This is a genomic window from Chthoniobacterales bacterium (assembly GCA_036569045.1).
Taxonomy (GTDB): domain Bacteria; phylum Verrucomicrobiota; class Verrucomicrobiia; order Chthoniobacterales; family JAATET01; genus JAATET01.
Map to the genome: position 1 here is coordinate 1 of DATCRI010000048.1, position 54,983 is coordinate 54,983.

General features: G+C 60.2%; 63 protein-coding genes and 2 tRNA genes (1 of these 65 running past the window's edge). 41 read left to right on the forward strand and 24 right to left on the reverse strand.

Annotated elements, in window-relative coordinates; genetic code table 11:
- On the forward strand, positions 1-1,162 hold a 1,162-nt coding region (locus VIM61_09115; GenBank protein ID HEY8900559.1), incomplete at its 5' end, for a response regulator.
- 54 nt (positions 1,163-1,216) lie between these two features.
- Positions 1,217-2,128 carry a PfkB family carbohydrate kinase gene (locus VIM61_09120; protein ID HEY8900560.1) on the forward strand — a complete coding sequence of 304 codons (912 nt, stop codon included), beginning with the start codon at positions 1,217-1,219 and terminating at the stop codon, positions 2,126-2,128.
- A gap of 76 nt (positions 2,129-2,204) precedes the next feature.
- On the opposite strand, the gene tpiA is transcribed toward VIM61_09120, so the two are convergent.
- The 5 genes from tpiA to VIM61_09145 form a co-directional block, all read right to left on the reverse strand.
- Positions 2,205-2,969, reverse strand: a complete 765-nt coding sequence (gene tpiA / locus VIM61_09125; protein HEY8900561.1) for a triose-phosphate isomerase — start codon at positions 2,967-2,969, stop codon at positions 2,205-2,207.
- An 8-nt stretch (positions 2,970-2,977) separates the two neighbouring features.
- Positions 2,978-4,222, reverse strand: a complete 1,245-nt coding sequence (gene pgk / locus VIM61_09130) for a phosphoglycerate kinase (GenBank protein HEY8900562.1) — start codon at positions 4,220-4,222, stop codon at positions 2,978-2,980.
- Between the two features lie 103 nt (positions 4,223-4,325).
- On the reverse strand, positions 4,326-5,366 hold the full coding sequence (gap, locus tag VIM61_09135) for a type I glyceraldehyde-3-phosphate dehydrogenase (protein HEY8900563.1): 1,041 nt from the start codon (positions 5,364-5,366) through the stop codon (positions 4,326-4,328).
- Positions 5,367-5,491: 125 nt separating this feature from the next.
- Entirely contained in the window at positions 5,492-6,025 is a 534-nt protein-coding gene (locus VIM61_09140; protein ID HEY8900564.1) for a shikimate kinase, read from the reverse strand.
- A 4-nt stretch (positions 6,026-6,029) separates the two neighbouring features.
- Complete coding sequence (locus VIM61_09145; protein ID HEY8900565.1) at positions 6,030-6,233, reverse strand: cold-shock protein; 204 nt, start codon at positions 6,231-6,233, stop codon at positions 6,030-6,032.
- Positions 6,234-6,401: 168 nt separating this feature from the next.
- Here VIM61_09145 and purE point away from each other — a divergent pair, with 168 nt between their 5' ends.
- The 12 genes from purE (at position 6,402) to tgt (ending at position 20,234) form a co-directional block, all read left to right on the forward strand.
- Complete coding sequence (gene purE, locus VIM61_09150) at positions 6,402-6,860, forward strand: 5-(carboxyamino)imidazole ribonucleotide mutase (protein HEY8900566.1); 459 nt, start codon at positions 6,402-6,404, stop codon at positions 6,858-6,860.
- On the forward strand, positions 6,857-7,804 hold the full coding sequence (locus tag VIM61_09155; protein ID HEY8900567.1) for an L-threonylcarbamoyladenylate synthase: 948 nt from the start codon (positions 6,857-6,859) through the stop codon (positions 7,802-7,804). Before purE ends, VIM61_09155 begins: the two co-directional genes overlap by 4 nt.
- The gene (gene murJ, locus VIM61_09160; protein ID HEY8900568.1) at positions 7,797-9,383 is read left to right on the forward strand and encodes a murein biosynthesis integral membrane protein MurJ; all 1,587 of its coding nucleotides are present in this window, start codon (positions 7,797-7,799) and stop codon (positions 9,381-9,383) included. Before VIM61_09155 ends, murJ begins: the two co-directional genes overlap by 8 nt.
- A 183-nt stretch (positions 9,384-9,566) precedes the next feature.
- Complete coding sequence (locus VIM61_09165; protein HEY8900569.1) at positions 9,567-11,675, forward strand: amidase family protein; 2,109 nt, start codon at positions 9,567-9,569, stop codon at positions 11,673-11,675.
- 61 nt (positions 11,676-11,736) lie between these two features.
- Positions 11,737-13,278, forward strand: coding sequence for a hypothetical protein (locus VIM61_09170; protein HEY8900570.1), 1,542 nt, complete (start codon positions 11,737-11,739; stop codon positions 13,276-13,278).
- Positions 13,279-13,417: 139 nt separating this feature from the next.
- Complete coding sequence (rpoN, locus tag VIM61_09175; protein HEY8900571.1) at positions 13,418-14,851, forward strand: RNA polymerase factor sigma-54; 1,434 nt, start codon at positions 13,418-13,420, stop codon at positions 14,849-14,851.
- Positions 14,852-14,916: 65 nt separating this feature from the next.
- Positions 14,917-15,969: an Mrp/NBP35 family ATP-binding protein gene (locus tag VIM61_09180; GenBank protein ID HEY8900572.1), complete on the forward strand. Its 1,053-nt coding sequence runs from the start codon at positions 14,917-14,919 to the stop codon at positions 15,967-15,969.
- Between the two features lie 70 nt (positions 15,970-16,039).
- The gene (locus tag VIM61_09185; GenBank protein ID HEY8900573.1) at positions 16,040-16,291 is read left to right on the forward strand and encodes a hypothetical protein; all 252 of its coding nucleotides are present in this window, start codon (positions 16,040-16,042) and stop codon (positions 16,289-16,291) included.
- A gap of 52 nt (positions 16,292-16,343) precedes the next feature.
- Entirely contained in the window at positions 16,344-16,901 is a 558-nt protein-coding gene (gene pyrR / locus VIM61_09190; GenBank protein ID HEY8900574.1) for a bifunctional pyr operon transcriptional regulator/uracil phosphoribosyltransferase PyrR, read from the forward strand.
- Complete coding sequence (locus tag VIM61_09195; protein HEY8900575.1) at positions 16,898-17,842, forward strand: aspartate carbamoyltransferase catalytic subunit; 945 nt, start codon at positions 16,898-16,900, stop codon at positions 17,840-17,842. The genes pyrR and VIM61_09195 overlap by 4 nt, the downstream gene beginning before the upstream one ends.
- The gene (locus tag VIM61_09200; GenBank protein HEY8900576.1) at positions 17,839-19,107 is read left to right on the forward strand and encodes a dihydroorotase; all 1,269 of its coding nucleotides are present in this window, start codon (positions 17,839-17,841) and stop codon (positions 19,105-19,107) included. Before VIM61_09195 ends, VIM61_09200 begins: the two co-directional genes overlap by 4 nt.
- Positions 19,104-20,234 carry a tRNA guanosine(34) transglycosylase Tgt gene (gene tgt, locus VIM61_09205; GenBank protein HEY8900577.1) on the forward strand — a complete coding sequence of 377 codons (1,131 nt, stop codon included), beginning with the start codon at positions 19,104-19,106 and terminating at the stop codon, positions 20,232-20,234. Before VIM61_09200 ends, tgt begins: the two co-directional genes overlap by 4 nt.
- 54 nt (positions 20,235-20,288) lie before the next feature.
- Here tgt and VIM61_09210 read toward each other — a convergent pair whose 3' ends face one another.
- From VIM61_09210 to VIM61_09220, 3 genes are read right to left on the reverse strand one after another with little or no spacing between them, the layout of a single operon-like run.
- The gene (locus VIM61_09210; GenBank protein HEY8900578.1) at positions 20,289-20,714 is read right to left on the reverse strand and encodes an exosortase system-associated protein, TIGR04073 family; all 426 of its coding nucleotides are present in this window, start codon (positions 20,712-20,714) and stop codon (positions 20,289-20,291) included.
- Between the two features lie 58 nt (positions 20,715-20,772).
- The gene (locus VIM61_09215) at positions 20,773-21,711 is read right to left on the reverse strand and encodes a histone deacetylase (GenBank protein ID HEY8900579.1); all 939 of its coding nucleotides are present in this window, start codon (positions 21,709-21,711) and stop codon (positions 20,773-20,775) included.
- 4 nt (positions 21,712-21,715) lie between these two features.
- Complete coding sequence (locus tag VIM61_09220) at positions 21,716-23,641, reverse strand: PBP1A family penicillin-binding protein (protein HEY8900580.1); 1,926 nt, start codon at positions 23,639-23,641, stop codon at positions 21,716-21,718.
- Between the two features lie 62 nt (positions 23,642-23,703).
- On the opposite strand from VIM61_09220, the gene trmD reads away from it, so the two are divergent.
- Complete coding sequence (trmD, locus tag VIM61_09225) at positions 23,704-24,387, forward strand: tRNA (guanosine(37)-N1)-methyltransferase TrmD (GenBank protein HEY8900581.1); 684 nt, start codon at positions 23,704-23,706, stop codon at positions 24,385-24,387.
- Here the strand turns inward: trmD and VIM61_09230 are convergent.
- Positions 24,384-25,625: a nucleoside transporter C-terminal domain-containing protein gene (locus VIM61_09230; protein ID HEY8900582.1), complete on the reverse strand. Its 1,242-nt coding sequence runs from the start codon at positions 25,623-25,625 to the stop codon at positions 24,384-24,386. The two genes, trmD and VIM61_09230, sit on opposite strands and share 4 nt — an antisense overlap.
- Positions 25,626-25,716: 91 nt before the next feature.
- Between VIM61_09230 and VIM61_09235 the strand changes: the two genes are divergently transcribed.
- Positions 25,717-25,793: transfer RNA gene (locus VIM61_09235), tRNA-Pro, on the forward strand.
- Positions 25,794-25,872: 79 nt separating this feature from the next.
- Here VIM61_09235 and VIM61_09240 read toward each other — a convergent pair.
- From VIM61_09240 to VIM61_09255, 4 genes are all read right to left on the reverse strand, one after another.
- Complete coding sequence (locus tag VIM61_09240) at positions 25,873-26,256, reverse strand: DUF6573 family protein (GenBank protein HEY8900583.1); 384 nt, start codon at positions 26,254-26,256, stop codon at positions 25,873-25,875.
- Entirely contained in the window at positions 26,256-26,735 is a 480-nt protein-coding gene (locus VIM61_09245; GenBank protein HEY8900584.1) for a JAB domain-containing protein, read from the reverse strand. Before VIM61_09245 ends, VIM61_09240 begins: the two co-directional genes overlap by 1 nt.
- Positions 26,736-27,518: 783 nt before the next feature.
- Positions 27,519-28,370, reverse strand: coding sequence for an NgoMIV family type II restriction endonuclease (locus VIM61_09250; protein ID HEY8900585.1), 852 nt, complete (start codon positions 28,368-28,370; stop codon positions 27,519-27,521).
- Positions 28,367-29,344 carry a DNA cytosine methyltransferase gene (locus tag VIM61_09255; protein ID HEY8900586.1) on the reverse strand — a complete coding sequence of 326 codons (978 nt, stop codon included), beginning with the start codon at positions 29,342-29,344 and terminating at the stop codon, positions 28,367-28,369. The genes VIM61_09250 and VIM61_09255 overlap by 4 nt, the downstream gene beginning before the upstream one ends.
- 67 nt (positions 29,345-29,411) lie before the next feature.
- Here VIM61_09255 and VIM61_09260 point away from each other — a divergent pair, with 67 nt between their 5' ends.
- Positions 29,412-29,966, forward strand: a complete 555-nt coding sequence (locus tag VIM61_09260; protein HEY8900587.1) for a thermonuclease family protein — start codon at positions 29,412-29,414, stop codon at positions 29,964-29,966.
- On the opposite strand, the gene VIM61_09265 is transcribed toward VIM61_09260, so the two are convergent.
- On the reverse strand, positions 29,959-30,234 hold the full coding sequence (locus tag VIM61_09265) for a hypothetical protein (GenBank protein HEY8900588.1): 276 nt from the start codon (positions 30,232-30,234) through the stop codon (positions 29,959-29,961). The genes VIM61_09260 and VIM61_09265 overlap by 8 nt on opposite strands.
- 366 nt (positions 30,235-30,600) lie before the next feature.
- Between VIM61_09265 and VIM61_09270 the strand changes: the two genes are divergently transcribed.
- The 5 genes from VIM61_09270 to VIM61_09290 all read left to right on the forward strand — a co-directional run bounded on the left by VIM61_09270 (position 30,601) and on the right by VIM61_09290 (position 34,625).
- On the forward strand, positions 30,601-31,368 hold the full coding sequence (locus VIM61_09270; GenBank protein ID HEY8900589.1) for a hypothetical protein: 768 nt from the start codon (positions 30,601-30,603) through the stop codon (positions 31,366-31,368).
- Positions 31,369-31,760: 392 nt separating this feature from the next.
- Entirely contained in the window at positions 31,761-31,991 is a 231-nt protein-coding gene (locus VIM61_09275) for a hypothetical protein (protein ID HEY8900590.1), read from the forward strand.
- Between the two features lie 11 nt (positions 31,992-32,002).
- Positions 32,003-32,131 carry a hypothetical protein gene (locus VIM61_09280; GenBank protein ID HEY8900591.1) on the forward strand — a complete coding sequence of 43 codons (129 nt, stop codon included), beginning with the start codon at positions 32,003-32,005 and terminating at the stop codon, positions 32,129-32,131.
- A 135-nt stretch (positions 32,132-32,266) separates the two neighbouring features.
- A complete protein-coding gene (locus tag VIM61_09285) occupies positions 32,267-32,539 on the forward strand; it encodes a hypothetical protein (protein HEY8900592.1) in 273 nt (90 codons plus the stop codon).
- A 169-nt stretch (positions 32,540-32,708) separates the two neighbouring features.
- Positions 32,709-34,625, forward strand: coding sequence for a hypothetical protein (locus VIM61_09290; GenBank protein HEY8900593.1), 1,917 nt, complete (start codon positions 32,709-32,711; stop codon positions 34,623-34,625).
- Positions 34,626-34,993: 368 nt separating this feature from the next.
- On the opposite strand, the gene VIM61_09295 is transcribed toward VIM61_09290, so the two are convergent.
- The 3 genes from VIM61_09295 to VIM61_09305 are packed head-to-tail and all read right to left on the reverse strand — an operon-like array spanning position 34,994 to position 36,237.
- Positions 34,994-35,206 carry a hypothetical protein gene (locus VIM61_09295; protein ID HEY8900594.1) on the reverse strand — a complete coding sequence of 71 codons (213 nt, stop codon included), beginning with the start codon at positions 35,204-35,206 and terminating at the stop codon, positions 34,994-34,996.
- A gap of 45 nt (positions 35,207-35,251) precedes the next feature.
- Entirely contained in the window at positions 35,252-36,016 is a 765-nt protein-coding gene (locus VIM61_09300) for an HNH endonuclease (GenBank protein ID HEY8900595.1), read from the reverse strand.
- Entirely contained in the window at positions 36,013-36,237 is a 225-nt protein-coding gene (locus VIM61_09305) for a hypothetical protein (GenBank protein ID HEY8900596.1), read from the reverse strand. The genes VIM61_09300 and VIM61_09305 overlap by 4 nt, the downstream gene beginning before the upstream one ends.
- A 164-nt stretch (positions 36,238-36,401) precedes the next feature.
- Between VIM61_09305 and VIM61_09310 the strand changes: the two genes are divergently transcribed.
- From VIM61_09310 to VIM61_09335, 6 genes are all read left to right on the forward strand, one after another.
- Positions 36,402-37,625: a hypothetical protein gene (locus VIM61_09310; GenBank protein ID HEY8900597.1), complete on the forward strand. Its 1,224-nt coding sequence runs from the start codon at positions 36,402-36,404 to the stop codon at positions 37,623-37,625.
- 57 nt (positions 37,626-37,682) lie between these two features.
- Complete coding sequence (locus VIM61_09315; protein ID HEY8900598.1) at positions 37,683-38,012, forward strand: hypothetical protein; 330 nt, start codon at positions 37,683-37,685, stop codon at positions 38,010-38,012.
- Between the two features lies 1 nt (position 38,013).
- Positions 38,014-38,520, forward strand: coding sequence for a hypothetical protein (locus VIM61_09320; GenBank protein ID HEY8900599.1), 507 nt, complete (start codon positions 38,014-38,016; stop codon positions 38,518-38,520).
- A complete protein-coding gene (locus VIM61_09325) occupies positions 38,481-39,131 on the forward strand; it encodes a hypothetical protein (protein ID HEY8900600.1) in 651 nt (216 codons plus the stop codon). Before VIM61_09320 ends, VIM61_09325 begins: the two co-directional genes overlap by 40 nt.
- An 81-nt stretch (positions 39,132-39,212) precedes the next feature.
- Positions 39,213-39,362: a hypothetical protein gene (locus VIM61_09330; GenBank protein ID HEY8900601.1), complete on the forward strand. Its 150-nt coding sequence runs from the start codon at positions 39,213-39,215 to the stop codon at positions 39,360-39,362.
- A 418-nt stretch (positions 39,363-39,780) separates the two neighbouring features.
- Positions 39,781-40,461, forward strand: coding sequence for a hypothetical protein (locus tag VIM61_09335; protein ID HEY8900602.1), 681 nt, complete (start codon positions 39,781-39,783; stop codon positions 40,459-40,461).
- A 24-nt stretch (positions 40,462-40,485) separates the two neighbouring features.
- Here the strand turns inward: VIM61_09335 and VIM61_09340 are convergent, their stop codons facing one another.
- Complete coding sequence (locus VIM61_09340; GenBank protein HEY8900603.1) at positions 40,486-41,097, reverse strand: hypothetical protein; 612 nt, start codon at positions 41,095-41,097, stop codon at positions 40,486-40,488.
- 9 nt (positions 41,098-41,106) lie between these two features.
- Complete coding sequence (locus VIM61_09345) at positions 41,107-41,949, reverse strand: hypothetical protein (protein ID HEY8900604.1); 843 nt, start codon at positions 41,947-41,949, stop codon at positions 41,107-41,109.
- A 369-nt stretch (positions 41,950-42,318) separates the two neighbouring features.
- On the opposite strand from VIM61_09345, the gene VIM61_09350 reads away from it, so the two are divergent.
- Positions 42,319-42,690, forward strand: a complete 372-nt coding sequence (locus VIM61_09350) for a M15 family metallopeptidase (GenBank protein ID HEY8900605.1) — start codon at positions 42,319-42,321, stop codon at positions 42,688-42,690.
- Positions 42,691-42,987: 297 nt separating this feature from the next.
- On the forward strand, positions 42,988-43,497 hold the full coding sequence (locus tag VIM61_09355) for a hypothetical protein (protein HEY8900606.1): 510 nt from the start codon (positions 42,988-42,990) through the stop codon (positions 43,495-43,497).
- A gap of 231 nt (positions 43,498-43,728) precedes the next feature.
- Here VIM61_09355 and VIM61_09360 read toward each other — a convergent pair whose 3' ends face one another.
- Entirely contained in the window at positions 43,729-44,157 is a 429-nt protein-coding gene (locus VIM61_09360; GenBank protein HEY8900607.1) for a hypothetical protein, read from the reverse strand.
- 124 nt (positions 44,158-44,281) lie between these two features.
- Between VIM61_09360 and VIM61_09365 the strand changes: the two genes are divergently transcribed.
- Positions 44,282-44,512: a hypothetical protein gene (locus tag VIM61_09365; protein HEY8900608.1), complete on the forward strand. Its 231-nt coding sequence runs from the start codon at positions 44,282-44,284 to the stop codon at positions 44,510-44,512.
- 240 nt (positions 44,513-44,752) lie between these two features.
- Here VIM61_09365 and VIM61_09370 read toward each other — a convergent pair whose 3' ends face one another.
- Both VIM61_09370 and VIM61_09375 read right to left on the reverse strand, forming a co-directional pair.
- Complete coding sequence (locus VIM61_09370) at positions 44,753-44,911, reverse strand: hypothetical protein (GenBank protein ID HEY8900609.1); 159 nt, start codon at positions 44,909-44,911, stop codon at positions 44,753-44,755.
- A 15-nt stretch (positions 44,912-44,926) separates the two neighbouring features.
- The gene (locus VIM61_09375; GenBank protein HEY8900610.1) at positions 44,927-45,766 is read right to left on the reverse strand and encodes a tyrosine-type recombinase/integrase; all 840 of its coding nucleotides are present in this window, start codon (positions 45,764-45,766) and stop codon (positions 44,927-44,929) included.
- Positions 45,767-46,318: 552 nt separating this feature from the next.
- Here VIM61_09375 and VIM61_09380 point away from each other — a divergent pair.
- The 4 genes from VIM61_09380 (at position 46,319) to VIM61_09395 (ending at position 47,815) form a co-directional block, all read left to right on the forward strand.
- Positions 46,319-46,387: transfer RNA gene (locus VIM61_09380), tRNA-Pro, on the forward strand.
- 91 nt (positions 46,388-46,478) lie between these two features.
- The gene (rph, locus tag VIM61_09385; GenBank protein HEY8900611.1) at positions 46,479-47,204 is read left to right on the forward strand and encodes a ribonuclease PH; all 726 of its coding nucleotides are present in this window, start codon (positions 46,479-46,481) and stop codon (positions 47,202-47,204) included.
- 84 nt (positions 47,205-47,288) lie between these two features.
- Positions 47,289-47,552, forward strand: a complete 264-nt coding sequence (gene rpmB, locus VIM61_09390) for a 50S ribosomal protein L28 (GenBank protein HEY8900612.1) — start codon at positions 47,289-47,291, stop codon at positions 47,550-47,552.
- Between the two features lie 59 nt (positions 47,553-47,611).
- Complete coding sequence (locus VIM61_09395; GenBank protein ID HEY8900613.1) at positions 47,612-47,815, forward strand: hypothetical protein; 204 nt, start codon at positions 47,612-47,614, stop codon at positions 47,813-47,815.
- A gap of 66 nt (positions 47,816-47,881) precedes the next feature.
- Here the strand turns inward: VIM61_09395 and xerA are convergent, their stop codons facing one another.
- Both xerA and VIM61_09405 read right to left on the reverse strand, forming a co-directional pair.
- Positions 47,882-48,781, reverse strand: coding sequence for a site-specific tyrosine recombinase/integron integrase (gene xerA, locus VIM61_09400; GenBank protein ID HEY8900614.1), 900 nt, complete (start codon positions 48,779-48,781; stop codon positions 47,882-47,884).
- Between the two features lie 72 nt (positions 48,782-48,853).
- Positions 48,854-50,404, reverse strand: a complete 1,551-nt coding sequence (locus tag VIM61_09405; GenBank protein ID HEY8900615.1) for a DUF4912 domain-containing protein — start codon at positions 50,402-50,404, stop codon at positions 48,854-48,856.
- A 147-nt stretch (positions 50,405-50,551) separates the two neighbouring features.
- On the opposite strand from VIM61_09405, the gene VIM61_09410 reads away from it, so the two are divergent.
- The 6 genes from VIM61_09410 to VIM61_09435 all read left to right on the forward strand — a co-directional run.
- The gene (locus tag VIM61_09410) at positions 50,552-52,045 is read left to right on the forward strand and encodes a trypsin-like peptidase domain-containing protein (GenBank protein HEY8900616.1); all 1,494 of its coding nucleotides are present in this window, start codon (positions 50,552-50,554) and stop codon (positions 52,043-52,045) included.
- 71 nt (positions 52,046-52,116) lie between these two features.
- Positions 52,117-52,743 (forward strand): hypothetical protein, encoded by a 627-nt coding sequence (locus VIM61_09415; protein HEY8900617.1) that lies wholly within the window; start codon positions 52,117-52,119, stop codon positions 52,741-52,743.
- 156 nt (positions 52,744-52,899) lie between these two features.
- Positions 52,900-53,292, forward strand: coding sequence for a hypothetical protein (locus VIM61_09420; protein ID HEY8900618.1), 393 nt, complete (start codon positions 52,900-52,902; stop codon positions 53,290-53,292).
- A 196-nt stretch (positions 53,293-53,488) separates the two neighbouring features.
- A complete protein-coding gene (locus tag VIM61_09425) occupies positions 53,489-53,929 on the forward strand; it encodes a hypothetical protein (GenBank protein ID HEY8900619.1) in 441 nt (146 codons plus the stop codon).
- A gap of 96 nt (positions 53,930-54,025) precedes the next feature.
- The gene (locus VIM61_09430) at positions 54,026-54,736 is read left to right on the forward strand and encodes an NlpC/P60 family protein (GenBank protein ID HEY8900620.1); all 711 of its coding nucleotides are present in this window, start codon (positions 54,026-54,028) and stop codon (positions 54,734-54,736) included.
- A gap of 144 nt (positions 54,737-54,880) precedes the next feature.
- Positions 54,881-54,983, forward strand: partial view of a hypothetical protein gene (locus VIM61_09435; GenBank protein ID HEY8900621.1) — the beginning only. The gene runs 398 nt beyond the window's last position; only the first 103 of its 501 coding nucleotides appear in the window; the start codon lies at positions 54,881-54,883; its stop codon lies off the right edge, out of view.

Sequence of the window (54,983 nt, forward strand, 5' to 3'; positions counted from 1 at the left end):
GCTTTCCAACCTCGTCGGCAACGCGGTGAAGTTCACCGAAGCGGGCAGCGTCGTGGTCTCCGGCCGGCTCGTCTGGCTGGAAGGCAGCGAAATGACGATGGAGTTTCTCGTGCGCGACACCGGCATCGGAATCGAGAAAGAAAAGCTCGCGCATCTCTTCGAGCCGTTCATGCAGGCGGACAGCTCGATGTCGCGTCGCTACGGTGGCGCCGGGCTTGGTCTCGCGATCTGCCGTCGACTGGTCAATGCCATGGGCGGAAAAATCTCCGTCTCGAGTGAGCCGGGGTGGGGGACGACCTTTGCCCTGACGGTGCGGCTACAGCGCGACGCGGCGAAACCCGGCGATCCTCCACCGCAGTTCCCGGGCCGCCGCATCGTGGTCGCGGAGGCGAACGACGCCCTGCGCACGGCGCTTCTCGAGCAACTTGCCTCGTTCGGTGTGGAGACGGCGGGCTGCGCGTCGCTGGCCGGAGTTCATGCCGCTTTCGACGACGAGAAGGCCGTCGATCTCGTCGTCATCGACTCGATGCTCACGGACGATCCGACCGGGCTGGCCGACTACGCCGCCGCCGCGAATATTCCCGTCCTGCAGCTCGTGCCCCTCGGCGTGCCAGCCTCGGAACAGCCGCCAAACCTGCCCGGCGAATGGGGCCGCCTCGCGAAACCCGTGCATGCGAACGCCCTCGTCGGAGCGCTCTCGGCCATCTTCTCCGAGCGGGCTCTGCCAGGCAAGATCCCCATTTCGGAATCGGCGGAGGAAAGCCTGCTCTCCGCCGCGAATCCGCGCTCGACGCGCATCCTCGTCGTCGAGGACAACGTGGTGAACCAGAAGCTGATCCGGCGCATGCTCGCCAGCCTCGGCTTTGTGGCCGAGGTCGTGGACGGCGGCGAGAAGTGTCTCGAGGTTTGTTCGCAGACGGCGTTCGACCTGATCTTCATGGACATCCAGATGCCCGGCCTCGATGGCCTCGAGACGACCGCGAGACTGCGGAAACGAGGCGACCAGGCCTGGATCGTCGCGCTCACGGCCCACGTCATGAAAGAGCAACGTGACGAATGCGTGGCCGTCGGCATGAACGACTTTCTGGCGAAGCCGATTCGGAGGGAGGCGCTGCGTGCCGTGCTCGTGACCTTTCTCGGCGGCGTGCCGGCCTCCTCGTAGCCGCAAGTTTTTCCCTCGCCAACCGCGCGGGGGCTTTTGCATCTTGCGCGCCTTATGTCCGTTCTCGTCGTTGGCTCCATCGCACTCGATACCATCAAGACTCCCATCGAGGAGCATGCCGATCTCCTCGGAGGCTCGGCCTCCTACGCCGCCGTGGCCGCGGCCTTTTCCGCTCCCGTGAACCTGGTCGGCGTCGTCGGCGATGACTTCCCGAAGGACCACGTCGAGCTCTTCCGCAGCCGCCGCATCGACATCGCCGGTCTGCAGATCGTCCCCGGCAAGACCTTTCGCTGGTCCGGCGAATACATGTGGGACCTGAACACCCGCGAAACGCGCTCCGTCGAACTGAACGTCTTCGAGCACTTCACGCCCACGCTGCCGGAGGCCTACCGCGCCACGCCGATCGTTCTGCTCGCGAACATCGCTCCCGCGCTGCAGCACCACGTGCTCGATCAGATCGCCGATCCGAAATTCATCATCGCCGACACGATGGATCTCTGGATCAGCATCGCGAAGGAGGAACTCGTCTCGCTGCTCGCCCGCGTCGACATGCTCATCCTCAATGACGGCGAGGCCCGCCAGCTTACCGAGGAGACCAGCCTCATCCGCGCCGGTCGCAAGATTCAGGCGATGGGGCCGAAATACGTCGCCATCAAGAAGGGCGAGCACGGCTGCCTGCTCTTCGGCGAGGGCGAGTTCTTCAGCTGCCCGGCTTACCCGCTCGAGGACATTCATGATCCGACCGGGGCGGGGGATACCTTTGCGGGCGGCCTTGCCGGCTATCTCGCGAAGCGCGGCGGCCGCGTGACCTTCAGCGCTCTGCGCTCCGCCGTCGTTCACGGCAGCGTGCTCGCCAGCTACAACGTCGAAAAGTTCAGCCTCGAGCGGCTCCGCACCGTCACGGCGGAGGACATTACGCAGCGCTTCGAACTCTTCCGGATGATGAGCCAGTTCGAGGTGATCTAACGATTTTTACCACCAAGACACCAAGGCTCCAAGATTTCGAATTCTTGATGTCTCCGTGTCTTGGTGGTGAAAAGAATCAATCTCGCGCTCCGGCCTTCACGATCTCCGCAAAGCTGCGGGGATCCAGGCTCGCGCCGCCAACGAGGGCGCCGTCGATGTCGGGCTGGCTGAGCAGTTCGGCCGCATTCGCGGGCTTCACGCTGCCGCCGTATTGGATGCGCACCTTGTCCGCCGTGGCTGCGTCGGAAAGCTCGGCGAGCACCGCGCGAACGTGGGCGTGGCAATCCTGCGCCTGCGCCGTGCTTGCGGTCTTGCCCGTGCCGATGGCCCACACGGGTTCGTAGGCGATGACGATTTCGAGCAACTGCTCCGGCGTCACGCCCGCAAGGCTGCCGCGAAGCTGGGTCTCGAGCACTTCCTTTTCCTTGCCGGCTTCGCGCTCCTCGAGCGTCTCGCCCACGCAAAGGATCGGCTTCAGCTCGTTCTCGAGCGCGGCGATGACCTTCTTGTTGATGATCGCGTCGGTCTCGCCGAAGATCGCGCGGCGCTCGCTGTGGCCGAGGATCACGTATTTCACGTAGAGTTCGCGCAGCATCGGCGCGCTGATCTCGCCGGTGTAGGCCCCGCTCGTCTCGAAATACATGTTCTGCGCCGCGGTGCGGATCTTTTGGGAACCGCCGAGCAGCTCGGAGAGTTTCACGAGCGCGGTGAAGGGCGGGGCGATGACGATGTCGACGCCGGAGACATCTTCCACCTCGAGGCGGAAGTCCTTCAGAAAGGTTTCGGTTTCGGCCACGGTCTGGTTCATCTTCCAGTTCGCGGCGATGATTTTTTTGCGCATGAGGGTGTTTACTTGTCGTTGAGGTTGGCGACGCCGGGGAGAATCTTGCCTTCGAGGAGTTCCAGCGAAGCTCCTCCGCCCGTCGAGGCGTGGGTGACCTTGTCGATCACGCCAAATTTCTTCGCGGCGGTGGCGGTGTCTCCGCCGCCAACCACCGTGGTCGCGCCCGCGGCGGTGGCTTCCGCGATGGCGACGGCCATCGATTTCGTGCCTTCGGCGAACGCGTCGAATTCGAACACGCCGGCCGGTCCGTTCCAGATGATGGTCTTCGACTTCGCAATGACGGCGGCGAACAGCTCGCGGCTCTTCGGGCCGACGTCGAGGCCCTCGCGGTCGGCGGGAATGCCCTCCTCGACGGTGGCGGCGCCGACCTCTGCGTCGGGCGCAAATTTGTCGGCGGTGACGAAGTCGACCGGCAGGTGAATGCTCACGCCCTTCTCCTTCGCCTTGGCGACGAGCTCGGGAATGATCTCCGCGCCGGCGGGATCGTAGAGGCTGTTGCCGATTTCCATGCCGTTGAGCACCTTGAGGAAGGTGTAGGCCATGCCGCCGCCGATGATGATGTCGTCGGCGCGGTCAAGCAGGTTGCGAATGAGCGGAATCTTGTCGGCGATCTTGGCGCCGCCAAGGATGGCGAGGAGGGGACGCTGCGGATGCTCGAGCACCGCGGCGAAGGCGGTGAGTTCCTTCTCGACGAGCAGGCCGGCGACCTTGTCCGGCACTTCGATGCCGACCACGGACGAATGCGCGCGGTGCGAGGTGCCGAAGGCGTCGTTCACGTAGACGTCGCCGAGCTTCGTGAGGCTCGCACGGAAGGCCGCAATGTCAGCGGGATCGGCCTTCACCGAGTTGCCGTCGGCGTCCTTGGCCTTGCCCTCTTCCTCGATGTAGAAGCGGACATTTTCGAGCAGGATAACTTCGCCGGGTGCGAGCGCGGCGCAGGCGGCCTCGACTTCGGGGCCGACGCAGTCGTCGAGGAATTTGACCGGCTTGCCGAGGAGTTCCTCGAGCTTCGCGGCGACGGGCGCGAGCGTGTATTTGGGCGTCTTCCTGCCATTCGGGCGGCCGAGGTGACTGGCGAGAACGACGGACGCGCCCTGCTCGAGCGCGTATTGAATCGTGGGAAGCGCGGCGGTGATGCGCTGGGTGTTCGTGATTTCGCCGGTCTGCTTGTCCTGCGGGACGTTGAAGTCCACGCGAATGAACACGCGCTTTCCGGCGAGATCGAGGTCCTTGATCGTTTTTTTAGCCATGTGAGGAGAGGTCGTTGAACGAGGGAAAAGGAAAAAGGGGGAAAGGAGTGTTTTTCTCCAGTTCCCCCTTTTTCGCGTGATTCAGAGTGTCAGAGTGGTTTTTTTACCCGACGATTTGCTTGAGGAGATCGACGGTGCGGTTGCTGTAGCCCCACTCGTTGTCATACCAGCTCACGAGCTTGAAGAAGTTGCTGTTGAGCTCGATGCCGCTGCCGGCGTCGAAGATGGACGAGTGCGTGTCGTGGATGAAGTCCGACGAAACGACTTCGTCGCCCGTGTAACCGAGAATGCCCTTGAGATAGGTCTCGCTGGCCTTCTTCATCGCGGCGCAGATTTCCGCGTAGCTCGTGGCCTTGGTCGTCTTGACGGTGAGGTCGACAACGGAAACCGTGGGCGTAGGCACGCGGAACGACATGCCGGTGAGCTTGCCCTTCACTTCGGGGCAGACGAGCGCGACCGCCTTCGCGGCGCCGGTGGTGGAGGGGATGATGTTGATCGCAGCGCTGCGGCCGCCCTTCCAATCCTTCTTGCTCGGGCCGTCCACGGTCTTCTGCGTGGCGGTGTAGCTGTGGATGGTCGTCATGAGGCCTTCCTCGACGCCGAAGCCTTCCTTGAGGAGCACGTGCACGACCGGCGCGAGGCAGTTCGTGGTGCAGGAGGCGTTGGAAATGATGTGGTGCTTCTCGAGGTCGAGTTTGTCGTCGTTCACGCCGAGCACGACGGTGATGTCCTCGCCCTTGGCGGGAGCGGAAATGATGACCTTCCTGGCGCCGGCGTCGAGGTGGCCCTTGGCCTTGGCGGCATCGGTGAAGAGGCCCGTGGATTCAATGACGATATCGACGCCGAGATCCTTCCAGGGAAGGGCGGCGGGGCCTTCCTTCACGGCGAGGCACTTGATCTTGTGACCGTCAACGACAAGCGTGTCGTCCTCGGCGAGGGACGGATCGGACTTTTCGCTGTAGACCTCGCCGGCGAATTTGCCCTGAGTGGAGTCGTATTTGACGAGGTAGGCAAGGTTGTCGGCGGGAACGAGGTCGTTGACTGCGACCACTTCGATTTCCTTGCCGAGGAGGCCCTGTTCCGCGATCGCGCGAAACACGAGACGTCCGATTCTGCCGAAGCCATTAATGCCGATTTTTGCCATGATGATGTTGAATGAGTGTTGCTCGTGCGACAGCGGCTACATCTGAGCCCGAACGACGCCGTCCGTGACTTTCCCCGCCTCGATAGCACGTCAATTAAATCGCGCCGCTTTGGGGGCGTCAACTGTCAAACCCCGGGCGTGAATTTTTGGATGCGTTCCACCTCGTTCAGCACCGCCTGGGCGACGTCGTCGTGGGATTCGCCGGTCGAATCCACGCGGAAATCCGCCGTTGCCGCGTAAATTTCCCGACGCGAGGCGAGCAGGGTGTCGAAGCTCGCGCGGGGGTCCTCGGTCTGGAGGAGGGGACGCTTCTTGTTGCGGGAGACGCGCTCGAAGAGGGCATCGGGATCGGCATCCAGCCAGACGACCGGGCCGATGCGGTGAAGGGTCTCGCGGTTTTCCTCGCGGAGGATGATGCCGCCGCCGGTCGCGAGGACGATGCCGGTGCGCCCGACACATTCGAGCAGAGCGGCAGTCTCCAGGTCACGAAAATGCGTTTCGCCATGCTCGGCGAAGATCTGGGTGATCGAGCGGCCCGCGCGCGTGGCGACGAGCTCGTCGGTATCGACAAAACGGTGGCTGGTCCGGGTGGCAAGACGGCGGCCCACGGAGGACTTGCCGCTCCCCATGAAACCAATCAGGACAATGTTCGGGAACACCCCGCTACACTTTCATGACGTTTTTGGCACGCGAGCCTTTTTCGTCCTGATAAAGTTCGTATTCCACGTCCTCGCCCTCCTTGAGCGTCTTGAACCCCTTCGCCTGAATGGCGGAGAAGTGGACGAAAATGTCACCCGAGACCTCAGGATCGACAATGAACCCAAATCCCTTTTTGTCGTTAAACCACTTTACTGTTCCTCGAGCCATAAAACATCTACAAATCTGTGCCGCCGCCGGTCGTCTCGCTCCGGGACGTCGTTTCCGCTGCGCCTAGAGATTTTCCCCATGGGCCGTCAATCGGTTATTCGCTACAAAAATCACCGGAATCCGCATATACGAACGCTGATGGAGAAAAAACCGCTTGTCGGAGTCGTGATGGGAAGCACTTCGGACTGGGACACCATGAGAGAAAGCTCTGCGTTGCTGGAAGCATTCGGCGTGCCACACGAATGCCGCGTCGTGTCCGCCCACCGCACCCCGGATTTGCTCTCCCGTTATGCAAAGTCCGCGCAGAAACGCGGCCTGCGCGCCATCATTGCCGGCGCTGGCGGGGCGGCCCATCTGCCGGGCATGCTCGCGGCCCACACGCTCGTCCCGGTGCTCGGCGTGCCGGTGGAGAGCAGGGCGCTCAAGGGCATGGACTCGCTCCTGTCGATCGTGCAAATGCCGGCCGGCATTCCTGTGGCCACGTTCGCGATCGGCGTCGCCGGCGCGAAGAACGCCGCAATCTTCGCCGCCGAGCTGCTCGCGCCGGAGTTCGAGGGCGTGCGCGCCGCGCTCACGAAATTTCGGAAGGACCAGACCGCTGCCGCCCTCGCCAGCAAGCTCGCTTGAAAACGGAAGTCCTCGCGGCGGACGACCCCGCCACGCTTCGCCGCGCCTCCGCCGCCCTGCGCGCCGGCGATCCCGTCGCCCTCCCGACCGAGACCGTCTACGGCCTCGCCGCGGATGCTCTGAATCCGCGGGCCTGCGCCCGCATCTTCGAAGCGAAGGAGCGCCCGCTCAGCGATCCGCTTATCGTCCATCTCCCCGGTCTCGAGTGGCTCGAGCGCCTCACCGAGGCCGACGGCGTGGCGATCCGGCTCGCCGAGGCCTTCTGGCCCGGCCCGCTCACGCTCGTGCTGCCGCGGCGGGAGATCGTCCCGGACATCGTGACTTCGGGCCAGGAAACCGTGGCCGTGCGACTGAGCGCGCATCCGGTTTTTCGGCAGATCGCCATGAATGCCGGCACGCCGCTCGCCGCGCCGAGTGCAAATCGCTTCGGTCGCATCAGCCCCACGTCGGCCGCGCACGTGCTCGCCGAGCTCGACGGTCGCATCGAGCTGATCGTGGATGGCGGACCGTGCGCCCACGGCATCGAGTCGACCATCGTGCTGGTCGCCGACGGGCATTTGGAAATTCTTCGTCCGGGTCCGATCACCGCGGAGGCGTTGTCCGTCTTCGCGCCGGTGCGAACTGCCGGGCGAGGGGATATCGCGGTGCCGGGCAGCCTGAAGAGCCATTACGCGCCACGCACGCCGCTCGACATCGTGGCCGAGCCGGTCCCGAACGCGCGGGAGGGGTTGCTCGCGTGGAAACCGGTCGACGCAGCCGGATTCGGCGCCGTCGAGGTGCTCTCGGCGTCGGGCGATCCGCGCGAAGTCGCGGCAAATCTCTACGCGGCCATGCGCCGGCTTGACGCCGCGGGATGGGATCGCATTGTGGCGCTGCCCGGGCCCGAGGAAGGTCTCGGCATCGCCATCATGGAACGACTTCGAAAGGCCGCCGCGCGTGGGTAGTCACAAGCTCAATACGAAGGCCTCGGGCATCATCGCCCTGGCGGTGATGTGCTCGCGCGTGCTGGGCCTCGTCCGCGAGGTGGTCTTCAGTGCGCTGTTCGGTTCGCAGCTGCTCGGCATTTTCATCGTCGCCTTCCGCGCGCCGAATCTTCTGCGCGACCTCTTCGCGGAAGGCGCGCTTTCGACGGCTTTCATCACGGTCTTCTCGAAGAAGATCGAGCGCGAGGGGCCGCAGGCGGCCTGGGTGCTGGCCTCGAAGATGATGACGCTGGCGACGGTCTTCATGAGCGTGGTGACGATTCTTGGCGTCGTCTTCGCCGAGCCGCTTGTGGGGCTGCTCGCGTGGGGCTTCTCGCCCGAGTTCAAAAGCCTCACCGTCCTGCTCACGCAGATCATGTTTCCCTTCATCCTGCTCGTCTCGCTGGCGGCGCTGGTGATGGGAATGCTGAATTCGCGCGACGTCTTCGGCGTGCCCGCGATGGCCTCGAGTTTTTTCAATATCGGCTCGATCGTCGGCGGCCTCGCGCTGGGCTGGTGGCTGGATCCGCATTTCGGCGAACGCGCGCTCATCGGGCTGGCCTGCGGAACGCTGCTCGGCGGCCTGCTCCAGCTCGCGATCCAGATTCCGAGCCTCGGCAGGGTGGGCTTCTCGTTCCGACCGGATTTCAAATGGCGCGACCCCGGTGTGCGCCAGATTTTGCTGCTGATGGTGCCTTCGGTGATCGCCGCCAGCGCCGTGCAGGTGAACGTGCTCATCAACACGAGCTTCGCCTCCAGTCTCGGTCCGGAGGCCGTAACCTGGCTCAATAACGCCTTCCGCCTCATGCAGCTGCCGATCGGCATCTTCGGCGTCGCGGTGGCCACGATTACGCTGCCCGTCGTTTCGCGGATCGCGGCCAATGTCGACCGCAGCGCATTTGGCCCCACGCTCGGCAAGGCGTTGCGACTCGCCGTGTTCCTCACGCTCCCGTCGGCGGTCGGTCTGTTCTTCCTCGCGCATCCGATCATCTCGCTCATCTACGAGCATCACAACTTCGTGTCGCGCGATTCGCTGAACTGCGCCGCCGCCCTCCAATTCTACGCGCTCGGGCTCGTGGCCTATTCGGGCATCAAGGTGCTGTCCCCGGCCTTCTACGCGATCGATCGCAAGTGGACGCCCATGTTCGTGAGCTTCGGCTCCATCTCGCTGAACATCGCGCTGAACTGGTATCTCATTTTCCACGCCGGCTTTGGTCACCGCGGCCTCGCGCTGTCGACCGCGCTCGCCGCCACGTTGAATTTCTTGATCCTCTACGTCCTGATGCACCGCACGGCGGGCACATTGCACACCGGCCAGTTGCTCAGCGCCGGGGTTCGCTGCGGCCTCGCCGCCGCGGCGATGGGGGCGGCCTGCTGGGCCGCGACGACGTGGCTGCACGCCTGGCTGTTCGAGGCGCCGTTTGTCGTGCGTCTGGTCAGCCTCGGCGTGGTGGTCGGCGCCGGTGGCGCGATCTATCTCCTTCTCTGTCTGGCGTTTCGGGTGGAGTCGACCCGGGACGCCCTTGCCGCGATCCGGCGCAAGCTCACCCGAAAGGGTTAGGAACTCCGGCGCAAAATTCCGGCGACTGTTGGTATTTTCTCATATCCATCTGAGAAAATATCACGGCGCTGTGGGCTGAAGTTGCTGCACTATATTTGCAATTAATGCCTCGAGTGGCACCCGCGGTGCTTTGAATGGGGTCCGCTCGAAGTCGAGCCAGCAACCACCAAAAAACAAAGAACCATGATTTTTCCGAACAAATGGATGGGGTCGCTCCTTGCGGCCGGATTCCTTCTCGCGTGCGGTGCGAGTAAGGCGAATGCAGCCCTCGTTTCTTTCGACCTGGAGACGGCGACGCTCGCCGACCTCCAGGCGGCGATGGACGCCAAGGCGCTCACCAGCGTCGAACTGGTGAACATCTACCTCCAGCGCATCGCGACCTACGACCAGGGCGGCGTGAAGCTCAACTCCGTGCCCGCAATCAATCCCGATGTCCTGGCCGAGGCCGCCGCGGCGGATCTTCGCCGGGCGAAGGGCGAAACCGGCCCGCTCCTCGGCGTGCCTTTCGTCATCAAGGGCTCCATCGCCGCGAAGGGCATGCCGTTGACCAACGGCATCAACGCCTGGGTGGACCTCGTGTCGCCCTTCGACGCCTTCCTCCTCGAGAAACTTCGGGAGGCCGGCGCGGTGTTCCTCGGTCACGCGAATCTCGACCAGTTCCAGACCGGAACGGGCAGCTCGGTCTCGCAGAACTGGGGGACTGTGAAGAATGCCTACGTCCCTTACACAAACTCCGGCGGCAGCAGCGGCGGCTCGGCCGTGGCAACCGGGGCGAACATGGCGTTCTTCGCCATTGGTTGCGAAACCGGCGGCTCCATTCGGGTGCCCTCCGATCGCGCGGGCGTCGTCGGCATCAAGTCCAGCAACTCGGTCATCTCCGTGCGCGGCGCCGTGCCGCTCGCCTGCGACCGTGACGAGCCGGGCCCCATGACGCGCTATGCCGTCGACAATGCCAAGGTGCTCGACGTCGTGAGCGCGCTCGATTCCAAGGACGTCTGGAATTTCGTCCAGCTCTCGCCGGGCCGCGCCCGTCCCTCCGGCTACGCCACGAAGCTTGCGGCGGGCTCGCTCACCGGCAAGACGTTCGGCGTTCTCACGAACTACCTCGCTACCCAGGCGGCGATCGATGCGAATACGAGCGCGGCGGGGGACATCAATGCCCTCTTCCAGCAGGCCAAGGCCGACCTCGTTGCCGCCGGCGCCACCGTTGTCGACGTCACGCTGCCGATCAAACCGGGCGACACGTCCACCTACATCGACATCGCCTACACCGGTCGCCGTGACTCCGTTCCGTCCTCGATCGCGGTGGGATCGGAGCCGAAGCGCGTGCTCTACAATCCGGTGACTGCCGACCTCACGGGCAGCATGGTGCCCGAAGCGAAGGCCTTCCCATTCCAGGAGCTCATCAAGGCCGTCGCCACCTCGCCCGGCGACACGGAAGACCAGAAGCTCGCCACCGTCATGCGCTGGATCAACCCCGTATCGACCAGCAGCATCTCGCAGGCGATGCGCGACGCGATCCTCAACAAGACTACCTACGGTTTCAACAACCCGCTCGCCCAGCAGCACTTCCTCGCGGTTCGCTACCAGATCGCGGATTACGAGACCTGGCTCGCGACCGCCGGCCCCGGTGGCACTCCGATCGATGCGCTCATCTTCCCCGTGGCGACGAGCAAGACGATCGGCACGAACCCCAGTGCCGTCGGTGGCTCCAGCTCCGCGCCCGGCCGCACGCTCATCAATTCGTTCTCGCTGCCGTTCGTCGCGGTGCCCATGGGCGTGCTGCCCACGGGTGAGCCTTCGGACCTCGGGTTCCTCGGCAACAAATACTTCGCCGACGCGGATCTGATGGCCATGGTTGGCGCCTACGAGCAGGCCACGAAGAAGCGCATCGTTTCGCCGCTCGCTCCGGCGCTCGCTGAAGAGCACATCGAATACGATCCGGACGCGGCCACCGCGCCGGTCGTCGATGCGGTTCGTCCGGGCATCTCCATCCGCGGCGGCGCCGATGTGAAGGGCTCCGGCAAGAAGGCCCGCGTCTATTTCGGAGGAGGCGCCTACGACAACAAGGGTGTGGCCAGCGTCACCGTCACGGTGCACGGCGATCGCGCCGAGGTGAAGCTCACCGCGAAGGGGTGGGTGGCGTCGAAGTCGATGTCCTTCGTGCGCCAGCTCGTTCGCAAGGGAGTGCGCTCGGTGAAGGTCGTCGCGATCGTCCGGGATTCCGCCGGGAATGCAACGGCGTCCACGAAGACCGTGAAGCTGCCGAAGGAAGACGCTCTCGACATCTGATCGTTCCTCACCTCAACCGGAGCGGCGGTCGAAAGGGCCGTCGCTCCTTTGCCATTTCCCGATGAATTCCCGTTTCTCATTCTCGCCGGCTCTCTGGATCGGAGGAGCCGCCCTCTTGGTGGTGCTCGGCACGGGTGCCTGGCTCCTGCGGCCAGCCGGCCACCCGTCCGCCGCTTCGACGCCGACCCTTCCCCCAGCGACTGCCGCGGAAAAATCCTCCGTGGCTGCCACGCTGCCCGATTCCGTGCGCCAGATTCTTGCGCTGCCGGCCTCCAAGGCGCGCGACCAGAAACTCGCGACGCTTCTCTCCGACTGGCTCGGCCGCGATCCGCAACGCGTGCGCACCTTTCTCGACTCTCTCGGAATGGACGACGGCGACGCTCTGTCGGCCCAGTTTTTTGCCGTGCTTCCCGATGCGTTGCCGCATCTCGACGACCGCGCGGCGCGTTCTCCCTATCTCGCGGAAATGGTTTCCCGGTTGATCGAGGAAACCGCTGCGGACGATCCCCATCGCGCCCTGAAATGGGCGGAGGCCTGGCTGCTCGACGACTCCCTCGACCAGGCCCGCGTCACCATCGCGGGCGAACTTTCCCGGGACAACCCCCAGGAGGCGATTGCCTTGCTTGGCGAGATTCATAATCCGCTCCGGCGCGTCGAGGCGCTCTCCGCCATCGGTGAAGGCTTTGCGGAGAACGATCCCCAGGGCGCCATCGGCTGGGCTGGAACTCTCCCGCACGACACGGAAATCGCGACGGCGATGAACAGCGTTCTCGTGGTGATGGCCGAGAAGGATCCGGCCGGCGCGAAGGAAGCCTTTGGCGCCGTGCAAAAGCGGATCGCGGATAATTATCAGCGCCTCCTCGTGCAGGACCGCCGTCGCCGCGGATTGCCGGATGCTCCTGAGCTCGACGCGCAGGGGAACGAGCTCGTGCGCGACGCCGGCGGCGAGGATACGCCTCCGTCGGAAAATCCCGACTTCAACCTGATGGCCGATGCCTCCGAAACGATCGCCCACGCGCTTGCGGCGAAGGATCCGGCGGCCGCGCTTGCCTGGACGAACTCGCTGCCGGGAGTTCTGCAGACCGGGAGCCGTCGCGCGGCGCTCGGCGCCTGGGCCGAGACGGATGCCCTGCAGGCTTATCGCTACTGTCAGGCCAATGGGTTCCGCGACGCGGAGACCTACGGCGCCGTCTTCTCCGCCTGGTCGGAAAGCGATCCCCACACGGCGGGCCGGGAAGCGCTTGCCGTCACAAGTCCACTGGCCCGGCAGCAGGCCATCACGGGCGTGGTTTCGACCTGGGCGGATGCCTCCGCCTCCGAAGTCACGCAATGGATCGATCGGATGCCAGACGCCGCGGATCGCGACGTCGCGAATCGCAGTCTTGCCGAGGAGGAATCCGGTGATCGTCCGCAGGACGCCTGGCGTCGCGCGGTGTTGATTTCGAATCCGGATGTCCGCCGGTCGGTCCTCGCCACTGCCTTCGCCAGCCTCGTTGCGAATGCCCCGGCGAAGGCTGCGTCCGCGCTTTCCGAAGCTCCCCATCTCACCTCGCAGGAGCGAAGCGAGCTCGCCAGCATGCTCGAGAGTGCCGTCTCCCGGTAGTCGCACCAGCGGGCGGCGGATCTGCGGTTGCGCGTTCAGAATCAGCCGTTTCCTTCAAGAAATCGCAAAAATGTAGTGAGGGAAACCTACCAGTGCGTGGCAGTTTGAGAGGCGATTCAAAATTTGGCTCGGAAAGTGCTTGCGCAAGCAGGATCGATGCCTGATTACGGTCGTGATGGCCGGATTTGAGCAGTCTCTTGGTCTTTCGCTTCAGCAAACGCTGTCGCCGCAGATGCAGCAAAGTCTGCAGGTCCTGCAGGCGCCGGTGCTCGAGCTTCGCAATCTGGTCGAGCAGGAATTGCAGGCGAATCCCGTCCTCGAGGAAGAGGTTCCCGAACATGAAGGGGGAGCCGACAGTCCGGACGAATGGGAGAAGGATCTCAGGGAGGTCAATCGTCTCGACGAGGAGTGGCGGGATTACATGTCGCAGAGCGGGGCCTACGACGGCCGATCGGCCGAGGCGCAGGAACGCCGCGAATTTCTTTTCAATTCCCTGCACACGCCGAAGAGCCTCCAGCAGCATCTCATCGATCAGCTTGCGCTCTCGGAGTTGGACGACGAAGACCGGGAGGTGGCCGACGCGATCGTGGGAAATCTCAATGAGGCCGGGTTGCTTGATGTGACCGTGGCCGAACTGGCGAATCTCACGAACACTCGCCCCGAGCGGGTGGAGCGCGTGCTCGGCGAAGTGCAGGGGCTCGATCCGGTCGGCGTCGCCGCGCGGGACTTGAAGGAATGTCTGTCGATCCAGCTTCGCCGCCTCGGCAAAGCCGAGAGCCTCGAGGCGCGAATCGTGAACGGACATCTCGACGACCTGCTGAAGCGCCGTTTTCCCGAAGTGGCGCGACGCCTCGGGGTGGGGGTGCACGACGTGCAGGAGGCGGCGGATTTTCTGGCTACGCTCGAGCCCCGGCCGGCGCGACAATTTTCCGTGCATATCGATCACGTGATCCAGCCCGACGTCATCGTCGAGGAGGAGGAGGACGGCGGTTTCTCGATCTCGCTGAACAACGAGCACGTGCCGATGCTGCGAATCAGCAACTACTACAAGGACCTGCTGTCCGAGCCGAATTCGCGCGGGCAGGTGCGAGACTACATCCGCGACAAGATCAAGGGCGGCCGGTTCTTCATCAAATGCATTCAGCAGCGCCAGCAGACGATTCTGAACATCGCGCGCGAGATCGTGCGGCGGCAGGAGGAATTTCTGCGTGAGGGACCCGGCGCGCTCCGTCCGATGACCATGAACCAGGTCGCGCTCGCCGTCGGCGTGCACGAGACGACCGTTAGCCGCGCGACGAATGGCAAGTATCTCCTCACGCCCCAGGGCGTCTTCGAGATGAAGTATTTCTTCACGCCCGGCTACCAGACGGAGAGCGGCTCCGACATCAGCAACGAGAGCGTGCGCAAGGTCATCTCCGACGTCGTCGAGAAGGAGGACAAGCACCGCCCGCTCAGCGACCAGGCGATTCTCGAGATTCTCAAGGAGCGTGGCATTCCCATCGCGCGCCGCACCGTGGCGAAATACCGCGAGCAGCTCGACATCCTGCCGAGCCATCTGCGCAAGACGTTTTGAGTTTTCCGGACGGAAGGAATCCTCCCTTCCTTTCCCGACGATTCGTTCGGTAGAAGTATCCCCGCATGATTTCCGAAGAGCAGATTCTCGCCGCGTTGAAGGACGTGAAATACCCCGGCTTCAACCGGGACATCGTGTCCTTCGGGCTGGTCAGGGAGGCGCACGCCCACGGCGCCGACATCCACGCGCGCCTGGTGGTCACCACCAACGACCCGAAGATTCCTGCGGCCATTCACGAGGCCGCCGTGGCCCGGCTGCGGGCGATTCCCGGCGCCGGCAAGGTGGAGGTGCGGATCGATATTCAGGGCGCGCCGACCGCGGCCGCCGGCGCCTCGGGGCCGCAGACGATCGACGGCGTGAAGCACGTGATCGCCGTGGCCAGCGGCAAGGGCGGGGTGGGGAAGTCGACGGTGGCCGCCAATCTTGCCGTCTCGCTGCGCCGTGCGGGCGCGCGGGTCGGACTTTGCGACTGTGACCTTTACGGGCCGAGCATCGCGCTGATGTTCGGCGCGAACGAGCGCCCCACCGCCGATGACGAAAATCGGATCATTCCCATCGAGCGTTACGGCGTCGAGCTCATGTCCATGGGTTTCCTCCTCGATGACGACTCCCCGGCCGTGCTGCGCGGGCCAATGGTCACTCGCTACACCCAGCAATTTCTCCGGCAGGTCGCCTGGGGCGAACTCGACTATCTCATTCTCGATCTGCCGCCTGGAACCGGCGACATCCAGCTCACCATCGTGCAAACCGTCGCGCTGGCCGGCGCAATCATCGTCACCACGCCGCAAGAGGTTGCGTTGATCGATGCCCGTAAGGCCGCCCGCATGTTTGCGAAGACGAATGTCCCGGTGATCGGCATCATCGAGAACATGAGCTACTTCCAGTGTCCGAGCGACGGCGTGCGCTACGACCTGTTCGGAAAGGGGGGAGGGGCTCGCGAGGCGCAGCGGCTCGGGGTGCCTCTGCTGGGTGAAATTCCGATCGAGGTCGCCCTCCGCGAGGGCGGCGACATTGGCCGGCCGGTGGCCGAATTTGCCGGGAACGGTCCATCCGGCACGGCATTTGCTCAAATAGCTCTCACCATCGCTGAAAAATTTTCCACAAATGTAAGTGCATGACTGTGAAGGGATAAGTCGCCATGACATTGACTTTTCTCTGTAGTCCCCCCACCATAACACCCGATTGCATATGAGTTCACCGAAGACCGAGGTTCCTTTCGATCTCGTAAAAAATTCCTCCCTTTACCGCGAGTATCTTGCGGAGCGCGAAGAGATCCTGCGTCACAAATGGATCGAGAGTGAGAAAGCCGGCCGGGATATCGGTTTCGAGCGCGCGTTGCTCGACTGGATCATCAAATACCGGTCCGAGTGGCGTGATTTGCGCGTGAAGCCGGCGACTCCGCCGACGAACGGCGAACGCACGGAGGCGGGCGTGGCCTGACCCCTCCGGCTTTCCTTTAATGCAGTCCCGCGAGACTGCGAAGGAGACTTGAATGACCCAGATTCCAGAGAAACCGGCCACCGTTGTGGTCATGGATGCGGATGCGATCCGCAAGGCGATCCGGCGCATCGCGCACGAGATCATCGAGCAGAATTCCGACGTCTCCCGGCTCGTGCTCGCCGGCATTCCCACTCGCGGCGTCGAGGTCGCGCGTCGGCTCGTCGATCACATTGCCAGCGTCGAGGGCGTGCGCCCCGAAATGGGCGTCGTCGATGTCTCGATGCATCGCGACGATCTGGCCACCCGCAAACGGTTCACCGCGCTCGAGGAAACCCAGCTGCCCTTCGATCTCGAGGGGCGCACGCTCGTCCTCGTCGATGACGTGCTTTATACCGGCCGCAGCTGTCGCGCCGCGATGGATGCGGTGGCTTCCTTTGGCCGGCCGGATCGGATCCAGCTCGCCGTGCTCGTGGACCGCGGCCATCGCGAACTGCCCATCCGCCCCGATTACGTGGGCCGCAACGTGCCGACCGAGCGCACGGAGAAGATTCGCGTGCGATTTGAAAATTCCGACAACGTGCCGGACAGCGTGCAGGTGGTGAAGCCATGACGACGCCCGTGACCTGGACTCGCAAGGATCTCGTGGCGCTCGATGCGCTGAGCTCGGACGAGATCACGCTCCTGCTCGACACGGCCAAGGCTTTCAAGGGCGTTGGCCAGCGCACGCTCAAGAAGGTGCCCGCGCTTCGCGGCAAGACGCTCGTGAATTTCTTCGTCGAGCCGAGCACGCGCACGCGCACGTCGTTCGAGCTGGCCGCGCATCGTCTCAGCGCCGACGTCGTGAACATCGCCGCGACGGCCTCGAGCCTGCAAAAGGGAGAGACTCTCAAGGACACCGCGCTCAATCTTCAGGCGCTGCTCGCCGACATCATCGTGCTGCGCCACAGCTCCGCCGGAGCGGCGCAATTCCTCGCGGAGCGGCTGCAGGCCAGCGTGATCAACGCCGGCGACGGTTCGCACGAGCACCCGACGCAGGGCCTGCTCGATGTCTTCACGATGCGCGAGCGCTTTGGCGATCTCGCGGGCCTGAAAGTCGCGATCGTCGGCGACATTCTCTTCAGTCGCGTGGCGCGCTCGAACGTGCATGCTCTCGTGAAGCTTGGCGCCGACGTCACGCTCGTCGGGCCGACCACGCTCGTTCCGCGTTCGCTGGAATCTCTGGGCGCGAAGGTCACGCATCGCATCGACGACGTGCTCGAATCCGCGCAGGTCATCAATCTCCTGCGCATCCAGCACGAGCGGCAGCGGAAGGAATATTTCCCGAGCCTTGGCGAATACACGTCGCTTTTCGGGCTGACGAAAGCCCGCGCCGCGCGCATTCGACCGGATTGTCTCGTGATGCACCCCGGTCCCATCAACCGCGGCGTCGAGATCGACAGCGATGTGGCCGACGGGCCGAACAACGTCATTCTCGAGCAGGTCACCAACGGCCTCGCCGTGCGGATGGCCGTCCTTTATTTGTGCGCCGGCAACGCCGGAGCTGCCGTATGAGCACCCTGAAAATTACGAACGGCCGGATCATCGATCCGGCGAACCAGCGCGACGAGATCGCGGACCTCTGGATCCGCGACGGCGTGATCGTCGACGACGCGACCTCCGCCCATGAGACGATCGATGCGAAGGGGCTCGTCGTGGCGCCGGGCCTGATCGATCTGCACGTGCATTTCCGCGAGCCGGGACAATCGCACAAGGAAACGATCGGCACGGGCACGGCCGCGGCGGCGAAGGGCGGCTTCACGAGCGTCGTGTGCATGCCGAACACGAATCCCGTGGCCGACAATCCGTCGACAATCTCGTGGATTCACGAACGCGCGAACGACATGGCGCAGGTGAACGTCTTCTGCACGGGGGCGATCACCAAGGGACTCAAGGGCGAGGAACTCGCGCCGGTCGCTTCGATGAAGAAGGCCGGCATCGTGGCGATCACCGACGATGGCCATTGCGTGCAGAACAACGAGGTGATGCGGCGGGCGCTCGAATACGCGCGGATGTTCGACCTGCCGCTGCTCGACCATTGCCAGGACTACGGCATCGTCGGGGACGGGATCATGCACGAGGGCGAATGGAGCGTGCGGCTCGGCCTGCCGGGCTGGCCGCGCATCGGCGAGGAGCTCATCGTGATGCGCAATATCATGCTCGCCGAGCTTTGCGACTCGCCGATCCATTGCCAGCACCTCACCTCGGGAGGCAGCATTCGCCTGATTCGCGAGGCGAAGGCGCGCGGCGTGAAGATTTCCGGCGAGGTCTGCCCGCATCACATCGCGCTCACCGACGAATCGCTCAAGGGCTACGATTCCAACTACAAGATGAACCCGCCGCTGCGCACGGAATGGGACATCGATCTGCTCATCGGCGGCATCGCGGACGGCACGATCGACATTCTCGCGAGCGACCACGCGCCGCACGCCCCCTACGAGAAAGAGGTCGAGCTCGACCATGCGCCGTTTGGCATTCTCGGCCTCGAGACGGAGTTTGCGATCTTCTGCGACGTGCTCGTGCACAAACGCGGAGCGATCGATCTTCCGCGACTCGTCGAGATGCTCACGATCAATCCCGCGAAGCTCCTGCGGCTCGATCGCGGCACGCTCTCCGTCGGCGCTCCCGCGGATGTGACGCTGCTCGACCCGGATGCCGAGTGGACCTACGACCTCACGGAGACGGCGTCGCCGTCGCGCAACTCTCCGTTCCACGGGCACACGTTCAAGGGCCGGGCGGTGCGGACCATCGTGGCGGGCAAGTCGGTCTGGGCGCTGTGAGTGGTTTCTCCGTTCAGGCGACGGTCGGCAAGGCGCGCGCCGGCACGTTGCAGACGCGCCGCGGCGTCGTCGAGACGCCGGTGTTCATGCCGGTCGGCACGCAGGCGACGGTGAAGGCGATGACGCCCGACGAGGTGAAGGCGACGGGCGCGCAGATCATTCTCGGGAACACGTATCACCTGCACGTGCGGCCCGGCGAGGGCCTCATTCGCGATCTCGGCGGCCTGCACCGGTTCATGAACTGGGACCGGCCGATTCTCACCGACAGCGGCGGCTTCCAGGTCTTCTCGCTCGCGAAGCTGCGCAAGATCACCGAGGAGGGCGTGCATTTTCAGAACCATCTCGATGGCACGCCGACGTTCATCGGGCCGGAGCGCTCGATGGAGATCCAGCGCGATCTCGGCTCGGACATCGTGATGCTCTTCGATGAATGCCCGCCGCATCCGTGCTCGCACGAGGATGCCGCGAAGAGCCTCGACCTCACGCTGCGCTGGGCAAAACGCTGCCGCGAGTGGTGGGACGCGCAGCCCGCCGAGGGACGGCCGCTGGTGTTTGGAATCGTGCAGGGCTCGGGCTATCCCGATCTGCGCCAGCGATCGGCGGAGGCGCTCGTGGAGATCGGCTTTGACGGCTACGCCATCGGGGGTGTGAGCGTGGGAGAGCCGGAGCCGGAGATGTTTGCCGCGGTCGAGGCGGCGGAGTCGCATTTGCCGGCGAATCGCGCACGCTACGCGATGGGGCTCGGCACGCCGAAGCAGGTGATCGAGCTGATCGCCCGCGGCGTGGACATGATGGATTGCGTGCTGCCGACGCGGCTGGCGCGCAATGGCACGGCCTTCACCGCAGACGGGACGCTGAGTTTGAAGAACGCACCCTTCGCGCGCGACGAGCGCGTGATCGAGCCCGGATGCGAGTGTTACGCCTGCCGAAATCAGTTTACCCGCGCGTATCTGCGCCATCTCGTGAAGGCGGAGGAGATCCTCGGGCTGCGCCTTGTGACGATGCACAACCTCCATTTTTACGTGGGACTGGCGAAGCGGGCGCGGGCGGCGATTCTCGACGGATCGTTCGAGGAGTTCCGCCGCGAGACCGTGGGCCGGCTCGAAGCCGGTCGGACAGAAATCTAAAAGCAAAAACGGCGGAGATTGCTCTCCGCCGTTTCAAGATGGTTGCCGGTTCGCTTAGAGCGAGGGCGATTGCTGGTAGTCGCGCACGTAGTTGTAACGCGTCTCGAAGCCGAGCTCCGGCGGGAACTCGCTGTAACCGCAATGGATCCAGGGAATGTCGCTCTTGTAGGGCGGACGATAGCTGCCCTTGTAGGTCGGGAAGGGGAAGAGTGCCACTTCGTAGATGCCGAAGCCGAGGCGGGCGAGCGAACGGCCCGTGCCGCGGACGATGCCGTAGCTGAATGCGGCGGCGTTGCCTTCGGAGTAGTTGATCGAGACAAAGGAGTCGATGAGTTCGGAGGAGCCAAAAGCGATGTTGGCGAGCCCGCGGCCGAGCTTACGGGTCGGGCCGTAATCGGAAGCCGGGGGGGACTGGATGTCGGCGAGGGCGACGGATGCGCCAACGGCCAACACGAAAGCAAGGAGGGCGGGAAACTTCATAGCTTGGCGCTATCTAGGGTGTTCCACGGAGGCGTGGCAAGGATTTTTGCGAGGCGGGTCAACCTTCGTCGCGGAGGGCGCGAAAATGGGCGTTTGCGGCGGCCGCGAGACCGGGGAGCGAGTAGCCGCCTTCCAGCACGGAAACGACGCGGGCGTCGATGGCGGCCGCGGTTTCCAGCGTGTCGAGAGTGAGCGTGGTGAAGTCGGCGTCGGTGAGGCGGAATTCGCCCAGCGGGTCGCCGAGGCGAGAGTCGAAACCGGCGGAAATCAGAATGAGCTGCGGCGAAAATGCGCGCACCGCGGGCAGGAACTCGTCGCGAAAAGCGGCGCCGATTTCGGCGAATCCCGCGCCGGCGCGGAAGGGACGATTGATGGTGAGACCGGCGCCCGAGCCTTCGCCGGTCTCCTCCCGATCGCCCGTGCCGGGATACCAGGGGCGCTGGTGGGTGCTGGCGAAGAGAACGGTGCCGTCGGCGTAGAAAATATCCTGCGTTCCGTTGCCGTGGTGGACGTCCCAATCGAGGATTGCGACGCGTTCCACGCCGTGCACCGCCTGGGCGTGGCGAGTGGCGATGGCGACGTTGTTGAAGATGCAGAAGCCCATTGCGCGGCTGGCGGTGGCGTGGTGCCCCGGTGGCCGCACGGCGCAGAAGGCGTTGTCCAGTTTGCCCGAGAGGACGGCGTCGACGGCATTGAGCACGCCGCCGACCGCCTGGAGGGCGACGTCGCCGGATTGCCGGCAGACGCTCACGTCGCCGTTGGCGAGGGAGTCTTCGCCGCGGGCCATGAGCGCGAGCACGGTCTCGATGTAGCGCGGGTCGTGGGCCCGGCCGACTTCCTCGAGCGTGGCGGGTCGCGGGGCAATGCGGGTGGAGGTGGCGATCAGGCCGGCGGAATCGAACGAGTCGTGAATGGCGTCGATGCGTTCCGGCGCCTCGGGGTGATCCCACCCGGTGTCGTGGTTCCTGTAGATCGGATCGAGAAGGAGCCCGGTCATGGCGTCAGTCGGGATAGGCCTTTGCGTCGGCGGCCTGCATGACGTCGACCCAGATCGGCAGGGCGAGGTCGGCGCCGTAACCGCCGCGGAGGATGGTCTGCGGGCGGTCGAAGCCGACCCAGACGCCGCAGGTGAGCGAGCGGGTGAAGCCGACGAACCAGGCGTCGCGGAATTGATCGGTGGTGCCGGTCTTGCCTCCGGCGTGCTTGCGAAGGCCAAGCTGCCGGGCGCTGGCAGCGGTGCCGCGGGCAACGACGTCGTCGAGGATCTCCGCCGTGGCGGCGGCGGCGCGGGCGTCGAGGAAGCGGATCTGCCCGTGGGTGGATTGGAAAAGCACGTTGCCCTCGGTGTCGGTGACTTTCTCGATGAGGAATGGCTGGCGGCGGATGCCCGCATCCGGAAAAGCGGTGTAGGCGGCGGTGAGGTCCTTCAGCGTCGTCTCGAAGGAGCCGAGGCAAAGCGAGGGGAAGGGGGAGACGCTTTCGGCGAGGCCGGCCTGCCGGATGGTGGCGGCGACGTTGCCGAGTCCGGCCCGAAGGCCGACCCGCACGCTGGCGGTGTTGCGCGAGTCGATGAGCGCGTCGGCAACGCGGATGTCGCCGCCGTAGGAGTTGTCCGAGTTGTCGGGATTGTAACGGCCGAGGTCGCGGGGAATCTCGTCACGGCCGAGGCGCGCGTCGGATACGCGATCGCCGGGTCGCACGCCCCTCGCAAAGGCGGTGGCGAAGACGAAGGGCTTGGCCGTGGAACCGGCGGGACGGTGCGCGTCGAAGGCGCGGTGGTATTTGCTGTCGCCGTAGTCGCGGCCGCCGACGACGGCGCGAATGCCGCCGGTGCGGTTGTCGATGGCGAGCAGGGCGCCCTGCAGGTATTCGTCCGTGCCCGCGCTCTTTCGAGGATGCGGATAGCCGGGGCGGCGCTCCACTTGGGCAAGGCGGGCGGACAAGGCTTTCTCTGCGGCGGCCTGCAGGCGGGAATCGATCGTCGTGTGGACTCGGAGTCCGCCCTCGGCGAGGCGATCCTCGGGAAGGACGAGCGCGAGCTCGCGGCGAATCGTGGCCGTGGCCCAGTTTTCTTCCTCGGCGGCATTCCGTTTCGGGGCAAGGCGAACGGGATCCGCCAGCGCGGCGGCCAGCTGCGCGTCATCGACGAGGCCGATCTCGTGCATGCGACGGAGCACGACGTCGCGATTGCGGATCGAGGCCGCGAGGTCGTTGAAGGGCGAGAATCGCGTGGGGCTGCGGATCAGCCCGGCGAGCAGCGCAGCCTCGGAGAGCGAGAGCTTCGCGGCGGGATGGCCGAAATACGCGCGGCTGGCGGTGTCGACGCCGTAGTAGCCCGAGCCGAAGTAGATGCGGTTCATGTAGGCCTCGAGGATTTCCTCCTTCGTGAGCTCGGTCTCGATGCGGAAGGCCAGCGCGGCCTCGATGAGCTTGCGCAGCAGCGTGCGGCCGCCGATCGCGAAGCTGTTACGCGCGAGTTGCTGGGTAATGGTCGATGCGCCTTCGCGCACGCTGCCGAGCAGCAGATTGCGAACGACGGCGCGGGCGATGCCGATGGGGTCCACGCCGTGGTGGCTGTAAAAACGAGTGTCCTCGCGGGTGATGAGCGCATTGACGAAGTGGTTCGAGATGCGGTCGAAGGGTGCGACGATGCGGTTTTCCCCGGCGAGCCGGCTGTAGATCTGGCCGGTGCGATCGAGCACGACGGAGCGCTGCGGCATGTCCTGAATGGCGCGGAGGTCGAACGTGAGTGCGTAGGCGTAGAAGGCCGCGGCAATGAGCGCCCAGAGCACGAGGGCGCAGAGGCCGAGCTTGAAAAAAGCGACGAGAAACGGGTGCCGGCGGCGGCGCGAGGCGCGACGCGATCTGGCGCGCACGCGCCGCGAGGTCTTCAGCCAGAGGCGTTTGAGCGTGGGTTTCTTCCGCACGAGCACTTGCGCACGTTAGACGCCATCGCCATAAAAGCCAGTGAAGAGCCGGTGAATTACGCGTGAAGATCGATATCCTGACCCTGTTCCCCGGCATCTGCCACGGCGCGCTCGGCGAGAGCATGATGAAGCGCGCGCGTGAACGGGGGCTGGCGGAAATTAACGCCGTCGATCTTCGCCAATGGGCGATCGGCCGGCATCGTCAGGCGGACGACATGCCCTATGGCGGCGGGCCGGGCATGGTGATGAAGATCGAGCCGATCCATGCCGCGCTGCAGGCCCTGCGCTCGCCGGAGACGCGCGTCGTTCTCATGACGCCGCAGGGGCGGCCGTTCACGCAGACGATTGCTCGCGAATACGCCCGCGAGCGGCACGTCATCCTGCTTTGCGGGCACTACGAGGGCGTTGACCAGCGGGTGGCCGATCATCTCGTCGACGACGAAATTTCCATCGGCGACTACGTGCTGACGAATGGCGCGCTCGCCGCGCTGGTGGTGACGGATGCCGTCGTGCGGCTGATCCCCGGCGTGCTGGGCGACGCAGATTCAGCGGAACAGGATTCCTTCGGCAACGGCGAAGGCGGGCGGCTGCTCGATCACCCGCACTATACGCGGCCCGTGGATTACGAAGGCTGGCGAGTGCCGGACGTGCTGCTCTCGGGCAATCACGCGGCCATCGAGAAATGGCGTCTCGAGCAGGCGCGGGCGCTCACGCGCGAGCGCCGGCCGGATCTGCTCGAGGATTAAATGAACATTCCGGCGATGCTGGCCGTGAGGTAGCTCGCAAGCAACCCGCCGACCATGGCGCGCAGGCCGAGGCTTGCGAGTTCGCCCCGGCGCTCGGGGACGAGGGCGCCGATTCCGCCGATCTGGATCGCGATGCTCGAGAAGTTTGCGAAGCCGCAGAGCGCGTAGGTCGCGAGCGTGAAGCTGCGGGGCGTGAGTTGTTCCTTCAGCGCGGCCAGGTCGAGAAAGCCGACGAATTCGTTGAGCACGATGCGCTTTCCGAGCACCTGCCCCACGGCGGCGCAATCGGCGGCCGGCACGCCCATCACCCATGCGAACGGCCAGTTCACCCAGCCAAAAACGTGCTCGAGCGTGATGGCATCCTTGAAGCCGAAGAGATGCTGAAGCGAGCCGAAGAGGGCGTTTGCGAGCGCCACGACGGCGACGAAGGCGATGAGCATTGCGAGCACGTTGATCGCGAGAGACATCCCCTCCGCGGCGCCCCGGCAGAGGGCGTCGATCCCGTTCACGGAGGTGCGCGGCACGGTCGTGGAATGCGTGGCCGAAGTTTCGCTCTCGCGCGTTTCGGGGAGCAGGATCTTGGCGACGAGCAGTCCGCTGGGCGCGCTCATCACGGACGCCGCGAGCAGGTGGCCGGCTTCGATGCCCATCTGCGCGTAGACGGCGAAGACCGAAGTCGCGATGGTTGCCATGCCGGTGACCATCAGGGCGTGCAGTTCGCTCGCCGTCATGTGCGGCAGGTAGGGACGGATGATCAGCGCGGCCTCCGTCTGGCCGAGGAAGATATTGCCGGCCGCGGCAAGGCTTTCGCTGCCGGTGGTTCGCATCACCCGCTGCATCACCCACGCCGCCCCGTGCACCGCCCGCTGCAGCACGCCGTAGTGGTAAAGAAGCGTGGAAAGCGCCGAGACGACGATGATGATCGCGGTGATCGTGATGGCGAAAATGACGCCGCCTCCGCCGAGTCCGCGATTCACGGCGCCCTGGTCGGCGAGGGGGCCAAAGACCATTGCCGCGCCCTGCTGGGCGAAGAGGCTGATCTGGTTGATGGCCGCGCGCGCGGCGCCGAAGACGCCTTCGCCGAACGAGGTCTTGAGAATGAGCGCGGCGAACAGAATCTGGAGCACCAGGCCACTGATCACCGTTCGCCACGGAAAGCGGTCGCGCCGGGTCGAGCAGATCCACGTAAAGGCGATGAGCGCGACAATTCCAAGCGCGCTGACAAGCTGGAGAGGCATCGTGCGCGGGGTAGGGAGCGAATTCCGTGCCGCAATCGCGGGAAATTTCGATTGCGCTGGCGGGGGAATCCACGCATGTTCCTCGCTTTCACGGGCTGTGGCTCAGCTTGGTAGAGCGCCTCGTTCGGGACGAGGAGGTCGCAGGTTCGAATCCTGTCAGCCCGACCATTTAACCAAGCCCATCCGAGGGTTTTTCTCGGATGGGGTGTGCTAGGAAAAGGTGTGCTAAAAAGTTTAGGGCACATTTTTAGAAGTCCTCCGGGAATCCGATGGTCACCACGGGGGACGGATCATCCCCCGGCCCAACGTGGGCGATGAGATGCACGTATTTTTTCCTGGTGGAATCGCGGTGCATGATGAGCTCAAACGCGAGACGATCGCCGCCCCGTGATGCCTTCGCTGCTCTGCTCGCCATCCACACGACATCCCACAAGCGGCCCTCTGCGGATTGGTAGGAATGTCGCGAGGGAATTGTCTCGACGACTTGCCAAAGGGCGGCGGTAACTGCCACGGGCCAGCGCCAGCCCGCTTCCCTCGCGGTGCTGGTGACATCAACAAGCATGCCGTCTGCGAGGGCTTGCGCTCGCGTATAGATCGAGATGGGTTCGCCAAAGATTTCGTCGGAGTTCATTACAGGAGCCCTCCTTCCCGGAACGAAAAATGGGTGCTGTCGCCAATGATGACGTGGTCCAAAAAGCGAATCTGCAAGATGTCTGCTGCCTCGCTCACGCGGCGGGTAACGCGGTGGTCTGCCTCGCTCGCGGCGGGGTCGCCAGACGGATGGTTGTGCATCAATACAAGGCCGTAGGCGCTAGCAACAACTGCGGCCCTCATGATCTCGCGGGGATGCGCGATTGCTTCATTCAGACTGCCAACGCTGATGATGTGGTAACCCGTGGGGCGAAGTTTGGTGTCCACTAACACGGCAACCAAATGTTCCTTGTCGGCTTCGAACGAAGGTTCCGGAGAGACAATGTCCCTCCAGAATTTCGCCGCTTCCTGCGGCTCATTGAGAGGTGTTCTCGCTGCCCCGTAGTGGGCCAGAGAAGGTTCGCCGATTCGTGAAAGAACCACACGGAGGGGGTTCGAGGTCTTGGGAATTGTTGTCATAACAATTTTCCCAAGAGCGAGAATCCACGGTGTTCGAGCGGGCCGCCAAAGCCCGGCGGGTCAAGGCCAAGCGAAGCGCAGCACAAATTCTGAATGGAGAACGTAGGAGGGAACCCCGGGCGGCGGCCTAGTTCTCAGAATTTTGGAGAGTCTTGACGCGGAGAGCCGACAAAGTCGGGCGAGTCGAAGTCGCAGACGGAGCGAGAGGCCGGCGGCAACACGGAGGGCAAAGCCCGGAGTCACTTTCAAAGCGAAGCGACCCCAAGGCGTAGCCTATCGTGTTTGAAACGTCGGGAGTTATTCGTTCCGCCGGAGGGACAAACGTGAGTGAAGCAGCGAGCGAGAATGGGCCGTCTCAAGCTCGTCGGAGCCGCTCGCAAATAACTCGACGGAGCTTACCGATTAGCCGGGTTGGCTGTTTGAATTCGTGTTCCCACACGCGGACGACTTTCCACCCGCTCAATTCGAGATCTTGCTTTACTCGGCGATCCCGCTTTTTATTTCGCGCAATTTTCGGCTCCCAGTATTCCTGCCGAGATTTCGGCGGAACAAAGCACTTCGGGCACCCATGCCAGAAACATCCATCGACGAAAATTGCCACTCGGGGACGGGGAAAAATAAAGTCTGGTTTGCCGGGGAGCATCGAGTTGCGCCGCCATCCGCTCAATCCCGAGCTACGCATCAGAATGATCAGCGCTATTTCAGTGGACTTGTTCCCCTTAGAACGAATCGCGGCCATCATCCGCGAACGGGTTTCGGAAGTAACCGCGTCCGCCACAGCGGTCAAACTGCTAGGTCGAGCGGGAGATCTGAAATGTCCTTCAAACGTTTCCCATCGACCAGTGTGCGTAACTGATCTGCTTGGTCTTCCAAGCCGAATTCTTCGAGGGACTGCTGCAACTCTGGAAGGGCAAAGTGATACATGCAGTCGATGTCGCCCGTTCCGAGGGCAACGGACACTAATCGACTCGGCAGAGGTTCTGCCGATACGATGGCTATGTGAGGGAGATGCCCCTTTCGATTACGGATTAGATTGAGCGCCTCGGTTCTGGAGTTTTGAGATCGGTCGCTCCGTATCGTCCACTTACAGGATACCGATGCGTGAAGAACCTCGAAGGGACTCTTGTCGGATCGGATTGATGCACGTATGGCAACGTCATCGTTTACCAGCCATTCATCTCGATTGATGAATCGGTCTGTTTCAGGCTCCCTGGACACTAAAATGTCAGGTTTGATGAGGTAGTCGTTTCCCAAAACGACTTTCAGTTCCTCATGTTCCTTTGCAAGGCGTTCAATCTCGGCCAAGTGGGCGTATTGTTCGAAACGCGAGAGGGCAGCCGCGTCTTTTACATAAAAGTTCCAGCGACCTGGGCGGAGGTGAGGCAGCTTCTCGAAGCAAGTGCGAATGTAATCGCAAACAGCGACTTCAAACTCCGCGCCGGATGTTTGTCCGGCCTGCTTGTCCCGCGTTTCAGGGTCTTCGATGATTCGGGCGGCAATGCCAGCCGCCAGACTGGAACTCGATTTATTCCGTTTGTCAGCATTCGCCCAGACGTTTCCGTCGAAACTGAGGGGACCCTTGAGTAGGGCGGCATGAAAAGAGGCCCTCTGCTCTTCGAACAGCGGCTCTGTCATATCGCGAGCTGGAGTTGGGCGCTGCTCGCGAATGCTTCTTTGATCTTGAGAGCTACTGCCTCGGCCACCGGAGGTGGGAAAGCATTGCCAACTTGACGGTAAGCGTTGGTTTTTTTTCCGGAAAATTTCCACGAGGTAGGAAAGCCTTGCAGAACGGCGCACATCTCGACGGTGAGGCGGGGCATCCCCACGTAATCCGGTGGGGGAGGTTCGTTGGCTAGAGAGATTGCATTTACACCTAGTTCCGCCCAAGCCCGTTTGGCACGAGTGGGCCCAAGATCAGGGCCCCCATGCTTGAAGCTACCCCCGACCAAGGTTGGAGCTATTTCATCGGCATTTTTCGCCCATTCTTTGGCGCCCTTCCAGCCACACGAGGACATCAAAGGGTAGAGCGATTTGCCGACAGTGGTTCTCTTCGTTACGGTTGGCTCTGGCCACTCGAAGTGCGGGAACAAGTCCTTCTTCATCGCGACAAAAACGACGCGTGGGCGCAACTGCGGAACTCCAAAATCGGAAGCGTTGAAAAGCTTCCAGTCGGATTCGTATCCGATACGCTTGAGCTGTTTTTGGAATTGAGAGCGAAAATCTAGAAAGACTGCATCAAGAAGCCCCCGGACGTTTTCGATCATGATCGCCGACGGGCGACATTCTTTGATGATACGAAACGCCGCTGGAAAGAGATTGCGTTCGTCTTGATCTCCTAGCTGTTTGCCGGCTTTGGAGAATGGCGGGCACGGAAGTCCCGCGGCGAGCAGGTCAACGCCTTTGAAATCGGATGCACTCCACGTTTTAAGATCTTCTTCGACTACATTCCATTCAGGTCTGTTATCGCGGAGAGTCTGCGCAGCATGTTTGTTGAGTTCGACGACTGCCAAATGCTGAAAGCCAGCTTTTTCGACTCCGAGTGCTTGCCCGCCACCCCCTGCGCAGAGTTCGATTGAGGTCAGATTGCCGAACATGGCGAGATGGTGCATCCAAGGAGGTGTTTTCGCAAGGAATCGTGCGAGAAAATCTGTCGGAATTTTTCTACAACTGTCCGTTATGCGCTGCTTGATTTTTCTTTTGATCTTTCCTGCGATAGCCCTCGCGGCGGAACCGCAGTGGGAGAAAATCGAGAACTGCTCGCTCGTCGAAGACGGCTACCGCGACGGGGACAGCTTTCTTGTCCGCATCGCACCAAAAACCTTCCGTGTTTTCCGGCTCTACTTCGTGGACACGCCGGAGGACTCGGCCGATCAGCGATACCCCGAGCGCATCGCCGATCAGTCCAAGTATTTTGGCGTTTCGACGACCCGCGCTCTTCAATTGGGCGACGAAGCCGCCACATTCTCCTCAAAGACCCTCGCCAAGGCGTTCACGGTGTGGACGTGTTGGCAGAAAGCGCCTGGGGCTAGCTCACGCCAACGCTACTACGCTCGGATTTCTACGCCTCAAGGCGACCTCGGAGAATTGCTTGTGGCAAACGGACTTGCCCGTATCTACGGCAAACGGATCACGCTACCCGGCGGCACAAGCAGCCGCGATTACCTCGACAAGCTTAGGGCCATTGAATCCAAGGCGAAAGCCGAAGGAGAGGGCGGGTGGAGCGCTAGATGAGTCCCAGCTCTTGGGCGAGCTTTTCGAGCCCGCCTTCGCTGCTGTAATCGATCAGAATCTCACAGGCGGCCGGTTCATCGACGGCGTCTTCCTCCGCATCCGGATCGGGATATTCCGGCACGGTGACAACGACTTCAAAGGTCTTTCCCGCGTAGCTCAACGTCGCCGGTCCATCTTCCAAAACTTCATCGGATTCGGCCATCAACGACTCTTCAATCACGTAGGCCTGTCCGCCCTCGATGACGCCGTGCGGTGGTGAGTAATCCAAGTTTGGATGGGCCTACCGATACGAGAGGGGCATGAAATGGGAAACGATCGCCCTTGGGTGCGAGTTCCACGACGGCCGCCGGTGGTGCAAGAAGACGAGTGACGTTTCGCCTGCGCCCAAGTTGAGTAGCTACCTTATTCGCTACTAACCGAGGTGCTTGTGGATCGTCTCGAAAATCTCGTCGTTTTCGAGATCCCAAAGTTGGGACGGTCCATCTTCTCCCCTCGCGAAAACCGCGATAGAGGTGACGAGCTGCCCAAGGCGCATGTCCGGGTATTTTTCCCATAGACACTCAAGGGCCTCGATCACGTCCGCTCTAGTTGGCATACTGGGGACCCTACACAAAACCTCGGCGATTCCAAACCCATGAGCTTCCCAACAGGTGACGAACTCAAAGCGGCCATCGAGCGTGGAGACGTTCGCCCGGTGCTTCAGGCGCAAACGCCTTACCTCCACGGAATCAAAATCGCGAACGGAGCGGCCTGTGACAAGTGGGCGGAGAAAGGCGAAGTGATGTCCTCGGAGTTTGAAGCGATTACCAGCTCCGAACTCTTCTTCAAACAACGGGGAATTCGTAATGCCCCGTTCGATCTGCTGAGACAGCCATCCTTCACGCCGGGACTAACAACGCCCCGAGCGAGCTTTGTGGTTAGTCAGGCCGCACATGCTCGTGCCGGCATTCCATTCAAACTTCCGAATGGCCGGGAAGTTAACGTGGCTGGGAATGCCAGACTAATCGACCTCGGAGAAGTCGAGTTAGCTTTCGAGGAGATGCGACGAGCTTTATTCCCCAACGCCCCAAGCCGACTTTGTTGTTTGTGGGTCGCAGAAGCTAACGACGCCGGCAAAAAACACATCATACAAATGTTAGCGAAGGGAGATGCTGACAAAATGTTTGTTTTCCCGGTCATCGTGGTCCACGAACGCACCCCTGCAAAAGTAGAGACCTTCTGGTTTAACGAATATTACGCAACCAGAGACCGGAGTTGTATCGAGCGATATTGGGCTGGGGAACCACGTCCGGACGGTGAAGAGCCCACCTGGGAGATTCTCATCGAGGGCAAGCTGTTCATGATTTACAACGAGGACATCGAGCACGTCCGCACGCTCGCTCCGAATTGGCCCAAACCGTAAATTTTCTGCCGGTTTCAATCTGACAAATTCGTCCCGAGGGTGCGAAAAGAGGCCGCTAAGTGATAAATTCTCGAATCTCTACACTAGAATTTCCCCAAAATTTCCCCAAAGCGTTGGAAATGAAAATATTATGAAAATAATTGTTGCGCGGTGAAAACGTCTGCTATATATATATCCCATCGCAACGACACCAGAACCACGAAAATGACATAAAGAAAACACAGCACGAATAAGCTAACGAAAGTTAGCTAGGCTCAGAGAAAGAGCCGAACCCGAAATCGCAATCAATAGATGCCCGATTTCTGACTCTCCGCAAGGGGGTTCAGAAATCGGGTTTTTTGTTTTCCTGAAAACCCGAATCAGAAACCTAAACCTAACTAACTAAAATGAAAATGACAGCATTCTACGACCTCTCCGAAGACGACCAGGCCCTTTTCCGCGCCGCCGAGCGCAAGGCCTTTTTCGCCAACTCCGGAGACTTCTCGGGGGACTATAATTACGCCTCAAACGAAAACACGGAAATCTATCACGAGGGAGACTATCCAACTCGCGACGAGATCGAACAGGAAGGCAAATCGCTCGGAGAAGTCGACGCCAGCGTTTGCGAAGAGTCACAAGGATAACACCTAAAGCCATGGAAAACATCATCAAACTCACTGAGCAACTCGCCGCCGCTGAAACGGCAAAAGAGAAACTACAACAGGAACTCGCAATCCTCAGCCGCGAAGTTACCGCCCGCCTCAACAACCTCGAAGAACTCTAAGCCATGAGCACCTCAACCAAATCCGCCCTCGTTGCAGCTAACTCGGCCTTTTGGGCATCCGCTTGCTTCACAGCACTAATCCTAACACCCACCGTCTACTTCACGGCAATCCTAACCTACATCAACTCCTAAACCATGAAAACAGAAACACTTAAACCCGGGCGACGACGCACGATTGTCGATCCGCGCCGCCTCGACCTAGTCGACTGGCTACGGCACGAAAAATCGGGCGAATATGTCGCAAAGCAGGTTCAAATCGAGTCCGCGACCGGCATCAATCAGGGCGTGCTCAGCAAGCTCCTCCGCAAATGCGGCGAAGACGATCCCACGATCGAAATCGCCGGTTCACTCTACGCCACGCGCTCGGGTCTCACCCGCCGCATCAAAGCTCATAACGAGGGACACTAAGATGATCGCCGAACTAGACGACGTCGAAACCGATCCGCTCTTACTCGAAGAGCGGGAAACAGAAATCGCGGATGCTCTATATGAGCCCGAGGAGCCTAGCGAGGAAGAGCACTAACACACCCTGAAAATGAACCCTGACGAAAACAACGGCTGATCTTCCGCCGAACAAATGGAAGATAAATCAAAACGCTATCTCAGCCTCGTGCGCCCTGAAGACCGGACGGACGCAGAGGAAGACCAGACAACCCCGAACTGCTGCAAGACCAAGCTGGATTTCAAATTCCGCGGTGCCTGGGCATGTGTCGGCGAGATCATGGCTAAGCACCACTTTCGCCACCGCCAAGGCCGCGTCTACTGGATGCCCAAAGGTGCGAATGCCGAGGAAATCGAGGTCACCCCGGATTGGCTGGACACCCGCGCCCGTCGCTACGCCGCCCGCAAGAAGATCGAACTCAAAAACGTCCCCAAAAACTGGGCCGCACAAGCCCTACAGAATTGGGACGTGCTTGCTGCGATCCGCTGCGACGTGATCTGGGGCAAAGAAGATGATCTACCGGCGCTCAAGGTCATTGCATTTGAGTTGGCCCGGCGCGGTTGCTATCTGCGCGGTGGTCGCCTGAACATGGTAGTTGAATACCGTAGAGACGGTAAAATCGCCCTCGAGGAGATCAACGCCGAAGGGCTGCGAACGGCACTCAGCGAATTTAGGATCTACGTCGGCTCGATGGTCGAGACTGACGAATCCAAAGAAAACCGAAAGGAGGCCCGGAAGGAGAAAGACTTGGAACCGCCGAAGGAATACGGGTTCCGAGCCGAGCCGGTCAGCCAAGATCGCGCCAAGCTCATCTACGCCAGCGCGACGGTTCGCACGGCCCTTCCACCCATCGACCGTTTGAACAAGCTCCGGCTTCCCGTTCGCCGTGAAGATGGCCGTGTGGTTCTCTTGCCGGTCGGTTACGATCGTCAGTCCCGCACACTCACACTCAACGAGTTTGAGTATGAAACTGACATGCCAGTGCAGTTCGCGAGAGAGCTCCTGAAGAGCCTCTACAGCGAATTTCCCTACGCCGACAACGACGCCACCTCTCTAGGGATCGGCTACAGCGTCGCGCTCATGGGCGAGCAACTGCTACCCCATGGAGCCTTGTTCCCTGGCCTCGCGGTTGTCGGAAATACCGTTGGGGCAGGCAAAACACGCTTCGGAAAACTCGCCGCTCTCCCACTCGGAGTTGCTCCCAAAATCGACATGCCGAGCGGCATGGATGAAATGAGCAAGACCACCCATGCAATGTTGCGTGGGGGGCAGACATTGGCCTTCTTTGACAATTCCGTCCGGCGCGTTTCCGGCGGTCCCATCGAAGCGGCCATGACGACTTTCGTCCATGACAAGCGCGTTCTCGTTTCAAGCAAGATGGGTGGTGCGCTCGAAGGGGCCATGAAAATTATCATCACCGGCGTAGATCTTAGATTGGATTTGGGAGTCGCCCGACGCTTCCGAACGGTTCGACTCAAATCGAACGAAGAAAATCCGGAAATGCGGGAGTTCAAGAACGAGCTGAACGACTCCGCGATGTTTGGACTTCGACGGCAATATTGCGCGGCCATTTGGGCACTCATCCGCGACTGGGTCAAAAGTGGGCAAAAGGAAATGGTTGTCCGCAAACACATGCCGGAGGATTACCGCTCGTGGTATGCTCTTGCGGGTTCCGTCGTGGTCCACGCAGGGTTCTCTGATCTCGCTTTGGTCAACGACCGAAAAGCGAACGACGAACGGGAGTATGTCGTCGAGTTGCTCAAAGCAATGGCCGATCCGGTCGCACTCAAGATGGTGGCGGAGGAAGACTGCGATGCCGCTGCCCGAGGCGAGTGGGACACGCGAAACTTGGTCAAACTAGCCGAGAAGCGTGAGCTGTTCGTCGATGCCCTCACAAACGCCAGATCGCCAAAATCGGCACAGACAATCCTCGGCCGCATTCTTGCCCGTTGGATAGACCGTCCGTGCGGCGGGCAGGTTCTCCGCTACCGACGTGTGCGGTCCTCGATCTACCGCGTCGAATCCACCAACGCCCAAAAACTGGCGGCCTGAGCCGACCGAAGTTTCGTCAGGGAGCCCCCGGTTGCCGCTTGCGCGGTGGCTGGGGGCTTTTTCGTGCCCCGATTTGTCGCACCTGCGCCTGAGGTGCGACTACCGTAAGCAGCTCTAAACGAGCCTCTTACAAAGAGTCGTCGCACCTACAGCACCTGTCTCCCAAAGGAGCCTTATATATAAAATTTCTAAATTTTTTCTCTATAGAGACTTTTGTTTTCAGGTGCTACATGTGCGAAGGGTTTCTGCGAAACTCTTCGCTTACAGTAACTTAACTCATGTTTTCCTCTTTTTTGAGGTGCGACTTTGGAGGCGGTCTCGAACCGGCGAAGCCGGGGCGGCTGGCCTACCAAAGGAGCTGGCAGCGCCTAAAGGCGGCTGCGGCCAAGACCAACGGCGGACAATACGGCCTCGGCGATTTCAACAGTTGTCGATTCCTCAGGGATCGGGAGCTTCACACTGTGGCCACCAGGATTCACGACGAAGACGCCTTCTCGACGATTGGTTGCTGGGTTGATCTCAGCCGTGTCCGGATAAGTGATTTCGTAATCCTTGCCGTAGTAATTGATTTTAGAGGTCATGGGGCAAGGGTCTCAAATCCCCAAAATCGCGCAAGGGTAGCGTGCTTATCTGGCTCCTGCGGTCACTCTCGCAACCTGAATCTTCTCCCGAAGGTACCGCAGCGCCTCAATGGTCAGCGGTTGCCGGGTCCGATGAATCATGGCGTGGCAGTTCGGGCAAACGGGTCGTAGATCGTTAATCGCATCGACAACGTATTCACCACCTCTTTGGGAGACGGGAATCAGGTGGTGGACATGGATGAAGCCTTCGCCGTGCGGACCAAACACTTCCCCAAAATTAAAGTCACAAACCGCACACGACCGGCCGTAGTGGGCCAAGCATTTGAGACGGGCTTCAGGACTTCGCTCGTAAACATTAACGGTTACCTGGCTCTTTGCTCCTTCGGTCGTCTGAGCCTCCTCCGACTCGGACAGCTCCTCGGGAATAACGGGATCGACTGCATCAGCGGAAATGGCAAACCACGAAGGTCCAACGTGAGAAAGCCGACGTGTTTCCAAGTGGGGTTCAATCCCTCCGATCTGCCATGTCCCCGTTTCGGGATCTTCGCCACCCTTGTATTGAACGAATGTCTTCAGCTCCCAGCCTTCATCCTCCACAAGGGCGATGTGCTTTCGTGCTCGGCTGTAGGCGGCATTGGTGGTTCCAGCATTCGTGAGACGCCAGCCTTCGGACAGGATCTCGCAGGTTCCGCCCTTTTCGTGAACATCCCAAGCGGGGAAAATAACCAAACGTTCTTCGGGAAAAGAAAAGGACCAAGCCCAAGGCCAATACTCGCCGCCAAGGGATTCGATGAATTGCTTGCGGTTCATTCCTTGTCTTTCTTTGGAATCCAGATTTGCAGGTCCATCGCCTTTTGCCGGGCCGCGTTAATGTCTTGGATGAGCCTGTCGAAAACTTCGTCGATCTCCTCGGGCTCGAGGAAGGTTGCTCCAAGCTTCGGACCGTGTTCGCCGCCGCTGTATTCCGTGAGAACCAGCGAATAGTCCAAGCCTCCGCTGTTTTGCATGATGTCGAAAGTGTAGTTGCCCATGTGGTGACGTTATCCGTGCGAGGCAGGAAGATCGAGAATGATGGGGGGATAAACGAGTAACCGAAGGGCCGCCCATAGGGGCGGAACAAGGGGCAAAAATGTTGTAAGACATTTTTTTATCTCGCCCCATCATTATCACTATCATTTGACGCCCCGGTAGGGGCATGCCTCGCACACTCAACCTCGACGCTGGCTTACACGACGCAGTCGGTAAGAAGCACAAAACTGACAAAGCCGAGAAACGCTCCCGTGAGCGCTCGGACTTTATTCCCGTCCCCAACTTCGTCCGCGAAGCAGGTGGAGGCGTCCTCAGCGGCACCTTCAAACCTGCCACGCCGCTCAATGGAGACGGCATTGTTTTTCGAGTCGGCCGCGATCAGGCCGAGAATGACGCGTGGGCGACGAAGCCCGGAAAGAGGATACCGGCACTTTACGCTCAACCTGACGACGGCGAGCCGCTCATGCGGGAGCTGGTCGCACTTGCAAACGGTCGCCGTGGCTACAAAGACATTGTCGCGGGCGGAACGGTGAAACTCCGCAAACTCCCAAAGCATGCTGCTCATAGCCTCGTAAGCACTGCACCGCCTTGGGCAGTAGAAGTCCTCTCCAAGTTGCCCCAGGAAGATTTTCTGGCCTACATGAAAGGCGGGGCGGGCATCGTGGCAACGACTACAAAGGATGTCTCGGGTCGGATGTCGTGGAGCGTTTCGGCCCATTGGGACAGCGCAGTGCCTCACTGGCATAGCTCGGTAGCTCAAACCTACGATTTCGAGTCGGGAAGCACGCATGGCTTCCTTCACCCAAAATCTCGGTTCTATACGCCGTCATCGAGAGACGTTGGCGGCCACCGGATCATGCGTGAGTTTCCGGGTCTCCTGGACGAAGAAGTCGCTCGACAAGTTTCCCAAAACCTCTCACGGCCATCGAGAGCCGGAAAGCGCCTGCTAACCATCGAGATCGCCGACGAACTCGACTCGTTCACCGAAGAATTTTTCCGGCAGCGTGGACTCTCCGCTGAATACGCCAAAGCCAAAGAAAACTACCGCGAGAAAAAGGAAATTGAGCAGGATGTTTATCCGCGCCTGCGAGTGGTCGAAAGAACCGCGCAGTATGCCGCAAAGGCCAAAGGCAAACGCCGGAAGAAAGCGATTCATTTGCTCGGACATACCGTCGCCGAGCTGCTCGACCGCGCCCTCTGGGCGGCCATTCCGCCAGCTGCACGCCTGCCGCTCCGCTTGGCGTTTAAGGCCTACCGGATCTACACGTCCTCAAACGTGCCAGTGACTCGCTCCGTTGCTGACGAGATTCAGCATCAGCTTTTGAGCCTCGTAAAATCCAAGCTCGATTACGCGATTGGCAAACCTGAGAGCCCCCGAGGGCCACGCTAAATGAAATGAATTTATTCATTTTTATGGATTGAGGATGCGGGGTGGGACAATGGCCGCATGACTGACAAAGAAACTCTCCTGCAAAATCATTCCCGCACTCTCGACCTGCATTCAGAAATCCTGCTGACGGCCCGCCCGTCCTCTGCGCAAAACGGATTTCTCGTCGAGATCACAGAGCCTCAAGCAATCCAGCTTGAGGCTCTTTCCGTTGAGCGGAAGACGCTCCTACAAAAGATCTTTCCACCTGCCCCCGCTCCGGCTCGTGCGCCTTTGAGAAAGCGGTTCACTTCGAACGACCGTCGCTACTTCGAAGACGAGCATGGGAACCGCTTCGAGGACGCTGCCGGCAAAATCCCCTTCGATCCAAACGCCCCCGTTGTTCTTTGATATGCGAGACATCGACGCAGCCGAATCAAACCTCGCGAGTTACAAGCCCGAGGAATACGTCGAAGATCCAATCGACGTTCTAGCAGACGCAATCATCGAAGGCGGCGGGACGATCACCCCCGAGGCAAAGGCAAATCTCGCGAGAGCCTACAAAGCACTCAATGCGGAATCGTCCTTCGACGTGATTCAAATCGCAGTCGAAATCGCTTACGCGCTCGCGGCCTCCAAACTCCGCCGCTGGAAGATTTTGGGACATATCTTGCTAATCGCCATCAAGAAACACCCATGGTCCGGCGAGAAGGTCGGCAAGTTTTTTGGCCTCTCGCGGGCGGCGATAAACAAACAGGTCACCGAGTTCAAATCGAGGCAGCCCGACTTTTTGACCGCAGCTGAGGAGCGGTATTCAAAGCAATGCGCTGAACGCGCCGCTTGGGTCCACGAAGAAACAAACAACCATCTCACAGCATCATGGAATCTAGCCTCACAACAACTCAAGAAGGCAGCGTAACGACTACTCCTGAAGTCGTCTCCGAAATCAAAACTCTCCATCTTCAAAGCCAGTGCGAATTTCTCGCGGCTGGCCGTGGCTTCCTGCAACGCGGGATACGGATTGGAGAGCTACTTCAAAATCGTCGACAGGGAATGCTCGATGCTCATCTGGCGTTTTTGGAAAAGGAATTTCCAAAGAAGCACGAGCAAGTCGCCCTCAAGGTTCTCGAACTTCAATCGCAGGGAGAAGATCCAACAAAGATCATCGCCCGGGAATTTTTCGATTGGTTCGAGCAAAGCGGAATCAACGAGGTTTTTTCCTCTCGGACTGCCACCGACTATCTCCAAATCTACGCACACCGTGCGGAGGTCGAGCAGCTCACCGAGATCAACTCACTGCATGCTGCATTGAGAATTATCCGAATTCCCAAACCGCAACTCGAAGCTCCCGAGGCGATCGACGAGGAGGAAGGCCAAGCGAAAACGAAAGAGACTCCTCTTGAAAAGGCTCTCCAAAGTTTCTGGAACTACGCCCTCGCGAAGGATGATTGGAGCGACGGAGAGAAGGGCGAATACCTCCACGATTTGTATGAACGGACCACCTTCGCTCAACGCAAAGGTTGGCTGTAACTGTCTCCCCAATTTCTCCAATCGAGCGCGGAACTCCGCGTTCCTTTGGGGAATTTCATTTTTTGACCCCAACGGAGAAGCATGGAACTCACACCCGAACAACAGGGATACGAGGCCTTTCAAGAAGGCGTCGAAAACTACTCAAATCCGTTCAAAGCGTTGGCTGAAGAGTGGGATATTGGATGGCTTCGGGGTTGGAACGAAGAAAACGAAGATGACGCCGTGGCGTAGATGCCATGACTAAACTAGAATTCATCTCCGCCCTTCAAGATTACCCCGATGAAGCAGACGTTTGCTTCAAGTCACCCGAGTCCGGGAGACTTTATATCCCGGAGGAATGCGACATGCGCGAGGAGACATCCCACCGGCTGGGCCTCCTTTGCCCAGAGCCTATAATCGTGATCGGGTAAATCGAAGCCGAGTTTCATACCAAGAACCCGCCCTAACACGGCGGGTTTCTTTTTGCCCTTCTGCCTGATAAATACAGGCACTGCGTATGATGACTCAAACGGCAAGGTCGGTGATTTCATCGTGTGTTGTTTCCGAACTTGGAGATTCCGCCGAGGCAGTTCGGACGACACGACTTCGACGCGCTGAGCAGTCTATCCAATGCGGGTTTAGCGGGGCAGATGGAGTTTCTGTGAACGCAATGGCCGTCGCGATGATGGATCTCTATCGCGCCAAAGTTGAGGTCGCATGGGCGGAGGGAGAGAAAGCCGCAATTGAAGTCGTAACTCAGGAAAATGCTCCGATTGAAGGGGAGCTGTATGAGGTGCTTCTCGCTGCTCTCGATAGCATTCGGGGGTTGGTTTATTCCCAATATCGAGAATGCGTCGCGATCATCGTTCGGCAAAATACCCAAATCGGATTCCCACCTACCGAACCCAAGCCCACCTGGGATACCTTTGTTGCCGACGTTCATGGGCGCTTGAAAGCGAGATGTGAGCGAGTCACCCTCAAGCTGCAACACGGTCGTCCGACTATGTCCACGAACACCTACAATTTTAACGTCGAAACCCTTTCTGGCGGGGTGATGATAAATTCTCCAGGGGCAACTCAGACAGTGACCAATACTGTCACGGTTCAGTTGGACTTTACCCCACTACGTCAGGCGTTGGAATCGGCCGATTTGCCGGAACCGGTGAAAGGGGCTGCTAGGGCTGAAATCGACAAGATGGAAGCAGCCTCAGGGAGCGGGGATGCGAAAGGTTTCGCGGGTGCATATGTGAAGCTGACATCGATCGCGGCCGACCATGCCCAGCTTTGGCCTGTGGTAGCTCCATACGTGGCAAACATGGCGACGGCCCTGTCGCAGATTCTCTCCGGCTGAACGGTCGCGCCGGCAGAACATCGATCAATCCATGTAGAACCGTTCGGCATCCATGGCCTCGGCTTTCTGGTCCGTCAGAATTGGAATGTATCCGGCGACGGCCTCTAGCCAGTCGCAAACCCAAGTCAGGATCGTCCGGACGTTTTCCAAATTGATATGCGTGATTTCCTTGGGGATGCCGGCGTCTGAGTAGCGGAAGCCAAACCCTTTTGGATCGACGGCCATGATTTGCCCGATGGCCTTTTCAACACCATTCATCCACTCCCCCTCTTCCTCGACGTTCTCAGAAATTTCGAGAATGAGCGGTTTGCATTCGCTCCAAAGTTTGTGGAGGTCGTGACCCTTGATCACAGGCTTGTCGTAGATCCCATAGCGGCGGAACTCCTCGAGGATTTGTTTGAGCCGTAGCTCAAGGTGCTGCCGGTAGTTATAGATGATCGGATAGACGAGAAAGTCGATGACTCCACGGTTGTCCTCGATGTCGCGAATGAGCGCCTCGGCGGCTCTCCTGAACCCCTCGACATAACCCGTCTCGGGATAGTGCGAGTAATTCACGCACGCATTCAGGTGATGAGGCCCTCCGCCTCTCCAAAGGTCGAAATCTGCGGGTGGGGGACCGTAGTTCGGCGTGGACATACAGCGTTCTTACTTCCAAGCCTCCGAGATCTTCGGCCAGTCGTAAGACTTCCGATTCTTGTGGTCTACGATGTGGATTTGCCCGCAATAGAAAAGGAAACAGAACGTGCGTTCATCACGCATGGCGGCTCTCAAGATCGCATTGTTGTAGACCCTTTTCGCTCCGATAAATGCAATCACGGGGAATGCGATAAGGCCCAGGAACCACCAAAAGTTGAACAGAAATCCAAGGGCAACGGCGATTAATGGCCCTGCTGGAAACAGGAGTGCGAAAAACATGTGGAGGTGCTGGGTTCCTTTGTCTGCAACCAACCCCAGAAGCTGTGACTCTTGCTTGAATGCGAAACGCCCGACCGCCATTTCCCCACCTGCGATGGCATCTCTAAACGATGCCCATTCTCTCACCGGAAACGTTGGAATCTGGGCGAGGTAAACGGGGTATTTCTCATCGGCGTTGATCAGTGAATCGGTGACGTGATCCAAAGGCGTTTCCTTGTATCCTAGCGGAGTCGAAAACAGCGGAGCGTCGAACGGTATACCTTCGTCCTCGGGAAGGTAGTGCTCGGGGATATCAAATTTGATCGTCCGATCTAGGCCTGAAACATTCTGAATGTTTATCTGCCCTCGGCCATCTTGGCGGACATGGATGAAATAGCGGTTGCCCTTAGAATCTGTCCCAATCGGCTTCTTTGCATCGAGTTCCTTCGCCGTTGGCGCATTCGGCATCTGAATTAACGAGTCCGTAAGAATCGGAACGTCGTGAGGCATTCGCTCTCCATCCTTCAGAGCCAACGAAACAGAAATCCGCTTCACGGCATTCATGCGCCTTGCGCGTTCGTTGGGGGAGAGCATTGGCCCGCATTATCAGATACAGATCCTCATTGCGAGGATTGACCCGACGCCATGGGTGCCATGAACACCAAATCCCGAGACTTAACAAAACGGGAAGTGGAGCAAACTTTCTGCCCGAGCTGACAGCCAAATTCCGTGGGCTAAAGCGCTCCAAACTTACCTCCGCTTGGCCTCTACAGCGGAGAAATCGACGGCATCGTCGGAGCCTTCACTCAACAAGCCGTAGCTCGGTTTGCCGATTCGCTCTCGGTCTCCAAAGTCGCGGAATCCAAACCTACACGTGTTTCGGATTCATACGGCGTCGATGAACGCAGCGCGAAGAACATTGCGACTCTTCACCCCAAGGTTCAACCGATCGCCATCGAGTTTTTGAAGCAGGCAAACTCCGCCGTTCCTGCGGGCCATGTCGTGAAGATCATTTCCGGAACTCGGACCTACGCGGAGCAAGATGCTCTCTACGCGAAGGGCCGCACAGCTCCCGGTTTCAAAGTCACGAATGCTCGTGCCGGTTATTCAAATCATAACTTCGGAGTCGCCTTCGATGTCGGGATCTTCAACGGCTCCGACTACCTTGAAGATTCTCCGTTATACCGCAAACTCGCTCCCGTCGGGAAAGCACTGAGACTGAGCTGGGGAGGCGATTGGAAATCGATCAAAGATGAACCTCACTACGAATATCCGACCGGGTTAACGCTCGCCCAAATGCGGGCGCGGGTTGCGGAGGGTCACTCTGTTATTTGAGTTTAGGCTTGACTTACGAGGTCCGAGAGGACAGCTATCGCTTTGGCGGTAGCAGGAGCTACCTAGCGCCGCGTTTATCGGGCGGGCATTCAGCCCGCTCCAATAACGCCTAGTCGGCGTTTCTTTTGAGGCCTTAACCGAGTCGCCTTTCGGCGTCTCGATCAAGGCTCGTCGAATGGAGGGAGTTTTGAACTAACGAGAGAGACGACGACGGCGCATAGGCGCTGATCGAAGTTCGATCCCGGTTAGCGACCTTGGCTGAGTCACTCGACTTGGCCGCAAGAAAGCCAAACCAAAATGCGTAATCGCGCCAAAACCCACAACACCACAAACCAAACTGATAACTTCACGGAGTGTTACAAACGCTCCCTGAGCTACGACCATACGAAGAAACATCCGGGATACTGGAAGTTTGCTCTCGCTCTTCAATTCGATTGCGAGGGTCACGAGATTGATGAAGAGACACTCCTCGATGCTGGAACCCAAGTCGCATCCGCGCTTATGGGGGCCGGTGGATTCGGAGACACCGTTCTCGGAAACTGCTGGGTGATGTCACCCGAGAAAGTTTACTCGCAGGAAGATGCGGTCATATTCAGGGGAGAACTCCCGGATGTGCCGGCAGACGTCAAACCTCAGGTCTTGCAGCAGCTGGCGGCCGTTGCGACGACGGCTACTGGCCACCGCTACACCGCGGCCCAGTATTGGGACGGAGAAGTATTGAAGTTCACGTTTGCAATTGGTGGCGGCCTGAGGCCGGTCCACATGGTGGACGGACAATATCAATTCGTCGACGTTTCGAAGAACTAGACGGCGTTGAGCCAAGAGGCGGAGGAGAGAAATCTCCTCCGCCTTTTTTGTATTCAAATTTCCCCATTCGAGCGCGGAGTTCCGCGTTCGAATGGGGAATTTCCAACGCGTTGGAACTTTGACGCACCGGCAGAGGCATGCCACCAGCCTTTTCTCCGGAATGAAATCAATCGCGCCTGCGACCGCTGGCTCCGCTCCCGTGGTTTGCCAACCTGTGGGAGTCGGTCCCAGTTACAACTTTTTGAGCGGGCTGTTCGTGGAGCTGTACCCACCTTTCCGCATGCTCGATTTGCGAAGCATGAGGTAGCGCGAAAAAACCTCGTAGGTCTGAGTGAGCTTTACGCCGTCGTTGGTCTTAATCTCAAGTTTGAGATACTTCGAACCTGCCTTCTTAACTTTGCCCTTCAATGAGACAGGATAGTTGGCGTAGTTACTCGAAGCTGGGCCTTCGGCGTTTGCGTTGCCGACGATCTTCCCCTTCGACGTAATCTTCGCCCCGCCTTGATAGCCCCAGCTTCCGTCGCCAACGTTCGCGACGTTTACGAGATTGATCGAGAAGAGGTAGTTCCCGGCAAGAAGTTTAAGCGGGTTAGGATTTGCCGCCTGCGTTTGGGCGACAGAGGCAAACATTGCGAAAGCGAGAAGGGAAAACAGGCGCATTACCTCGGCGTAAATGTTTCAAACAAACAAGTCAATGCTGGCATTCATCAACGGTAACATTGATCTATGCTGGCATTATTGCCGTTAAGGTGCTCAAGTGCCTGCGCGAACTCTCAATCGGACGATGGATGGAAAATCGAATCTTCTCGGAGCCAAGCTCAAAGAGCTGCGGTTAAAAGAAGGTCTGACGCAAGCGCAGGTCGTGGAGCGGCTCCAAAAGCGAAAGAAGCAACCTTGGGACTGCGACACGATTGTTTACTCCACGATCGAACTTCAAAAGCGATCGCTGTCTGACATCGAGACAGCGGCAATCCTTGAGGTCCTCGGCCGAACGTGGGCCGATCTGCAAACATGATGTTTACCTTCCAACTGCCCGCAAGTTTCAGTCAGCCCGAAGGGGCAGTTAGGGAGGCCTTACAAACAAACAGCGCGGAGCTTGTCGCCGAGGTCACGGGCGGTTGCTGCACCGTGGACGTGCGGGAAATCGCTATGGACGGCGCACACGCGGGCCATGCCATTGTTTGGATCGGCGGTGTTGCGAGGCTGACGGAACGGCTGCCTTTCGAAATCGACTGGGGAACGCGAGTCGTGAAGTTTACCGCGCCAGCGCAATAACAACTCTGCCGACAAACGGCATGACGAGAAGGAATCCGGCAGCGACGAGAAGGCCCATGAAGCCAAAGCGCCGCTCGACAGCGCGGAGCAAGGCGAACAAAAGGCCGACGATGAGATAGCGGAGGAGGAAACGAGTCATTTTTATATCCTCGGTTTAAGGCAGGGGTTTGGAGCGGATGCGGACATCACCGACCTTCAAATCGGGCCAACGCTTCGCGTCTTCTTCGGAGACGATCCAAAATTTCTTTGCAGCCTTGGGCGACATTTTGCCCTGCGAAACCTTCGTCAGAATTTCTTCGAGAGTAGTGCCGGTGCTGACGGTCTTTTTGCCAGCAAGGACATCATCAAGGCCGTCCGCGTCGACGTTCTTTTTCCAATAGTGCCGCTCAATCGTTTCGATTTTGTCGCCACTCCAAGCAGACACTTTCATAATCGTGATGTTTGGATTCCCTGAGTTGCAGAGGTGCGTGATGTAGCTGTGGCGCATCGCGTGCATCCCGAAGTTTTCTTGCTCGGGATGCTTCTCGATGTAGTCCGCAACATGGTTTTCAAACGACGTGCGAGGATCGAAGCGGTATCGTTTCGAGCAAGCGTCGGGCTTGATTACAAACAACGCGTTGGCGTCGAGATTCTCGCGAAGCCATGCCGTGAAATCTGCGGAGAGGGGAATGCTCCGGTCTTTGCCGTTCTTGCTCCGCCATTGGTAGGTCGTCCCGTTTGCGAGCCGCTGCGTTTCTTTCCCCGGAACTTTGATGTGGGGAATCTGTGCATCGAGCCGAATCCACTGAGGACGGCAATGGACGATTTCGTTTCGACGCATCCCGCAGTGAAACCCGGCGTAGAAAACAAACTTCGTTGAGTTCCGCGAACAGGATTCGATCAACTCGGTGTAGACCTTCGGCGCAACGACAACGTCGCGGACTTCCTTCTCGTCGTCCTCGTCGTAATGCGGTTTCGCAATGACGTGGCCAAGGTGCGAGAGGAAACACGCCACGCGATCAACGATCGTGCGAGCACTCGCAACGCTACGCTTCTTCCGCTCGTCGTAAAATTTTTGGAGCGTGGGCGTCGTGATGTCGAACGGGCTTCGAGTCTTCGACCAATCGCCGAATGCGCGAAGAATGTCGGCTGTCCGCGTAGCGGTTCCCGGTCGGAATTTGCGGACCTTCTGTCCGTCCTTTTTTCCGGCGAGTTTGTCCGCGATGTAGCGATCAATCGCTTGCTTCCAAGTCGGGGTTTCACCGGGTTTGATTTTCGGGACGATTTGCTCTTTCGCGGTTCCGCGAATCTTCTTCGCTTCAGTCACCGCGTCCGCAAAGATGCGCGTGTGAAGAGGCACTCGGAGCTGCTCGCCATTGTGCGAGTAGCGCAACCAATACGACTTCTTGCGGAGGTAGATTCCTTTCGCTCCGGGGTCGGGTTTAGCAAGCTTCGGCATAGATGCAACTGTGCTGGGTGTGCTAGAAAGGTGTGCTAACCGCAAGGCTTCTTTTCAGAGAGCACCAACCAACCCCAAAAACGACAAACAACCACAAACCAAGTAAATAAGGGCTTCGAGGCCACAAATCCCGCTCGTTCGGGACGAGGAGGTCGTGGGTTCGAATCCCGCCAGCCCGATTTTCATTCCCGCATCCCGCCCGGGGTTCTTCATTCATTTCCGCGCGAATTTTTTTACTCATTCCGTGAATCCACTTCCGCACATTCCGATGCCCCGCTCCGAGAACCGCACGCCGAACGATCTCCGCACCGTCACCTTCGAAGTCGGGGTCGCTCCGCACGCGCTCGGTTCCGTGCTGATCGCCTGCGGCAACACCCGCGTGATCTGTGCGGCCACCGTCGAGGACTATGTTCCGCGCTGGATGAAGGAGCAGAACGTCAGCGGCGGCTGGATCACCGCAGAGTATTCGATGCTTCCGTATTCGACGCTCTCCCGAAAGCCCCGCGACATTTCCAAGGGCCGGCCCGACGGGCGGGGCACGGAGATTCAGCGCCTGATTGGGCGCTCCCTGCGCGCGTCGGTCGATCTCGAGGCGCTCGGTTCGCGCACGCTCTGGGTGGATTGCGACGTCTTGCAGGCCGATGGCGGCACCCGCACGGCGGCGATCACCGGCGCCTCGGTTGCGATTTATCTGGCCTGCCGCAAGCTGGTGGAAATGGGTAAGGTGAAGCGCCTTCCGATTCGCCAGCGCGTGGCGGCGGTCAGCGTGGGCGTCGTTGACGGCGAAGTGCGCGTCGATCTCGATTACGTCGAGGACAAGGATGCCAGTGTGGACATGAATATTGTGCTCACGGAGCACATGGAATTCGTGGAAGTGCAGGGCTCCGGCGAGGAGGCAACCTTCACCCCCGAGCAGCTCTCCGCGATGCTCGAAGCGGGACGGTCGGGCGTGGCGCGACTTCTGGACCTTCAGGCCCAGGTGCTGGGAATTTAACACCACGATCATCGAAAGAGAAAAACACTTGACCGGGCGGGGGATGCAAAGGATGCTCCCACCCCTTCACGATTTACAGATTTTATGGCTAGACAGTGTCAAATTACGGGAGCCAAGCCCACGCGCGGTTCGAAGATTCACCGCCGCGGTATGGCGAAGAAAAAGGGCGGCATCGGTATGCACATCACGAAAGTGACACCTCGCGAGTTCGTTCCGAACCTGCAGAAGAAGCGCATCTGGGTGGCGGAGTTGAAGAAATTCGTCACGGTCAAGGTGACGGCGCGAGCCCTCAAGACGCTCACGAAAAATGGCGCCTACGCCACGCTGAAAAAAGCGGAGTTGATTTAATTCCCGAATCTGGGACAAACTCCCGATTTTCCACCCCAACCAACCCACCCCAAACGAACATGTCCTTCAGCGTTAACAGCAAGAAATCCGGCAAGACCTATTTCCTTCATCGTCGCCTCCAGAAGCTGCGCGGCGGTCAGGAAGTCACGCTCTACTATTTCGCCGGTGCGGCTGGTGAAGGGGCTATCGATGAGTTGCCTGCGGGTTACGAAGTCTCCGAGAACGTCAAGACGGGTCTCCCGCTCTTGAAGAAGATCAAGTAAGCGTCGAGCGCAATCGCATTTGAAAAGGCCGGATGGAAACATCCGGCCTTTTTTTTTGCCGTGGAGTCAGGCCCGGGGATGGGCCTGATCGTAGGCGCGTTTCAGGCGCTCGGTGGTGACGTGGGTGTAAACCTGCGTCGTGGAAAGGCTGGCGTGGCCAAGGAGGGTCTGCAGGCTGCGGAGATCGGCCCCGTTGTCCAGGAGATGAGTGGCGAAGCTGTGGCGCAGCTTGTGCGGGCTTGTTGTCGCCGGCAGGCCGACCTGACGAATGTATTTTTTCATCCGGGCCCAGATGGACTGCGTGCTCAGGCGGCGGCGGGATTTGTTGAGAAACAGGGGGCCTGTCTGCACGCCCGCGGCCTGGCGATAGCGGGAGATGACCTCGAGCGCCGGTCCGCCGACGGGACACACGCGTTCCTTGGATCCCTTGCCAATGACCCGGAGGGTTTCGCTGAACGGATCCAGATCCTTGACGTTGATCGCGGCGAGTTCGGAGAGGCGCAATCCGGCGGAGTAGAGAAGCTCGAGCATGGCGGCGTCCCGGAGCGGCACCCAGACCGGGGCCTGCTTCTCCAGCGGTGCGGCGAGGGGAGCGGCGAGAAGATCTTCGACCTGTCGGAGCGTGAGAAAAGCGGGAAGTTGTTTTTCCGCCTTTGGAAGAAGAACGGATGCAAGGGGATTGGCGCTCAATCCCTTTCGTTCCATGAGAAATCGGTAAAAACTGCGAAGAGCGGCGAAGTCGAGGCGAATGGACGCCCGGGAACGCTCCCGTTTCATGAGCTCGAAGAGGAAGGCTCGGAAGTCGTCGGCGGTGGCCGCTCGCCACGAGGCTTTGGGGCGAAAACTTTGGAATTCGCGCAGCGCGTGCCGGTAGTTGATGATCGTGCGAGGCGAGCAATTCCGCTCTCCTTCCAGGTAGGTGAAGAAGGCCTCCATCAAGGGATCGCGAGCAGCTTTGGCGGACATGGGAAGGAAAGGGAAAGGCCCGGATCTGGGCAGATCGCGGGCCTTGGAAGGGGATGGAAAAAAAGCGGGGAGTTATTTCTGGCCCATCGGCTCTCCGAGCGGCGGCTGCGCGGTATCCTTCACGTCGCCGTATTTCTCGGTCGTGCGGGAAAAGCGCAGGGTGGCGGAGCGGGTTTCGATGCCGTCGGGGGACTCGGCGACGATTGGGATTTCGTAATCCGAATTCGGGAAGATGAAGTGATAACGGAAGGTTCCGTCGGGACTGAGCGTGATGGGCTTGCCATCGACCGTGACCTTCGCGCGGGGGTCGGTGCCGCCGTAGAAGATCACCTCGGCGTTCACGTGCATGAAAAAGCCGCGCTCCAGACCGAAGGAGGAGAGGGTTTCCGATGCGCCGCTCCAGCTCGTGGTCGCGGAAGCCGAGAACCAGCTTGAAACCTCGGCCGAAGTCCAGCTCGAGAGGGCGGCCTCGGCCCAGCTGGATTGCACGCCCTGCAGCCAGCTTGACTGAGCGCCGACGAGCCAGCTCGAGAGATTGCTGAAAGCGCCGCTGGATTCGATGCCCTGGAGCCAGCTTGCGCCGGCGCTCGTCTCGCCCCAGCTCGTGAGAGCGGCCTGGGCCCAGCTGGCGCCGATGGAAGAAGTCCAGCTCGTCTCGCCGCGGATCGCTGCCGTCTCGGCGGAGCCCCAGCTGGTCGTGCTGCCCCAGCTCGTGAGGCCCTGGCCGGAGGTGCTCCAGCTCGTGATGGCACCGGCGGCCCAGCTGGCAAGGGCGGCGATCTCCCACGACGTCGTGATACCGGCGCTGGAAAAAATGCCGCCGCTGAAGAGGGCGACGGAATCGCGGAAGGAATTCAGCGCCTCGCTGGCGCCACCGGAACTCAGTTGCTCCTCGAGGAAGGCGCGGATGCGGATTTCGATTTCGCCGGAACTCTGGCCGCCGCTGGCAAGTTCCGCCAGGAGGGTGGGGCCGAGCAACGCCTGAAGAAGGATCCGTTGATCCTCGGAGAGAAGCTCCGGAATGCCGCTTGCACCGAAGGCGGAAAAGTCGCCCTTCTTCTGGATGCGTGAGAGGGCCGCCAAGAGTTCCTCGTCGGAATGCTGCGCGGACGAAAGGTGGTCCAGCATGCGCTGGAAGGTGAGGTGAAACGGGACGGTCGCGTATTCGAAGGAGTCTGATGACGCCATGCCCTCGGCAGGCGTGGTGACGGGCACGGAACGCGCGATCAGGTTCCATGTATTCGCCCGGTAGAAGCCGATCTCGACGTAGTAATCCGTATCAGCCTTTTCGACGGGCACATACCAGTTCCGCGTCTCGAAAGGCACCTCGATTTCGCCTTCCTGGGAGCCCTCCGCGGTGTAGTAACGAAGGTAGGCCGCGCCGCCGGGATGCCGGGCAATATCGATGTCCCAGTAAGTGAATAGCCAGTGCGGCTCCTGGGCGATCAGGAAGATCGTATCGACCCCATAGCCATGGGGGAGGTCGCCGAGATTGCCGAAAGGCTCCCGAACGGGAAGGGACTCCATGGTGGCGTCGCTGACCCCCTCTTCCGATTCTTCGGGAAGCGGGCGAAGGGTGAAGCCCTTCGGCGTCGGTGTGCTCTGTCTCGGCTTGTTGGGCATCGGCTTGGCGTTATTCGAGTTATAGAAGCAGCCTGTCGGCGTCAGAATGCATCGCGAACTAGCCTGAACAAGGCAATTTTTGTGCCAGCACTGATAAATCGCTGGGCGGCCCTTGAAATTTGAAAGCGCGTCATTAGCTTTCCCGCCATGAATCGCTTCTTCCTTACTCTGGGATTGCTCCTCGCGATGGAAGTCTCTGCCGGCGCGCAGAATACGGGAAATTTTTCAAATTCGCAGTCGCTGGCGCACAGTCTCAGCAAGGCTTTTGCGGATGTGTATGAGCGAGTTTCGCCAGGGGTTGTCGTGATTGAAGTGGAGGCAGACGATTCGGTGGACAACATTCCACAGGGTTCGCCGCTCGCGCAATTCTTCGGGCGCAACCCCAATCTGTTGCCTCAGCAACAGGAGACGAATCAAGGCTCCGGCTTCATCATCACGGCGGATGGTTATATTCTCACGAACAATCACGTGCTCGAGGGAGCCTCGACGAATCGTGTCCAGGTGATCCTCAAGGACGGCCGGAAGCTGGCGGCGAAGATCGTGGGCACCGACTCCATTTCGGACCTCGCGGTGATCAAGATCGAGGGCTCGAACCTGCCCGTCATCGAGCTGGGCGACAGTGACAAGATCCGCGTCGGCGAGTTCGCCTTTGCGATCGGCGCGCCGTATGACCTGCGCGACACCTTCACCTACGGCGTCGTGAGCGGAAAGGGCCGCACCGATATCACCGGCAGCCAGAATTACGAGGAATACCTCCAGACCGACGCGTCCATCAATCCCGGCAACAGCGGCGGGCCGCTCGTGGACATCGACGGCCGCGTGATCGGCGTGAACACCCTCATTCGCGACTTCAATCGCGGCCTCGGCTTCGCGATTCCCATCAACATCGCCAAGAAGATTGCGAGCCAGTTGATCGCCGAAGGTCGCGCGGTGCGGCCGTGGCTGGGCATCCTGATCAAGAGCATGGACGAGCTGCCGGAACTCACCGAGCGCTTCCCGGATCTGCCGAAGGGCATCCTCGTGCGAGGCATCGAGGATGGCACGCCCGCCGCCCTGAGCGACCTTCGGGTGAACGACATCATCACCCAGGTCGACGGCACGCCCGTCGCCAGCGCGCGGGAGTTGCAGAAGGTGATCCTCGACAAAAAGGTCGGCCAGGAAGTCGAGCTCCAAGTCTGGCGGAATCGCCGGATCGTCAAGATGAGGCTGCGCACCGCCGAGCATACGGATGGCTTCCTTCCTGTGGCGAATCCTCGTTCGGTCCCGGGGAACCGCCCGGCGCCGGTCGAGCCGGATGACGAGGACGCCGCCGCCGTCGGCCCGCAGGCGGCGCCGCAGCCCCCGGCCGCGCCGATGCCACGGAGCCCCTCCGCCGGGCTGATGGTGCGCACGTTGAATGCCGACACCGCCGTCGCCATGAATCTCCAGGCAGAGGAAGGCGTGCTCGTCACGAGCGTCCAGCCCGGCAGCCCCGCGGCCGCCGCCGGCGTGCAGGTCGGCGACGTCATTACCTCCGTCGGTTCGAAGCCCGTGCGCACGAAGGAGGATTTTCTTCGGGAGATCGGCTCCGCGACGGACGGCAACCTCATGCTGAACATCAACCGCGGCGACGAGAAGACCTACGAGATCCTGAAATTCTAGGCCGTGGCCCGCGCCGAGACGGAAGAGGCTGGGCGAGCGCGCCCGCCGGCGGTTAAAGTCGCGACCTCCCGGTGAATCGTCTCCTCAATGAAATCGGCCGCACGCAGCGGCTGGGCATCGTCCACGAACTCAAGCGCTCCAACGGCTTGCCCGTCAAGGAGCTCGCCCGCCGCCTCGGCATGAGCTACATGGGCGTGAAGCAGCACTGCATCGAGCTGCACCGCGACGGCTACCTCGACACGTGGCGGAATCCCCGGCCCGTCGGCCGTCCGGAAATGCTCTACCGCCTCACGCAGAAGGCCCACGAGCTCTTCCCCGTGCAATCGCACGACATGCTCCTCGCCGTGCTCGCCGCCGCCCGCGAACTCTACGGACCCACCGCCCCGGCGAAGCTCCTCTTCGTCCACTTCCGCGAGAAGATGGAAGGCTACCGGGCCAAAGTCCGCGGGGAAACCCCGGCCGAGCGCGCGAAATGGCTGGCCCGTCTGCGCGAGGCCGAGGGCTGCATGGCCACCTTCGAGCCCGGCCCGCCCCTGCGCCTCATCGAGCGGCACAGCCCCATGGCCGAGCTCTTCACGCGCTTCCCGGAGACCGAGGGCATGGAGCGCGAGCTTTTCGAGAAAGTCCTCGGCGCGAAGGTGCGCCGCATCGCGAAGACGACGAGCGGCCTCTACGAGTGCGTCTTCGAGATCGGGTAGGGGCGGGGAGACGTCGAGTGTCGAGAGGACGAGTGTCGAGGGGGGCGCGACGAGGGTCGAGAGGGCGAGTGTCGAGGGGAGCACGACGAGGGTCGAGAGGGCGAGTGTCGAGGGCCGCGCCACCCGACTGCTCCTGCGATCTGTTTTGCCAAAAAAATGGTCGCCCCGGCTGGTCCTGCGATCTGTTTTACCAAAAAAATGGTCACCCCGGCTGGTTCTGCGACCTGTTTTGCCAAAAAGATGGTCATCCCGGCTGGTCCTGCGACCTGTTTTGCCAAAAAGATGGTCACCCCGGCTGCCCCTGCGACCTGTTTTTCCAAAAAGATGGTCACCCCGGCTGCTCCGGTGACCTGTTTTGCCGGAAAACTGGTCATCCCGGCATCTCCGGCGACCCTTTTTGCGGAAATTCCGACCATCCGGCCATCGCCGCCGCGTCCGCTTTTTGGCGTTTACAGAGAAAAAGAGCTCCCGTTCCCCGCCCGTGGGCCACTTGATCCCCAAAAAGGCAGCAGACTTCCCCATGGGCTCCAATCCCGAGACTCGGTGTGAAACCCCGGCAAAAATCGGAAACGCCCTCAAAAACCTCCCTCGCGAAACCACCCTCCACCTCCCCGGACATTACCACCTTGCCGCAGTCCCGCCGCCCTGCTAGCCCTCACCAAAAGCCGCCGCCTCCGGAGATCAGCTCCCGCCGCCTATTTCCCCACCACGCCATTTAATCTAACAAGCCATTCGGCTATATTTTATGTCACTTGCAACGATTCTTCGTATCTCACTCATCGCTTCAATGATTCTCGCTGTTGTCGGATCATTGATCGACATGGCATTTCCCTCTCTTTTATCACCTTTTCTTCAAGAACATTTAAAGAAACAGATGGAAGCCGAGTTTTCTTCCAAGGATATCATTTTTGCCATCCTCGCTATACCACTTTGTATTTTGCTATTAGCATCATACATCGGATTGTTTTTTTGGAAAAACTGGGCGCGATATCTTTATCTGGTTTTAGGAGTCATTGCTTACTTTCTTTCTCCGTTTTTAGGTGATCAGGTTTATTCAGGCGTAGCTTTCACACTTTATGATTTATCTACGGCAATTTTTGGATTCATTCTGGCACTATTGTTCTTTTCGCCTCTTGTCACTCGCTTTACACCAAAAGCCGAACAAGGCGCTGCAGTTAACCCCTAGCCGCGACGCGTTATCGATTACGACCGTCCTTCCTTTCCATCAACACGCCATCTGAGTTGTCCGTCTGGTAGCTGAGCTTGACGTTAGCCCATATAAATGAAAAGACTACTACTCATCGCGATATGTGGCATATCAGGCGCCGCAGCGATTTGCTGTGTCATTCAGCCGATAAATTCTACGATTCTGCGCGTCTTTACTATCGCCAGCATTTTTGCATTTTTCGTCTCGTCTCTTCTTCTTGCCTGGCAGCATAAGGCAGTCCGGCTGTCACTTTTAGCAATACCAATTTTATTTATTGTTATTGTATCACTTCCTGGGCGTTCGTTTGATATTGATCGCTTACGTCAGCGATACGCAGATTCACTGCATCACTATTCCAATGTGCCTTATGTTTGGGGAGGCGAAGGCAAAATGGGGATTGACTGCTCAGGCTTACCTAGAAGGGCATTGCGGGATGCTTTAATTGCAGAGGGACTTACCACAATGAACGGCAGATTGATTCGTGAGGCAATTCGTCAGTGGTGGTTTGATGCAAGTGCTCGCGCACTTTCTGAGGGATATAAAGGCTACATGTCCCCCCTTTTTGCTACCAAAGCTCTCAGAAACACGGATCTTTCTTCATTGAAGCCCGGAGATGTAGCAATCACAAACTCTGGAATTCATTGTTTGGTATATTTCAAAGGCAATACTTGGATTCAGGCTGATCCAAATGTTGGAAAAGTAGAGGACTTTGATGCACGAAATACGGAGAGTTCTTGGTTCGACGATCCCGTTCATTTGTATCGCTGGACGTGGCTTCAAAATTAGGCCTGACAAGGCGCTGCAGCTAACCCCCGAGCCGCCTCGCATTACGTTTCACGACCATCTTTCCTCTCTGTCCACGTCACCCAAGAGTTCAACCCGCGTTCGGAGCAGTTGAGCTTGGCGTTAGGGCATAATAAGTATCTCCCCATGGCATCCATCGTTGATTTTGAATCTTTATATCTGTCGCTCGCGGCAGAACTGGAGCGCGAAAAGTGGTTCGACCGTCATTGGCAAGCGAGAGCAGGGCTGT

Coding starts and splice junctions, on each gene's coding strand:
- VIM61_09330 (HEY8900601.1), top strand. CDS start 39,213: ATGGAACTCACACCCGAACAACAGGGATACGAGGCCTTTCAAGAAGGC.
- VIM61_09180 (HEY8900572.1), top strand. CDS start 14,917: ATGATTTCCGAAGAGCAGATTCTCGCCGCGTTGAAGGACGTGAAATAC.
- VIM61_09255 (HEY8900586.1), bottom strand. CDS start 29,344: ATGCACCATCTCGCCATGTTCGGCAATCTGACCTCAATCGAACTCTGC.
- VIM61_09420 (HEY8900618.1), top strand. CDS start 52,900: ATGGTCGCCCCGGCTGGTCCTGCGATCTGTTTTACCAAAAAAATGGTC.
- VIM61_09325 (HEY8900600.1), top strand. CDS start 38,481: ATGGAATCTAGCCTCACAACAACTCAAGAAGGCAGCGTAACGACTACT.
- VIM61_09410 (HEY8900616.1), top strand. CDS start 50,552: ATGAATCGCTTCTTCCTTACTCTGGGATTGCTCCTCGCGATGGAAGTC.
- VIM61_09170 (HEY8900570.1), top strand. CDS start 11,737: ATGAATTCCCGTTTCTCATTCTCGCCGGCTCTCTGGATCGGAGGAGCC.
- VIM61_09335 (HEY8900602.1), top strand. CDS start 39,781: ATGGCCGTCGCGATGATGGATCTCTATCGCGCCAAAGTTGAGGTCGCA.
- VIM61_09275 (HEY8900590.1), top strand. CDS start 31,761: ATGACAGCATTCTACGACCTCTCCGAAGACGACCAGGCCCTTTTCCGC.
- xerA (HEY8900614.1), bottom strand. CDS start 48,781: ATGTCCGCCAAAGCTGCTCGCGATCCCTTGATGGAGGCCTTCTTCACC.
- purE (HEY8900566.1), top strand. CDS start 6,402: ATGGGAAGCACTTCGGACTGGGACACCATGAGAGAAAGCTCTGCGTTG.
- VIM61_09165 (HEY8900569.1), top strand. CDS start 9,567: ATGATTTTTCCGAACAAATGGATGGGGTCGCTCCTTGCGGCCGGATTC.
- VIM61_09270 (HEY8900589.1), top strand. CDS start 30,601: ATGAGCTTCCCAACAGGTGACGAACTCAAAGCGGCCATCGAGCGTGGA.
- VIM61_09200 (HEY8900576.1), top strand. CDS start 17,839: ATGAGCACCCTGAAAATTACGAACGGCCGGATCATCGATCCGGCGAAC.
- VIM61_09245 (HEY8900584.1), bottom strand. CDS start 26,735: ATGACAACAATTCCCAAGACCTCGAACCCCCTCCGTGTGGTTCTTTCA.
- VIM61_09260 (HEY8900587.1), top strand. CDS start 29,412: ATGCGCTGCTTGATTTTTCTTTTGATCTTTCCTGCGATAGCCCTCGCG.
- VIM61_09370 (HEY8900609.1), bottom strand. CDS start 44,911: ATGACTCGTTTCCTCCTCCGCTATCTCATCGTCGGCCTTTTGTTCGCC.
- VIM61_09230 (HEY8900582.1), bottom strand. CDS start 25,625: ATGCCTCTCCAGCTTGTCAGCGCGCTTGGAATTGTCGCGCTCATCGCC.
- VIM61_09320 (HEY8900599.1), top strand. CDS start 38,014: ATGCGAGACATCGACGCAGCCGAATCAAACCTCGCGAGTTACAAGCCC.
- VIM61_09305 (HEY8900596.1), bottom strand. CDS start 36,237: ATGGGCAACTACACTTTCGACATCATGCAAAACAGCGGAGGCTTGGAC.
- VIM61_09185 (HEY8900573.1), top strand. CDS start 16,040: ATGAGTTCACCGAAGACCGAGGTTCCTTTCGATCTCGTAAAAAATTCC.
- VIM61_09345 (HEY8900604.1), bottom strand. CDS start 41,949: ATGCTCTCCCCCAACGAACGCGCAAGGCGCATGAATGCCGTGAAGCGG.
- VIM61_09240 (HEY8900583.1), bottom strand. CDS start 26,256: ATGAACTCCGACGAAATCTTTGGCGAACCCATCTCGATCTATACGCGA.
- VIM61_09310 (HEY8900597.1), top strand. CDS start 36,402: ATGCCTCGCACACTCAACCTCGACGCTGGCTTACACGACGCAGTCGGT.
- VIM61_09195 (HEY8900575.1), top strand. CDS start 16,898: ATGACGACGCCCGTGACCTGGACTCGCAAGGATCTCGTGGCGCTCGAT.
- VIM61_09210 (HEY8900578.1), bottom strand. CDS start 20,714: ATGAAGTTTCCCGCCCTCCTTGCTTTCGTGTTGGCCGTTGGCGCATCC.
- VIM61_09300 (HEY8900595.1), bottom strand. CDS start 36,016: ATGAACCGCAAGCAATTCATCGAATCCCTTGGCGGCGAGTATTGGCCT.
- rph (HEY8900611.1), top strand. CDS start 46,479: ATGCCCCGCTCCGAGAACCGCACGCCGAACGATCTCCGCACCGTCACC.
- pgk (HEY8900562.1), bottom strand. CDS start 4,222: ATGGCTAAAAAAACGATCAAGGACCTCGATCTCGCCGGAAAGCGCGTG.
- VIM61_09395 (HEY8900613.1), top strand. CDS start 47,612: ATGTCCTTCAGCGTTAACAGCAAGAAATCCGGCAAGACCTATTTCCTT.
- tpiA (HEY8900561.1), bottom strand. CDS start 2,969: ATGCGCAAAAAAATCATCGCCGCGAACTGGAAGATGAACCAGACCGTG.
- VIM61_09430 (HEY8900620.1), top strand. CDS start 54,026: ATGAAAAGACTACTACTCATCGCGATATGTGGCATATCAGGCGCCGCA.
- VIM61_09280 (HEY8900591.1), top strand. CDS start 32,003: ATGGAAAACATCATCAAACTCACTGAGCAACTCGCCGCCGCTGAAACG.
- VIM61_09425 (HEY8900619.1), top strand. CDS start 53,489: ATGTCACTTGCAACGATTCTTCGTATCTCACTCATCGCTTCAATGATT.
- VIM61_09120 (HEY8900560.1), top strand. CDS start 1,217: ATGTCCGTTCTCGTCGTTGGCTCCATCGCACTCGATACCATCAAGACT.
- pyrR (HEY8900574.1), top strand. CDS start 16,344: ATGACCCAGATTCCAGAGAAACCGGCCACCGTTGTGGTCATGGATGCG.
- VIM61_09145 (HEY8900565.1), bottom strand. CDS start 6,233: ATGGCTCGAGGAACAGTAAAGTGGTTTAACGACAAAAAGGGATTTGGG.
- rpmB (HEY8900612.1), top strand. CDS start 47,289: ATGGCTAGACAGTGTCAAATTACGGGAGCCAAGCCCACGCGCGGTTCG.
- gap (HEY8900563.1), bottom strand. CDS start 5,366: ATGGCAAAAATCGGCATTAATGGCTTCGGCAGAATCGGACGTCTCGTG.
- VIM61_09215 (HEY8900579.1), bottom strand. CDS start 21,711: ATGACCGGGCTCCTTCTCGATCCGATCTACAGGAACCACGACACCGGG.
- VIM61_09340 (HEY8900603.1), bottom strand. CDS start 41,097: ATGTCCACGCCGAACTACGGTCCCCCACCCGCAGATTTCGACCTTTGG.
- VIM61_09290 (HEY8900593.1), top strand. CDS start 32,709: ATGGAAGATAAATCAAAACGCTATCTCAGCCTCGTGCGCCCTGAAGAC.
- VIM61_09365 (HEY8900608.1), top strand. CDS start 44,282: ATGGATGGAAAATCGAATCTTCTCGGAGCCAAGCTCAAAGAGCTGCGG.
- VIM61_09250 (HEY8900585.1), bottom strand. CDS start 28,370: ATGACAGAGCCGCTGTTCGAAGAGCAGAGGGCCTCTTTTCATGCCGCC.
- VIM61_09285 (HEY8900592.1), top strand. CDS start 32,267: ATGAAAACAGAAACACTTAAACCCGGGCGACGACGCACGATTGTCGAT.
- VIM61_09405 (HEY8900615.1), bottom strand. CDS start 50,404: ATGCCCAACAAGCCGAGACAGAGCACACCGACGCCGAAGGGCTTCACC.
- VIM61_09315 (HEY8900598.1), top strand. CDS start 37,683: ATGACTGACAAAGAAACTCTCCTGCAAAATCATTCCCGCACTCTCGAC.
- VIM61_09360 (HEY8900607.1), bottom strand. CDS start 44,157: ATGCGCCTGTTTTCCCTTCTCGCTTTCGCAATGTTTGCCTCTGTCGCC.
- VIM61_09295 (HEY8900594.1), bottom strand. CDS start 35,206: ATGACCTCTAAAATCAATTACTACGGCAAGGATTACGAAATCACTTAT.
- VIM61_09355 (HEY8900606.1), top strand. CDS start 42,988: ATGCGTAATCGCGCCAAAACCCACAACACCACAAACCAAACTGATAAC.